We start from the raw sequence: 55,389 nt of genomic DNA on the forward strand, positions 1-55,389 counted from the left end.
GGACCTTCTCGGACCAATCGGCCGCGGCCTCACCCAGGCCTTCGCCGACCTCGACACCTACAACAGCGCCCTCACCTCCGGCACCTTCACCGTCACCAAAGACAACGTCCTCGCCGCCGCCAAGATCATCAAGACCCAGGCGGACGCGCTCGACACCAGGTTGCGGGACTCGGTACGGGAGCTACGGGTTTCCCCGCCCGGCGACGACGATGTGAGCACCCGGGTGGCGCCCGCCTGGAATGACCTTCTCGTGGATAATCCCGACTCCTACGCCCAGCGGATCGCGCAGTACATCCAGGCCCTGCACACGCTGGCGGAGCAGTGTGCCGACAGCGCCCGCGCGTACGGCCATACCGAGCAGGACATCGCGGCCGTGTTCGGGGCGCAAAGTGCGTGATCGCCGGCTGAGGCTGGTACTGACCGGGTTGCTCACCGCGGCCGCGGTCGCGGGCTGCACCACCGGTGAAATCGGACAGGCGGTACCAACTCCATCCAGCACTCCCCAGACCAGTGGCGGAACCAGCTCGCCAGCACCGAGCGCGCGGGTTTCGGTCCCGCCACGGCCGGCGGAGCTGAACCTGGCCGGCGTCGATCCGTGCGCTCTGATCACCGACCCGACACTGGCCGCGCTTAAGCTCAACCGTAAGCGTGTGCAACAGGCGGGTGACTCGCAGTACCGGGGAATGGCGCAGTGCACAATCGACTCCACCAGGTCGCCCTTCGACAGCTATGCGTTGATCGCGGTGACCAACGAAGGCGTCGAGGCCTGGCTGACCGGCAAGCGCAATGTGCAGGCGCAGCTCAGCTCGGTGGCCGGCTTCCCGGCGGTCACGTACTGGTTGTCCGGAGCGAACGGCCGCAACGCCGCCGATTGCAGCACGTCGGTGGATGTCGCCGGAGGTCAGCAGCTGATGGTCGAGTCCTATAACACCGGGGACCGGATTTACACCCTCGAGCAGCTCTGCCAGCGGGCGGAGCGGGCGGCGGGGATGGCTGTCGAGACGTTGAAGACGTTGAGGTGAGGGCGTGATGGACGGCGACTACGGGCTGGCTGACTTGCGGTTCGAGGGGTACGACAATCATGCGCTTGCCGAGCAGGTGGATGGGTTGCGTGGGGGGCAGGGGTCGGAGAGTTTTCAGGGGGCGGCGCGGGCGTTGATCTCGTTGGCGGGGGGGTTGGCGGAGACGGATCGGGTGTTGCGGCAGCAGCTTGCGGAGCTGGGGGTTTCGTGGCAGGGGAAGGCTTCTGAGGGCGGGACGCAGGCTACGCAGACCGCCGCCGTGTATGCCGAGGAGGCGGCGGAGCCGGTGGGGGAGTCGGCGACCCGGGTGGCCAGTCAGAGTGTGTCGTTCGGGCATGCGCGCAACAGTGCGCCGGATGCGGGGACGCTGCGCGGGCCGACGCAGCTGACCGGGATGGATCAGTTCGCGGGAATGCTGGGGCATACGACCGACCATGCCAAGCAGGTGCAGGCGACCGGCGCGGCTCGGGAGCAGGCGGTGGCCGGGCTGAACGGGTACCAGCAGGGCAGCTCGGACGCGCTGGGCCGGGTGAAGACGCTGCCGGTGCCGCCGGGGATGGGCTTGTCCACCGCGCCGTCCGGGAACACCGGGCCGGGTGGCGGGCCGATTCCGGGGTTCAACCCGGGTGGCGGCGGGTTCCCGCCGGGCACCGGGCCGATTCCCGGACCGGGCACGGGTCCGCTGCCGCCGCCCGGCACGCAGCCGCCTCCGCCGCCGGGCGGCGGAGAGCCCGGGCCGCCCGGGCAGGGGCCAGGACAGGGGCCGGGACAACAACCCGGACAGCCGGGCCAGCCCGGCAACCGGTCCGGCATCGGGCCGGTGGTGCCGCTCGGCGGCGGTCTGCCGCCCACCGGCAACCCGCCGGCCGGGCCGCGGGTGCTGCCGTCGCTGCTGGCCGCCAACACGGCCGCGCTGGCCGGCGCCGGGGCGCAGGGCGCGGCGCTCGGGGCCGGCGCGGAGAAGGACCGCGTGGTCCGAAGGCCCGGCGCGCCGGGAACCCCGGAGAGCACCCGGGCCGCGCCCAAGTCTCCGGCCGCCGGGGTGCCGGACGAGGAGTCCAGGCCGGTGCGCAACGCCGAGAAGTACAGCGCGAAGCCGGGCAAGCCGGTCAGCAACTCGATCCTCCAGCCGGCGACCACGGGTTCCGCCCGCGGTGACGAGGACTCCGAGCACGTTCGCAAGTACGGCATCGACTCCGGGGACCTGTTCGAGGATGACCGGATGACCGCCCCGGCGCTCATCGGGGACGAGGACGAGCGGGCGGACTGACGGGTGCCGGAAAGCGGCAGCGTGGTGTTGTCCACGCTGGAGTTCGATGTGCTGTGGGAGCGGGAACGGCTACCCGCGCGGCATGTGGCGTTGGACGTGCTCAGTCCCGGCAAGACGCACAGCGAGCGGGCCCGGCTGGTCCGCGAGGCCCTCGACGAGCTCGGCCGGCGCGGTCTGGCCGAGGGTGGCCGAGCCACGCCGGAGCTGGCCGACTGGCTCAACCTGCTGGCCTTCCCGCAGTTGTCCATCGACAGCTGGGTGTGGACCGACCACGAGATCAAGTCGCTCGCCGTGTCGGCCGGCGGGGTGGGCCTGCTCGCCGTGGTCGAGCCGGCGGAGGTGTGGCTGATCCCGGCCAGGGACACCGCGGTCGCCGAGGCGGCGGTGTCGGTGGCCGGGGTGATGCCGGCCGGGCGGGGCTACTCGGTCAGCGTGGACACCGATCTGCTGCTCGCCGCGGACGGCAAGGCGCGGGGCCGGCCCCAGGAACTGGCGGTCATCCTGCGCGAGCACGGAGTGTCCACAATGGACGCCAAGGCGCTGGCCGCGATGCTGTCCGGAATGGGCGTGCGCGGCCAGTTCTGCGTCGAGCGCCGGCAGCGGGACCAGCACATGCGCCGGGCCGACCGGGTGGTCGCCTTCCACGACAACCCTGACGGCCGCTACGCCTACCTGACCAGGCCGAACAACGCCGGAAAGACCTGGAGCACGATCACTCCGGCGGACAACGCGATGCTCGTCGGGTTCGTCCGGGAGCTGTGCGAGGAGGTCTGACGGCGGAACCGCTCCACCCGCGGCCGCGTCAGGGTAGACGTGCCCAGCTACAACGTTGACGCGATCAATGAGTGCATGCGCACGGTCCAGGAGCACAAGCCGAAGTTCGGCGAGATCTCCGACTCCTTCCCCGAGATCTGCACGGCGCCCACGGTCTACGGCACGCTGCCAAGCTCGGCCGCGCTCGCCCAGGCGGTGGATGCGCTGAACTCCGCGCTGCACGCCGAGTTCGAGGCCGCCGAGACCCGGCTGGACCAGGTGGCCAGGGCCCTGGACGCGGTGGTGGCCAGCATCGACAACACCGAGCGGAGCAACGTCGAGGCGTTGAGCGTGCGATGACCGCGGCGAGTGAGCTGGCCGGGTACGCCGGCGGTGATCAGGTTGCCGCCGAGGCGAAGAAGGTGGCGAACGCCGACCCGGGCCTGATCGGCGAGGCGGCCACCCGGTTGTCCACCGCCGCGACGAACGCCGGCACCAGCGGCACCGCGGTGGCCGGCGCGGTGCGCGGGCTGGACGCCGCCTGGGAGGGCGGCTCCGCCGACGCGTTCGTCGCCTACATGGATCGGTTCGCCAAGGCCGGCACCGACGTCGGCACCGCGATGAGCCAGGCCGCCGAGGCACTGACCGGGGTTGCCGAGGCGATCGAGGCGGCCCGGTCGTACGTGTCCGGCCGGTGCGAGCAGGCGCTCGGCGAGATCCGCGCGTGGATCCGCCGCAACAACCAGGCCGACCGGGCCCAGCTGGACGCCTTCACCACCGAGCTGTGTGCCGGGGTGGCCGGCGACATCCGCACCCACCTGACCGGCACCGAGTCGACCCTGGCCGCCGCGGCCGGGGTGATCACCGGCTCCCAGACCCCGGCCAGCACGTTCTCCGCCATCCCGGATCCGGGCACCCAGCCGTTCACCCCCGAACCCGGCCGCCCGATCGAGTGGACCCCGACCCCGCCGCCGCAGACCGCGCCCGCCGGGACCGACGGCCAGCCGGCCCAGGGCGGCGGCGGTGCCGGCGGCACCGCGGCCGGCAGTGGCGGCGGTGGCGGCGGTGGCCTCGGCTCCAGCGGCGGCCCGCCGGCCGGCGGCCCCCCGCCCGGCAACGTCCAAGAATGGATCCGCCAGGCCATCGAAGTGCTGCGGGCCAACGGGATCAACGTCAGCGAGGCCGACGCCCAGCGCATCTGGCAGATCATCCAGCACGAGTCCGGCGGCAACCCGCACGCGATCAACAACTGGGACTCCAACGCCGCCAAGGGCACCCCGTCCAAGGGCCTGATGCAGTGCATCGACCCGACCTTCAACTCCTACAAGCTGCCCGGCCACGGCGACATCTGGAATCCGGTGGACAACATCTGCGCCGGGGTGAACTACGCGATCTCCCGGTACGGCTCGCTGGCCAACGTGCCGGGCATCCGGGCCATGGCCGGCGGCGGGGCCTACCGCGGCTACTAACGTGGGCTCATGCTGGAGTACGCCCACCTGCTGAAGGTGGCCGAGCGGGCCGCGGTCCCGCCGTTCCACGTGATGGATGTGCTGTCCGCGGCCAACGCCCGGCAACGCGCGCACGGCGACCTGGTTTCCCTTGCCGCCGGCCAGCCCTCGACCGGCGCGCCGGCTCCGGTGCGCGAGCGGGCCGCCGCGGCGCTGGCCGGCGACGCGCTCGGCTACACCGAGGGGCTGGGCATCCCGGAGCTGCGCGCCGCACTCGCCGCGCACTACGAGCGCACCTACGCGCTCGAGGTCGACCCGCACGACGTGGTGCTCACCACCGGCTCGTCCGGCGGCTTCCTGCTCGCCTTCCTGGCCGCGTTCGACGTGGGTGACCGGGTGGCGCTGGCCCGACCCGGCTACCCGGCCTACCGCAACATCCTCAGCGCGCTCGGCGTCGAGGTGGTCGAGCTGCCCTGCGACGCGAGCGCCCGGTTCCAGCCGACGGTGGCGATGCTGGACGAGCTGCCGGCGCCGATCGACGGCCTGATCGTGGCCAGCCCGGCCAACCCGACCGGCACCGTGCTCGAGTCCGGCGAGCTGGCCGCGATCGCCGGCTGGTGCGCCGAACGCGGCGTGCAGCTGATCAGCGACGAGATCTACCACGGGATCTCCTACGGCACGGCGACCAGCTCGGCCTGGCAGTTCTCCCGTGAGGCCGTGGTGGTGAACTCGTTCTCCAAGTACTTCGCGATGACCGGCTGGCGGTTGGGCTGGCTGCTGGTGCCGCAGCGGCTGCACCGCGCGGTGGACTGCCTGACCGGCAACTTCACCATCTGCCCGCCGGCCCTTGCCCAGCACGCCGCGCTGGCCGCGTTCGAGCCGGAGTCCTACCGCGAGCTGGACGACAACGTGCGGCGCTACCGGGAAAACCGCGACCGGCTGCTCTCCGGCCTCGTCGACCTGGGCATCGACCGGCTGGCCCCGGCCGACGGCGCGTTCTACGCCTACGCCGACGTCTCGCACCTCACGCACGACTCGATGAGCTTCTGCCAGCGGCTGCTGGCCGACACCGGACTGGCGATCGTGCCCGGAATCGACTTCGATCCGGTACATGGCAACCGGTTTCTCAGATTCTCGTTCGCCGGCTCGACCGGCGACGTGACCGAGGCACTGCGCCGGCTCGGCGGCTGGCTGCCCGGGAACCGGTGATCGACCGGGGGCGTTGTCCGATGCAGGACCGAGTGGGAGGCGTTCGACATGCTCATCAAGATCATCGGCGCGATCATCCTCATCTGGCTGGCCTTCTTGCTGTTCGGCTGGGTGTTCAAGGCGCTCGGCACCCTGATCGTGATCGCCCTGATCGTCACGGCGGGCGTCGCCGTCTTCGGCGCGATCAAGGGCAAGTCGGGCCAGCGGCACATCAAGCCCTGACTATCCGATCGACTTGATCCGGCGCAGCGCCTCGGTGATGTCCGTGGGGTGCAGGTCACGGTGGGTGATGAACCGGATCTTGCCCGACATCGGGACGGCCAGGACTCCGGCGTGGGCCAGGGCTTCCAGCATCCGTGCGACGTCGGGGACCTCGGCCAGCACGATGTTGGTCTCCGGCGCCTCGGCCGGCCAGCCCAGCTCGTTCAGCCCGTCGGCCAGGGTGGCGGCGTTGGCGTGATCGGTGGCCAGGTCGTTGATCCGGTCCAGGGCGACCAGACCGGCGGCGGCCAGCACGCCGCCCTGCCGCACGCCGCCGCCGAGCATCTTGCGCACCCGGCGCGCCTCGGCGACGAACGCGGCGCTGCCGGCCACCAGCGAGCCGACCGGCGCGCCAAGTCCCTTGCTCAGGCACACCTGCACGGTGTCCACGCCGACGGTCAGCGCCGCCGGGGGCAGGCCGAGCGCGACCGCGGCGTGCCACAGCCGGGCGCCGTCCAGGTGCACCCGCAGCCCGGTGTCCCGCGCGGTGGCGACCAGCAGCGCGTGCGCGTCCGGCGGGGTGATCGTTCCGCCGGCCGCGTTGTGCGTGTTCTCCAGGCAGAGCAGCGCGGTGCGCAGCGCGTGGTACGGCGTGGTCCCGCCGGCCCGGGCCCGGACCGCGTCCGGCGAGATCCGGCCGGGGCCAAGCTCCCAGTCCAGCGCCTCGGGCATGCCGCCGGCCAGCCACGCCCCGGTGCCCAGTTCGCTGTCCAGCACGTGTGCGCCGCGGGCGGCCAGATACCGGTCGCCCGGCCGTAAGTGCACGACGAGCGCGATCAGGTTGCCCATCGATCCGCTCGGCGTCCACAGCGCCGCCTCGACGCCGAGCAGTTCGGCCACCCGCTCCTCGAGCCGGCGCATGGTCGGATCGTGGCCGAGCACGTCGTCGTCCACCTCGGCGGCGGCCATCGCCTCCCGCATTCGGGTGTCCGGTTTGGTGACGGTGTCGGAACGCAGGTCGATGGGCGCAGGCGTGGTCACAATCCGATCACACCACATGCGTCCCCGGCGCCGCCGCATCAGGGGTGGCGTACATCTCACCAACGGGACCGTGCAACCGTGGGCCGTACCCGGTCCGTCCCCGGTGTGCAGAACAGACGAGCGGAGAGCGTCCGCGTGGATCAGCGCGAGGAGCAGGAGTTCGCGGAGTACTTCGCTGCACGGCGGGATGCCGTGCGGCGGACCGCGTTCATGCTCTGCGGCGACTGGCACCGGGCGGACGATCTGGCGCAGACCGCGTTCGTCGCGCTGCACCGGCGGTGGCGCAAGATCCGGGACCGCGGGGCCCTGGACGCCTATGTCCGCAGGACGCTGGTGCGCGCGATGATCGACGAGACCCGGCGTCCGTGGCGGCGGGAGCGGTCGGTGGACGAGCTGCCCGAGACGGTCCAGCCGGACGGTGAGGTCGGCGAGACGGTGGCGAACCGGTCGGCGTTGCTCGACGGTCTGCGCGGGGTGCCGCCCCGGCAACGGGCGGTGCTCGTGCTGCGGTTCCTCGAGGGACTCGACGTCGCGGCCACGGCCGAGGTGTTGAAGTGCTCCGAGGGGACGGTGAAGAGCCAGACGGCCCGCGGCCTGACGGCGCTGCGGGAAGTGTTGGGTGACGCGCTGGACGACCTGCGATCGGCGTCGTGACAGGACTTGTGACGGGACTTGTGACGGAGGAGGTGCACCGATGGACGAGCGCAAGCTGAGCGAGCTGTTCAATGCCGCCGTGCCGGACGCGCCGCCGCCGTCGTTCGACGATCGGGACATCGCCGCGGCGTCGAACCGGCAGCGGGCCCGGCAGCGTGCACTTCTGGGTGGTTCCGCGCTCGGTGTGGCGATCCTTGCGGGCGTCTCGGCGCTCGCCATGGCATTGTGGACGACAGCAGGTACCGAATCGGGTACAGCGGCCAACGCGGGCGCGCCGGCACCGGCGGTTGCCGGGCCGACCGGTAACGCGGGGGCTGCTCCGAACGAGGTACCTCAAGAGGACGCCAGCCATCAGTCGGCGTCCGACAAGAGCTTCCCGGTCGAAACGTCTAAGCAGGGAGATGAATCGGCCGGGAATGCCGGTCCTTCGGGGCCGTGCGAAAAGGCGGACCCGGAGCTCGCTGCTGCCCTCGCGGGCGAGCTCCGGGCCGCTGACTCTTTCCTCACCGCCACCGAACTTCCCGCCACCGTGCTCTGCCCGGCCGGCGGGCGGGCCGCGGCAGCGCGGGTGTCCGGCGGAGTCGTCTCGGTCGTGGTGTGGCCAAGGGATTCCAGGCTGTCGACCCCGTTGTCCAGGAGTGCCGCGGGCGCACGGGAGGGGATGGCTCCGACGGCGTCGGGCGGGACCGTGTTGATGGTCAGCGAGCCCGATCCGGGTTCGAGTGGCGCACCGCTGGCGGACCGGCTGGATGCGATCGCTCGCCGGCTGGCGACCAAGTACTGACGGCGCGGACCTGGCACGATCACTTCGGTCATGACGAGCGGAAGCACCCCGAAGGGGGAACGGCGCCGGCAGGCCCTGGTGGCGGCTGCCGCCGCGTTGCTCGTCGAGGGCGGTTTCGACGCGGTCCGGCACCGGGCGGTGGCCGAGCGGGCCGGGTTGCCGCTGGCCTCGACCACCTACTACTTCGGCTCGCTGGACGAGCTGGTCACCGCCGCGGTGGAGCATCACGGCCGGGCCGAGCTGACCAGAGGCCGGCAGCGGCTGGACGAGCTGGTCACCCAGCCGCGTGGTCCGGAGACGCTGGTCGAGCTGGTGCTGGAGATGCTGCTGGGGCCGGAGTCCGAGCGGGACGCGGAGTCGGTGCTGGTGCGCTACGAGCGGCTGGTGGCCACCGGGCGCCGGCCGTACCTGCGCCCGATCACCCGGGCGCTCGGCGCCGAGCTGCGCGGCCTGCTCACCGAGATCTTCGTGCGGTCCGGCGCCAACGTGGCCGACAACCGGGTCGAGCAGCTGATCTCGCTGGTGGACGGCGCCGTGGTGAACGCCCTGATCGAGATCGACCCGGACCCGCGCGGCGCGGCCCGGCAGATGCTGCGCGCGGCCCTCGCGCCCTGACGTGCAACCTCCGCCCGCCGGCGGTCGTGAGCTAAGGGCGGAAGGGAGCCTCATGCGCACAGCCGACGAAGACAGCTTCCGGGCCTTCGCCACCGGGCAGGCCCCGACGCTGCGGCGCACCGCGTTCCTGTTCTGCGGCGACTGGCACCTGGCGGAGGACCTCATGCAGGCCGCCCTGGTGAAGATCTACCGGTCCTGGTCGCGGGTGCAGAAGCGGGAGAGCCTGACCAACTACGCCCGCACGGTGCTGTTGCGGACCTGGCTGGACGAGCGGCGCCGGCCGTTTCGGCGCTCGGAGCTGTCCGGGGCGGAGCTGCCCGACGTGCCGGAGCCGGCCGGCGATCCGGCCGTCCGGGTGTGGGCGAAGGAGCTGGTGCACCGGGCGCTGCTCGAGCTGCCGCCGGGGCAGCGGGCGGTGCTGGTGCTGCGCTACTTCGACGACCTGTCGGTGGCGGAGACGGCCAGGGTCATGCGGTGCGCGGAGGGCACGGTCAAGAGTCAGTCGGCACGGGGGCTGGACGCGCTGCGGGCGGTGGTCGCCCGGTTGGCGCCGGCGAGCGGAGGGTTGCATCGTGAGTGAGCAGGATGTCCGGGACGGCCTGCGGGCGGCGGTCCTGACCGAACCGGTGCTGTCGTTCGATCCGGAGGCGCTGATCCTGCGGGCCCGGCAGCAGGTCCGGCGGCGCCGGGCGCTGGCCGGGGCCGGCGCGGCGACCATCGCGGTGGCCGTTGCGGCGGTCGCGGTGCCGACCGTGCTCGGCACGCCGCGCGGCTCCGACGGGGGTGCGGTGGGCGCCGCCCCACCGCCGAGCCAGACGAGCCCGCCCCACCCGACGCCGGCGATCACCACGTTGCCCTGGCCGCCGGCCGGGGTCACGCCGGTCAGCTACACCGCGGATCAGCTCAAGGTCCGCGGCGCCGAGATGCGGGACCACCTGCGCGCCGCGTTCCCGGCGGCGGTGCCGGGGGTGGCGCAGGTGGCGGTGCAGGAGTTCGGCGGCGAGGCCAGTGGCGCGGTCGAGGACGGCCAGGGCTACCTCAACTCGTTCGTGGCGTTCTCCTTGGACGGCTCCCGGTCCGCGGTCTACGTGGCGACCTTCGCGCCGGGTGCCGGACCCGAACCGTTCAGCGAGTGCGGGGACGGGTGCAAGGTGGCGACGATGCCGGACGGCAGCCACGTCCTGACCGGCAAGCTCTTTGCCGGCGAGGGGCAGTGGCTGCTGAACGTGTGGCATTTCCGGGCGAACGGCGCGGTCGTGCAGGCGACCGGCTACAACTACGACCCGACCGGTGCGGGGCCGACGCTGCCCGTGGTTCCGGTGACCCCGGAGCAGCTGGCCGCACTCGCCACCGATCCGAAACTCGGCATCTAACATCGGCAACCCCCGCCGCGGCGTGCGCGTAAGTAGCTGCGGTGCGAAGGGAGTTGTCGATGCGCAAGGCCGACGAGACCCGATTCCGGGAGTTCGCCCGCGAGACGGCGCAGCAGTTGCGTCGCAGCGCGTACCTGCTCTGCGGCGACTGGCATCTGGCCGACGACCTCACCCAGGCCGCGCTGATCAAGATGTACCGGGCCTGGCCGCGGATCACCCGGACCGAGCGGCCGGTCAGCTACGCCCGCAGGACCCTGGTGCGCTGCTGGCTGGACGAGCGGCGCCGGCCGTGGCGGCGGGCCGAGCGGCGCGACGGGCAGTTGCCCGAGGAGGTGCCCGGCGGCCCGGACCCGGCCACCGCCGCGCAGCACGGCGACCTGCGGGCGGAGCTGTTCGACGCGCTGTCCCGGATCGCACCGCGCCAGCGGGCGGTGCTGGTGCTGCGTTTCTTCGAGTCCCTTTCCGTTGCCGAGGCGGCCGAGGCCCTCGGCTGCTCGGAAGGCACCGTCAAGAGCCAGACCGCGCGTGGTCTGGCGGCCCTGAAAGTCGTCCTGGGCCCGGAGGCGGCCCCAGCTGCGTTGCGGAGGAATGGGGAATGATCGAGGAGCGGATCGTGGACCGGTTTCGCACGGCGGTGGCCGATGAGCCGCCGTTGGGGTTCGACCCGGACGACGTGGTGAGCGAGGCGGCCCGCCGGTACGGGCGGCGCCGGGCGGTGGCCGGCAGTGCCATGGCCACCGGGGGCGTCGCGGTGGCGGTGACCGCGGTACTGGCGACCGGCGGCACCGGCCAGGGGGGCTACGTCGGGCCGGCGCAGCCGCCGAACGGGTCGTGCACCCCGAGCCCGGCGCCGGCGACGGATACGACCGGCGGGACCGTCTGCGGTGGCGGCGGCCTGGCGCCGGCGAGCGGGCTGACCGTCAGGACGAGGCGGCCGACCGTCCCCACCACGACGGTGGTCCCGCCGGGTTCGGAGAAGCCGTCCGTGCCGCAGCCGCCGACGCAGGGGAGCTTCCCGGGCTCGGATGCCGCGCTGGCGCACCTGCGGCAGATGATCCCGCAGGTGCTCGCCGAGCGGGTGCCCGGCCTGACCTTCACCGTCCCGGACGGCGGGGACCTGATGGTGCACCCGACCGGCCGGCTGATCGGCGGCGCCTACCGGGCCTCCGGCACCCGGCACCGGTACGTCCAGGTTTCGGTGTCGCACGACGGGAACGCGCTCGACCCGGGCGCCGACCCGGCCAGCACCGGGGGCTGGGGATCGCCGCAGGGCGAGAGCACCCGGCCGGACGGCTCGCTGCTGCGCGTCTACGCCCACACCGAGGGCGAGGCGCAGAACCTGTCGGTGCTGCACCTGCGGACCGACGGGGTGATCGTGCACGTGGACACCACGGCGAAACCGGAGCCGGGACGCACCGGGTTGGCGGTCTCCCAGGAGGTGCTGACCGCGATCGCCACCGATCCGCGGCTGACCTTCTGACCGCATAGGCTCGACGGGTGCAGCCTCGCATCGACAACGTGCTCGCCGCCCGGTACGCGTCGGAAGAGTTGACCGGTATCTGGGCACCCGAGTCGAAGGTGGTCGCGGAGCGGCGGCTGTGGCTCGCCGTGCTGAAGGCGCAGGCCGAGTCGGGAATGGACGTTCCCGACTCGGTCATCGCCGACTACGAGCGGGTGGTCGAGCGGGTCGACCTGGCCTCGATCGCCGAGCGGGAGCGGGTCACCCTGCACGACGTGAAGGCGCGGATCGAGGAGTTCAACGCGCTGGCCGGGCACGAGGACGTCCACAAGGGGATGACCTCGCGCGACCTGACCGAGAACGTGGAGCAGCTGCAGATCCGCCGCTCGCTCGAGCTGATCCGGTTCCGCGCCGCGGCGACGCTGGCCCGGCTGGCCCGGCTGGCCACCGAGCACGCCGAGGCGGCCATCGCCGGCCGGTCGCACAACGTGCCGGCGCAGGTCACCACGCTGGGCAAGCGGTTCGCCTCCGCCGCCGAGGAGATGCTGATCGCGTTCGAGCGGCTGGACAACCTGATCGACCGGTACCCGCTGCGCGGGATCAAGGGTCCGGTCGGCACCGGGGCGGACATGCTCGACCTGCTCGGCGATCCGTCCACTGTGGCCGAGCTGGAGCGGAAGGTGGCCGAGCACCTGGGTTTCCAGCGGGTGCTCACCAGCGTGGGTCAGGTCTACCCGCGCTCGCTGGATTTCGACGTGCTGTCCACCCTGGTCCAGCTGGCCGCCGCACCGTCCAGTGTGGCCACCACGATCCGGTTGATGGCCGGGCACGAGTTGGCCACCGAGGGGTTCCGGCCGGGTCAGGTCGGCTCGTCCGCCATGCCGCACAAGATGAACAGCCGGTCCTGCGAGCGGGTCAACGGTCTTGCCGTCGTGCTGCGCGGGTACGCGTCGATGATCGGCGAGCTGACCGGGGACCAGTGGAACGAGGGCGATGTGTCCTGCTCGGTGGTCCGCCGGGTGGCGCTGCCGGACGCGTTCTTCGCGCTGGACGGCCTGTTCCAGACGTTCCTGACCGTACTCGACTCGTTCGGCGCCTACCCCGCGGTGATCGGCCGGGAGTTGGACCGGTACCTGCCGTTCCTGGCCAGCACGGCGGTGCTGATGGCGGCGGTGCGGGCCGGCGTCGGCCGGGAGACCGCGCACGCGGCCATCAAGGAGCATGCCGTCGACGTGGCGCTGGCCATGCGCGAGGCGGGCGCCGGCCGCAACGATCTGTTGGACCGGCTGGCCGCCGACCCCCGGCTTCCGCTGGACCGGGAGCAGTTGGACGGTCTGGTCGCCGACCCGCTGCGGTTCACCGGGGTGGCCGGTGACCAGGTCACCGCCGTGGTGAAGCGGGTCTCCGAGGTCATCACCCGGTTCACCGACGCCGCCGGCTACACCCCGGCCGCGATCCTCTGAATCGGTCCGCCGAAAACGCCGGACCGTGAATGCCCGGTTTCGTCCGGTTAATAAGCCCCGTCGAAAATGCGAACCGGGGTAGCTTTGTTCGCATGGCAAGCGTTTCCGCGCTGACCTACTACCCGATCAAGGGGTGCGCCGGGGTTACGGTCGACCGGGCGGATGTCGGGTGGACGGGCCTGGTCCACGACCGCAGCTTCGTCGTCACCAAACCCGATGGCCGGTTCCTCAGCCAGCGCACCGTTTCCCGGCTGGCGGTGGTGCGCGCGCAGGTGCTGCACGCCGGGACCAAGCTGGCGCTGACCGCGCCGGAGGCCGGGGATGTCGTGCTGGACGTGACGGCCGACGGACCGATGCGGCCGGTGCGGGTGCACCACTGGGACGGCACCGGGATCGACCAGGGTGACGAGGCGGCGGCCTGGTTCTCCGACGTGCTCGACATGCCGGTGCGGCTGATGCGGGCGCCGGACGGGCTGACCAGGGAGGGCTCCGGCGACGAGCCGGGGCGGATCAGATACGCCGACTCGACCGCGCTGCTGGTCACGTCGTTGTCGGCGCTGGACGGGTTGAACGCCCGGATCCTTGAGCGCGGCGCCGATCCGGTGCCGATGAACCGGTTCCGGCCGAACATCGTGGTGACCGGGTGGCCCGAGCCGCACACCGAGGACCGGGTGCGCCGGATGACCGCCGGCCCGGTGGAGATCGGCTACGGCAAGAAGGACATCCGCTGCGTGGTCACCACGGTGGACCAGCTGATCGGGGAGCGGGCCGGGCCGGAGCCGCTGCGCACCCTGGCCGACTACCGGCGCGAGCCGGACGGCGGGGTCAGCTTCGGGATGAAGGCGGCGGTGCTGCGGCCCGGGGAGATCTTCGTCGGCGACGAGGTGGTGGTCACCGAATGGCAGTGAGGGTCAGCTTGTCGCCGGGCGCCGCGCCGAGCCGGTCGGCCGCCGAGCCGCCGTTGACCGCGACCGCCGCCTGACCGGACGAGTCGACGTACACCACCAGGTCGCCGGCCGGGGCATCGCCGAACGTGCGGCCGACGACGGCCTCGTGCGCGCCCAGCCGGACCCGGCCGGGCAGGGCGTCCAGGTGGCTGCCGGTGGCGGCCAGTTGCAGGTTGCCGAACCGGTCCACGGACAACACCTCGGTGCTGAGCTCGTCCGGTGTGCCGGTGGTTTCCGGGTCGGGCAGCCGGACCAGCGTGTGCGGGTCGACGGCCGGCCCGAACTGGTCGGGGCGGGTGCCGGCGGCCAGGTGCGCGGCGGCCGGGGCGAACAGGTCGCGGCCGTGGAAGGTGGCGGAGACGGTGGGCAGCCGGTAGCGCGGGTCGGTGAGCCGGTGCGCGGCGCGGACCCCGCCGAGCGCCTCGGCGGCCGGGACGAGCAGGCCGTTGTCCGGCCCGACCAGCGGCCCGCCCGGGGTGTCCAGCACGACGGCGCGCCGGGCCGTCCCGACGCCGGGATCGACCACGGCCAGGTGCACCGCCGCCGGCAGGAACGGGACGGTCTGGGCCAGCACCGTGGCGCCGCGCCGGATGTCCTGCGGCGGCACCAGATGCGTCACGTCGATCACCCGGGCGTGCGGGGCGATCCGCGCGATTACCCCGGTACAGGCCGCCACGAACCCGTCGGCCAGGCCATAGTCGGTGGTGAACGAGATCCAGTCGGCCATCGGACCTCCATCCGGGTGAACCTGTACCCGGCAATTGTTGCCACCCCATGCCGGTCCGGCTGGACGACGGGCCCCCTGCCCTGGCCGGGTTGTTGCCGAGTTGGCACGGCCTCCCCGATCGGCCGATGGCGGGGTTCGTTCGGCTCGGCCAGGGTGCACTCCGTGAACACCACCATGGGCGTGCGGACGCGGCGGTTGTGCATGGTGCTGCGCCGCCTGCGCGAGGAATCCGGCCTGACCACGATCGAGGTCGCCAACAGAATGGGCGTGAACGCGAGCACGGTTTCCCGCGCGGAGACGGGAAAGCGCCGCCTGACCTCCGAGGACCTCGCCTCGATGCTGGCCATCTACGGGACCTCCCGCCCACTGCGCAACGCGTTGCTCAGATTCCATGCCGACGCCGACAAACCGAGCCTCATCGACCGCGGCGAACTGCACCTGCACGCGGACCTGGAGAAGTGGATCGGCTTCGAGCAGGACGCGACACACATCTACAACTACGAACCCTTGCTGATTCCCGGCCTGCTGCAAACCTTCCCCTACGCCCGAGCGGTCATCGCCAGCGGCGTGCGCCCGAGGACCGACGAGGAGATTGATGATCGTGTCGCGGCCCGGATCGCCCGGCAGGCGATGCTGCGCCAGCCGAACCGACCCGAACTGGAAGTGCTGTTGCATGAGGCCGCCCTCCGTCATCCGGTGGGCGGCGCAGCGATCATGCGCGACCAGCTTGGCTGTCTGGTCGAATCGGCCTGCCGGCGCGGCATCACCATCCGGATCATTCCGAACAAGATTGATGCACATACCGGCATGGATGGTCCCTTCGTGGTGATGGACTATCGCGGGCTGCCCAGCCTTGTGCTCCTGGAGAACAAGGTGGCCAGCCTCTATCTCGACGAACCGGGCGACGTCGAGACCTATAAGCTGGCCTTCGGCAGCCTGCTGGCGGTGGCACTGTCGACCGACCGATCGATCGAGATGATGCGCAAGATCGCCATGGGCATGGTGTGACCCGGGAAGGACAGGGCCATGACCGGATGGCGCAAGAGCAGCTTCAGCGGTAGTAACACCAACTGCGTCGAGGTCGCGTGGCGCAAGAGCAGCTTCAGTGGTGAGAACACCAACTGCGTGGAGATCGGCTGGCGGAAGAGCAGCTTCAGTGGTGTCAACACCAACTGTGTTGAGGTGGGGGGCGGCGTGGAGAAGGTGGGCGTGCGGGATTCGAAGAACCCCGCGCCGGCCCTCGCGTTCCCCGGCGGTGGGTGGCGGTCGTTCGTGAATTCGCTCCGGTGATCCTCGGACGTCATCTGTCTTTGAGCGTTCGTTTATGCCGGCCTGGCGTAATGGAGGCATGACCGCACGGCTGCTGGTGTCCCTGTCCGGGATCAGCGCGCGGACGCTCGACCGGTGCGCCGAGCTCAGCGCCGAACTGGCGCACCGCCGGGTTCCGCTCTCCCTGCTGTTCGCCCCGCGGCTGGCCGGCGCGCCCGCCGCCGTCGACTGGGTCCGCGACCGCCAGCGCGCAGGCGACGCCCTGCTGCTGCACGGCTTCGACCACGTCACCGTGCCGCTCGCCCGCCGCCTGGTCCGCCGCGCCGAGTTCGCCGCCCTCCCCTCGCACGAGGCCGGCCTGCGGCTGTCCGCCGCCGTCCTCGCACTCGGCCGCGTCGGCCTGGCCACGGACAGCTTCGCCCCGCCCCGCTGGCTCGTCTCGCACGGCACCCTCGCCGCCCTGCGCCGGATGGGCTTCGGCCTGTGCGCCGACCTCACCACCGTCCGCGACCTGCGGACCGACGAGGTGCACCGGGCCCGCATCCTCACCCTCGGCCACGGCGAACGAACCGAACCCTGGTGGTGCTACGCCCTTGTCCTCGGCGCCGCCCGCCAGGCCCGCCGCGGCGCCCTGGTCCGGCTCGCCGCCGACGCCACCGACCTCACCCGTCCCGGGCCCCGCCGGGCCTTCCTGGACGCCGTCGACATCGCCCTGCACATCGGCGCCATCCCCGCCACCTACCCCGGCCTGCGGCACACCCCCCTCGCCGACGCCGCCTGATCACCGTTGCGCGAGTTGCCGGCTCCGGGCGGCGGGTAGGTAGAGCGGCGCGGCGAGGGCGAGCACGATCGCGCCGGTGGTGATGGCGGTGGTGACCGAGGTCGCGGTGGCCAGTGCGGTCAGGGTGATCAGGCCGACCGCGCCGGCCGCCTGGGAGATCATCGAGTTCATCGACAGCACGGTGGATCGGTGCGAACCGGAGATCTCCCGGTGCAGCAGCGTCTCGTGCACCGGGTTGCTGGCGCCGTGGACGACGTAGCAGGCTAGGTAGCCGGCCAGAACGCCGGCCGGTCCGGCGAGCAGGCCCATGGCGGCCACGGTGAGGCCGTGCGCGACCCGCAGGATCGCGGCGGTGGGGGCCACGCCGATCCGGGCGCTGAGCAGTGGCGCCAGGGCGGCGCCCGCGGCGGAGCCGAACCAGGCCGCCGCTCCGGCCGGTCCGGTGAGCGCCGCGGCGGTCTGCGTCCCGCCGACCTCCTCGGCCAGTTTGACCGGCATCAGCATCTCGAAGGTGACCATGCTGAAGCCCCAGCACAGCTCCACCGCGAGCAGCGCGAGCAGGATCCGGGAGCGGCGGACCAGGCGGCAGCTCTCGGTGATCACGGCGGGCACCCCGCGCAGCGACGGCAGAAAGGCGCGACCGTGCGCTCGCGCGGGCTCGCGGACCAGCACCAGAATCGCGACCAGGTTGGCGAGTTGCACGGCAAGGCCCAGCCAGATCGGCAGGGTCAGCGTCGGGATGCCGGGGATCTCGACCCAGGCGATGACGGCGCCGGAGGCCAGCGCCGCGAGGCCGATCGCCACCCCGAGCACGGTGCCGCCGGCGCTGAGTCCCTTCTCCAGGCGGGCGTTCGGGTCGGCGGCCAGCGCCGCGTCCACGTACCAGGCCTGCAGCGGGCCGCTGTCCAGCGCGCGGTAGACGCCCTGCAGCAGGTAGACGACCGCGAACTCGGCGAACGAGTCGGCGGTCGCCAGCAGCAGCAGGGCCAGCGTCGCGATGGCGGCGGCGAGGAGCAGTACCGGCCGGCGGCCCCACGAGTCGGCCAGCCCGCCGGTCGGCAGTTCGAGGGCGAGCACCACGAAGCCCTGCATCGACACGGCAAGGCCGACCTCGGCCAGGGTCAGCCCGCGACTGAGCCCAAGCAGCACCAGGACCGGGATGGCCAGCCCGACCGGAAACCACCGCAGCGCGAGCAGGAGCAGGTAGCGGCGCAGCGGGTCTGGTCCGGTCATGACGGTGGCCAGGTGCCCGGTTCGGTCGGCAGCGCGTGCCAGAACAGCGAGATCCGCTGCCGGTTGCCGGCCGGCTCGGCTTCGGCGCGGGCCGCGTGCCGGTTGATCACCGCCTCGATCTCGGCCATCAGCTCGGTCAGCTGGCCGGCGCTCATCCTGGCGTTGCTGTCCGACATGGTGAGGGCGTCGCGCCACTCCAGCGGCCAGTCGGCGCGCACCTCCTCCCAGCGCCCCACCTTGTCCAGGTAGTGCCGCCAGTAGTGCTGGCGCAGCCAGGTCGAGGCCGCCAGACCGTCCGGGTCGCCTTCGACGTCGGCGTCGCGCCACTCGTGCGAGCGCTGCGCGGCGACCCAGAAACGCTGCTTGCCGTGACCCTCGCCGGTCTCCTCGACCAGGCCGACCGCGGCCAGCTTGCGCAGGTGGTAGCTGGTCGCGCCGGTGTTGGTGGACAGCCGGACGGCCAGCGTGGTCGCGGTGGCCGCCCCGTGCAGCCGCAGCTCGCTGAGCAGCCGGGCGCGCAGCGGGTGAGCGAGGATCCGCAGGGCGCGGCCGTCCAACCGGATGTGGTCCATGGATGCACAATAGTTGTGCACAAGTTCTGTGCACAACTATTGTGCAACTAGAGCTCGGCGGGCGCGCCGTGGTTGAGCACCCGGAACTCGGTGCCCTCGGGGGCCATCCGGGTGTACATGCCCCAGGTCAACTGCTGACCGACCTCGGACAGCGTCTTCTCGTGGATCGGCACCGACACCCGGGGCACGACGGCGCGCTGGAAGTCGACGCCCTCGGCGGTCTTCAGCCAGGGCGCGCCCGCGGGCAGGCCGAGTACGTCGATCTTCTCCTCGGGGACGAACAGCGAGTCGCCGGGGTGGTAGAACCGCCCGCCGTCGATGACGTAGCCCATGTTCGGCGGCGGCTGGTGGTCCGGGTGGATGACCGCGTGCTCGCCGCCGACCACGTGCACCGACGCCCCGCCGAGCGTGTGGCTCTCCCCGGTCCGCGCCACGTTCACCTCGAGGTTCAGCGCGGCGATCTGCTCGGCCGCCGTGGCCGGGTCGGCGACCAGCGTGGCCCCCGGGTTCGCCGCCACCAGCGCCGGCAGCCGCTCCACGTCGATGTGGTCGGCGTGCTGGTGGGTGATGAGGATCGCGTCCAGGTCGCGTAACTCCTCGAAGCCGGTGGAGAACACCCCGGGGTCGAACAGCAGCCGCGCCGACCCGGTCTCGACCAGCACGCAGGCGTGTCCATAGTGGACGATCCGTAATGGGTTGGTCACGACGCCAGGCTATCGCGCAAGTTGCCTACTCAGGGGTAACGTGGCCCGCATGACCAGCGTGCAGACCAAGCCGGCGGGCGCCGAACCGGACGCCAGGAGCACGTTCGACTCCCTCGACCCGGCCACCGACGAGGTCGTCGGCAGCTACCCGATCCACACCGAGCAGGACGTCGCCGAGGCGGTGGCGCGGGCCCGGGAGGCCGCCGCCTGGTGGGCCGGCCTCGGCTTCGCCGGCCGCGCCGAACGGCTGCGCCGGTGGAAGGGCATGATCACCCGCCGGATCGCCCAACTCGCCGAGGTGGTGCACGCCGAGACCGGCAAGCCGCACAGCGACGCCATGATCGAGATCGTCCCGGCGATCGACCACATGGAGTGGGCGGCCAAGCACGCCGGCAAGCTGCTCGGGCCGAAGAAGCGGTCCGCCGGGCTGCTGATGGCCAACCAGTCGGCCACCGTCGAGTACCAGCCGCTCGGCGTGATCGGCGTGATCGGCCCGTGGAACTACCCGGTGTTCACCCCGCTCGGCTCGATCATCTACGCGCTGGCCGCCGGCAACGCCGTGGTGTTCAAGCCGAGCGAGTACACCCCGGGCGTGGGCAAGTGGCTGGTCGACACGTTCGGCGACATCGTGCCCGAGCACCCGGTGCTCCAACTGATCACCGGATTCGGCGAGACCGGCGCCGCGCTGTGCCGCTCCGGCGTCGACAAGATCGCCTTCACCGGGTCGCCGGGCACCGGGCGCAAGATCATGGCGGCCTGCGCCGAGACGCTCACCCCGGTGCTGATCGAGGCCGGCGGCAAGGACGCGCTCCTGGTCGACGAGGACGCGGACGTGGCGGCGGCCGCGGACGCCGCGGTCTGGGGCGGCATGTCCAACGCCGGGCAGACCTGCGTCGGCGTCGAGCGGGTGTACGTGCACGAGAAGGTCTACGACGAGTTCGTGGCCAAGGTGGTGGAGATCGCCGGGTCGGTCCGGTCCGGCTCCGATCCGGAGGCCAAGATCGGCCCGATCACCATGCCGGGCCAGTTGGGGATCATCCGCCGGCACATCGCCGACGCCCTGGCCCGCGGCGGCCGGGCCCTGGTCGGCGGCGCCGACGCGGTCGGCGACCGGTACGTGCAGCCCACCGTGCTGGTGGACGTGCCGGAGGACTCCGAGGCGGTGCGCGAGGAGACGTTCGGCCCGACCCTGACCATCGCCAAGGTGCGCGACATGGACGAGGCGGTTGCCAAGGCCAACGACACCAAGTACGGCCTCGGCGCCACCGTGTTCGCCAAGCGGCGCGGCATGGAGCTGGCCAGGCGACTGCGCTCCGGCATGACCGCGGTGAACGCAGTGATCAGCTTCGCGGCCATTCCGAGCCTGCCGTTCGGCGGCATCGGCGAGTCCGGCTTCGGCCGGATCCACGGCCCCGAGGGGCTCAAGGAGTTCGCCCGGCCGAAGGCGATCGCCCGGCAGAAGTTCCGCCCGCCGATGGTGCTCACCTCGTTCAGCCGCACCGCCAAGACCGACGCCAAGGTGGCCAAGCTGATCACCATGCTGCACGGCAAAAGGAAGTAGTCGAGCATGAGTGTCGGCCCCCGGCCTTCGCCGGGGGCCGACGCTCGTTCACCGGGTCAGATCTCCTGCCGGCGGGCGGCATCCAGGAACACGTGGCTGTCCTCGGGCAGCAGGAACCGCAGCGTCTCCAGCCTGCGCACCACGTCGCGCACCTGGTCGCGGTAGTCCTCGGCGCCGTAGTACAACGCGCGCAACTGCTCGGCGGTGAAGTCGCGATGGGTGCCGTACAGCACGCAGAACCCGTTCAGCGGGTTCGCCAGGTTCGCCGGCGCGTTGATGCCGTCGTTCCGGGCCACCGGAACCTCGACGTCGGGCAGCCGGATGCCGCCCTCGGCCAGTCCATTGCCGTCCCGCAGCAGGTTCGCCGGCGGGGTCGGGTCGACGATGGCCAGCGGCTTGGCCATCCGCGGCGGAACACCGTGGCGCACCCAGTCGTCCAGCGCCTCGTACGCGGCGTGGAACACCGGCCAGGACGTGACCTCGCTCGGCCCCGGGTTGACGCACTCGCGCGGTGCCTGCGGGCCGAACTCGCGCACCCGGATCCCGCCGAGCGTGGCCCGGAAGTCGTTCGGGTCCGCGCCGGTGGCGTAGGCCGGCACGTGCGAGGCGCCGGCGATGTGCCAGGTGCGCAGCGTCGGACCGTCCGGCGCCACCCGGCTCGGCACGGCGGCGCCCCGGTACACGTCGTTCTCGGTGAACACCCGGAACGCCTTGGTGCCGACCTCCGGCCGCGGCGGCAGCGCCGAGTCGCCGATGGCCAGCAGGAACCCGTCGTAGACGTGCCGGATCGGCTGGACGGTGTTGTAGTACACGCCGAGGAACCGGGCCGACTGGGACGCCCCGCCCGCGTACACCGTGCCGATTCGCAGGTCCGCCAGCGGGTTGCGGCGGTCCCGGCCCTTCAGCAGGTCGGCGATCTGGGTGTAGACGTCGAACGACTGGGTGTCGTCCAGCAGCGTGCCGCCGGCCGTCAGGTCCAGCGCGCCGTACCGGGCCGGGCTCCACTGCCGCAGACCGAGCCCGGCGGTGGCGCCGGTGGTCGCGCCGTTCACGCCGACCCGCTGCACCGACGCGCCGACGTAGGTCCAGCCGTGCCGGATGTAGTAGTCGCCGCTGGTGCCCCACTCGGTGTCGATGTCGTGCCCGGCGGTGACGTTCTGCCAGTCCACCACGGCGATTCCGGCCGAGCGCCCGGGATGCGCCGGGCGGCGGACCACGATCCGGGTGGTGTACGGCGTCGTGCCGATCGGCGTGGCGGTCTGCCGCTGCTCGTCGGCGGTCGGGTTGGCCGGGTAGCGGGTGGCGGTGCCGGAGATGAAGAACTCCTGCTCCAGGTAACCGAACCGGCGCAGGTCCAGCGGGGTGCGGTAGAAGGTGTAGTCGTGCGAGGGGTCGCCGGGCCGGGCGCGCTGCGGGATCGGGCCGGTGATCCGCTCCGGTCCCGCGCCCGGTGCCACGCTGACCTCGGGTTGGGCGCCGGCCTCCGGTTCGGCCGGCGCCGCCCCGGGCAGCGCGACGAACAGCGCCGCCCCGGTGGCCAACGTGACGAGCAGGGCAGGCAAACGACGTGGTCTGGTCATGGCACCGTGCCTAGCCCGCCGGCCCACCGCGCCGCATCAGTCGAATCGCTGGTTCTGTTCGTCCCCGCGTCGCACACCCGTCACCGGGCGTTCGCGAAGCGCGAGCATGTTGTGCGGGGCGCTCACTCATGCGGATCGGAGAACGCGATGTGCCAGGACCACCCGCACGATCATCCCGCGACCGGCGACCTGCCGCCGGCCATCGATCTGTCCATTCCGGACTCCGAGCTGAGCCCGGAGCAGCTCAACCGGCGCAGCCTGCTGCGTGGCGTCGGGATGCTGGGCGCCGGGGTCACCGCCGGCGGGGTGCTGTCCGTGGCCGGCCCGGCCGCGGCACGCGCGGACGACGACCGCGGCGGCTACCAGGGCGGGCTGCACTGGCTGGCCGGCGACCACCACATCCACACCCAGTACAGCGCCGACGCCCTGTACCGGGTGATCGACCAGGCACGGCACGCCCGGGCCTACGGGCTGGACTGGATGGTGATCACCGACCACGGCGGCGCGACGCATGCCCGGATCGGCGTCGAGCTGGTCAACCCGGACATCGTGGCGGCCCGGGCGCAACTGCGGGATCTGCTGGTGTTCCAGGGATTGGAGTGGAACATCCCGGCCGCCGAGCACGGCACGGTGTTCGTGCACCCGGGCCGCAACGAGGTGGCCGTGCTCAAGGAGTTCGAGAACGGCTTCGACGGCTCGGTCACCGGGTCCGGCTCGTCCAGCCCGGCGAACGAGGCGCGGGCGGTGGCCGGCATCCAGTTCCTCGGCTCGGCGGTGCGCGACCGGCGGGTGGACGGCGCGCTGTTCCTGGCCAACCACCCGGCCCGGCGGGGCATCGACTCGCCGCACGAGCTGCGTGCCTGGCGCGACGCCGACCCGAGCGTGGCGATCGGCATGGAGGGCGCGCCCGGGCACCAGGCGGCCGGGATCGCGGCGCCGGGCGGGCCGGGCAGCGGGCGCGGCTTCTACACCGGCGGGCCGGGGCCGGAGTCGTTTCCCGGCTACCCGGCGGAGAGCTACCGCACCTGGGGCGGGTTCGACTGGTTCACCGCGACGGTCGGCGGGCTGTGGGACAGCCTGCTCGCCGAGGGCAAGCCGTGGTGGATCAGCGCCAACTCCGACTCGCACGTGAACTACCTCGACGTGGCCACCCGCGGCCCGAACAGCGACTTCGACGCCAACGGGCGGTACAACGACCCGGTCTACGGCGGCGTGGCGCTGGCCCAGGCCGGCGACTTCTGGCCGGGCTTCTACAGCCGCACGCACGTCGGCACCGGCGGCCGGTCCTACCGCGCGGTCATGGACGGCCTGCGCGCCGGCCGGGTCTGGGTCGACCACGGCGCCCTGATCGCCGGGCTGGACGTGCGGGTCCGGGTGCGCGGCGACCGGCGCGGCGGCGTTCCGCTCGGCGGCACCCTGCGAGTGCGCCGCGGCACCCCGGTTGAGCTGGCCATCGACGTCGACCTGGCGGTGCTGCCCAACTGGGCCCAGTTCGTGCCCCGGCTGGCCCGGGTGGACGTGATCACCGGAACGGTCACCGGCCCGGCCGCCGACCGGGACACCCTGTTCGCCCCGGACACCCGGGTGGCCCGCTCGTTCGAGGTGCCGCCCGGCGCCCGGCACGCCACCTTCACCCACCCGCTCGGCCCGGTGGACCGCCCGGGCTACGTCCGCGTCCGCGGCACCGACGGCAACCGCACCGCCCCCGGGTTCCGCGGCGCCGACGTGGACCCGGCCGGCCCAGCCATGGACACCCTCGGCAACGCCGACCCGTGGACCGACCTTTGGCTTTACACCAACCCGATCTTCATCGAGCCGGTCAGCCGGTCCTGATCAGGTCGGCCGCCTTCTCGCCGATCATGATCGTCGGAGCGTTGGTGTTGCCGCGCGGGACCGTGGGCATGATCGAGGCGTCCACGACCCGGAGCGCCTCGACGCCGTGCACGCGCAGGGACGGGTCGACCACGGCGTTCTCCGAGGTGCCCATCATGCAGGTGCCGACCGGGTGATAGAGGGTCTGGGTGACCTCGCGGATGTGCTCGCGCAGCTCCTCGTCGGTCAACCCGTCGACCTTCTCCGGCTTGAACGGGCGGTCCAGGAACCGCTTGATCGGGTGCTCCCGGCCGATCTCGATCAGGGCGCGCAGGCCGGCCACCATGGCGTCGAGGTCGCGCGGGTCGTCGTAGTAGGCCGGGTCGATCTCCGGGCGCCAGCGCGGGTCCGCCGAGCGCAGCCGCAGCCGGCCGCGGGAGAACACGTTGACCACGGTGGCGCCCGCGGTGAAGCCGGGCTCGGTGAAGTCGTGCATCCCGTTGTCGTAGAACAGCGACGGCGCCACGTGGATCTGCATGTCCGGCGCGGGCAGGTCGTCCCGAGTCTTGAAGAACGCGCCGGCCTCGCCGATGTTGGAGGCCAGCGGACCCTTGCCGGTGAACTGCCAGCGCAGCAGGTTGCGCAGGCCGGCCAGCTCGGCCAGGTCGCTGGTGCCGTGCGTGGTCCACAGGGCGCCGGCCACCGGGTGGTCGTGCAGGTTCTCCCCGACGCCGGGCAGGTTCGCGGCCACCTCGATGTCCAGCTCGCGCAGGTGCTCGGCCGGGCCGATGCCGGAGAGCAGCAGCAGTTGCGGGGAGTTGACCGCGCCGCCGGACAGGATCACCTCGGCCTCGGCGTGCGCGGTGTGCTCGGCGCCGTGCCGCAGGTAGGACACGCCGACGGCGCGGGTGCCGGCGAGCACCACCCGGGTGGCCAGGGCGTGCGTGACCACGGTCAGGTTCGGCCGGTCCAGGGCCGGGCGCAGGTAGGCGTCCGCGGTGGACCAGCGGTGCCCCTTGTGACAGGTCACCTGGTACTGCCCGGCGCCCTCCTGCTCGGCGCCGTTGAAGTCGTCGGTCGCCTTGAGCCCCCAGGCCACCGCCGCGTCCACCCAGGACTGCGACAGCGGGTGGGTGTACCGGCGGTCCTCCACGTGCAGCGGGCCGTCGGTGCCGTGCAGCGGCCCGGTCAGCCGATGGTTGCGCTCGGCCTTGACGAAGTACGGCAGCACGTCGTCGTAGCCCCACCCGGTGGCGCCCAGGTCCCGCCAGGTGTCGTAGTCGGCCCGGTTGCCCCGGATGTAGATCATCGCGTTCATCGACGAGCACCCGCCGAGCGCCTTCATCCGCGGCCAGTAGGCCGGCCGGCCGCCGAGGTGCTTCTGCTCGACGGTCTCGTAGTTCCAGTCCCACCGGGTCTTGAACAGCGACGGGAACGCCGCCGGGATGTGGATCTCGTCCGCATCGTCCTCGCCGCCGGCCTCGAGCAGCAGCACGGACACGCCGGGGTTCTCGGTCAACCGGTTGGCCAGCACGCATCCCGCGCTGCCGGCGCCAACCACGACGTAGTCGTACGTGTCCGCCATCGATGGCCTCCTCGCCGATGAGTGAAAGCGTCCTCATCGCATCACAGGCCAGCGAGAATGTCAGCCTCCTCTTCCCGGGTCAGCCCGGCGTTGCGCTCCCGGTCCAAGCCCAGCGCACGTTCGTGCTCCAGCGCGCCGGAAACCGCGTCGGCCAGTGCCAGGACCGGCATCCCGGCGGCCAGTGACGGCCCGGCGTCCCGTGCGGCCAGCGCGGCGTGCGACGGCGGCAGCCAGAACGGCAACGAGCGCGGCCCGGCCCACGGGTTGACCTTGGCGGCGACCAGCTGCTCGGGCGTGGCCGGGACGAACTCGACGTCCACCCCGACCACCTCCGCGATCCCCCGGAGCAGCTCCGGCAGCGGCCCGGCCGGCCCGATCGCGTCGAAGTCGCCGGAAAGGTCCCGCTCGGCGGCGTCCAGGATCCACCCGGCCAGGTCGCGCACGTCGATGTACTGCATCGGCTGCTCGGGCACGTCCGGCACCAGCACCCGGCCGCCCCGGGAGAACCGGGCCGGCCAGTAGCCGAACCGGTCATGGGTGTCGCCCGGGCCGGTGATCAACCCGGGCCGCACCACGAACGCGTGGTCGCCCATGGCCGCGCGCACCGCGTTCTCCGACGCCACCTTGATCCCGCCGTACAGCCCGACACCCGCCTCGGTCTGCGTCTCCTCCCGGGTGGCGTGCCGCTGGACCGGCTCGACCAGCGCGGCGTCGGCCCGCTGGCCCGGGGTCACCGAGTCGGCGTACACGTTGATGGTGGAGACGAACGTCCAGTGCCCGACCCGGTCGGCAAGGGCGCGCAGCGCCCGGTCCACCCACGGGTAGGACACCGTGGCCACGTCCACCACCGCGTCGAAGCTCTCCCCGGCCAGCGGAGCAAGGCCGTCCTCGGCGTCCCGGTCCACCCGGACCAGCGTGGCGCCGTCCGGCACCGGCCCGGACTCGCCGCGCGCCGCGCACACCACCTCATGCCCGCGCCGCAGCGCCTCGGTGGCCACCGCGTGGCCGACGAACACCGTTCCACCCAGCACAAGTACTCGCATTCCTCCACCCTGGACCCGGACACGCCGGCTCCGCCAGACGATCTGCGGAGGGCGAACATCCTGCTCAGGTAGGCTCCGACCGTGGCCCGAGTCTTCGTCGATGTCATGCCCAAGCCCGAGATCCTGGACCCGCAGGGGCAGGCCGTGGCCCGTGCGCTGCCCCGGTTGGGCTTCGAGGGCGTTTCCGCCGTCCGCCAAGGCAAACACTTCGTGCTCGAGGTCGACGACTCGGTCGACGACGACACGCTCACCAAGATCGCCGAGGGCTTCCTGGCCAACCCGGTGATCGAGGACTTCGTGGTGCGCAGGGCGGAGTCGTGACCAGGATCGGAGTGATCACTTTCCCGGGCAGCCTTGACGACCAGGACGCCGCCCGGGCGGTGCGCTACGCCGGTGCCGAACCGGTGGCGCTCTGGCACGACGACGCCGACCTGCACGGCGTCGCCGCGGTGAGCGTGCCCGGCGGGTTCTCCTACGGCGACTACCTGCGGGCCGGCGCGATCGCCCGGTTCGCGCCGGTGATGGGCCTTGTGGTGGCCGCGGCCGAGCGCGGCCTGCCGGTGCTGGGGATCTGCAACGGTTTCCAGATCCTGTGCGAGGCCGGCCTGCTGCCCGGTGCCCTGCTGCGCAACGCCGGCCGGCACTTCGTCTGCCGGGACCAGCGGTTGCGGGTGGAGAACAACGGCACCGCGTGGACGAACCAGTACTGGGCCGGCGCGGAGTTCGTGGTGCCGGTGAAGAGCATGGACGGCCGCTACGTCGCCGATCGGTCCACTGTGGACGAGCTGGAGCAGCAGGGTCGGGTGGTGTTCCGCTACGCCGGGGGCAACCCGAACGGCTCGAAGAACGACATCGCCGGGATCTGCTCGCCGAACGGCCGGGTGGTCGGCCTGATGCCGCACCCGGAGCACGCGATCGACGAGCTGACCGGCCCGTCGGCCGACGGCATCGGCATGTTCGGCTCGGTGCTGGACGCCCTGGCACCGGCCGCCGGATAGGCTCGGCCCGTGCCCGTGACCGCCGTTTCCGTCGACACCGTCGAACACGCGCTGTCCACCCCGGACATCGCTCAACCGCACCGTGAGCTGGGGCTGGCCGACGACGAGTACGCCCGCATCCGGGAGATCCTCGGCCGCCGCCCGACCGAGGCCGAGCTGGCCATGTACTCGGTGATGTGGAGCGAGCACTGCTCCTACAAGTCCTCCAAGGTGCACCTGCGCTACTTCGGCGAGACCACCACCGACGAGATGCGCGCGGCGATGCTGGCCGGCATCGGCGAGAACGCCGGGGTGGTGGACATCGGCGACGGCTGGGCGGTCACCTTCAAGGTGGAGTCGCACAACCATCCGTCCTATGTGGAGCCTTACCAGGGCGCGGCCACCGGGATCGGCGGCATCGTGCGGGACATCCTGGCGATGGGCGCCCGGCCGTTGGCCGTGATGGATCCGCTGCGGTTCGGGGCGGCCGAGGCGGCCGACACCCGGCGGGTGTTGCCCGGGGTGGTCGCCGGGATCGCCGGCTACGGCAACTGCCTCGGCCTGCCCAACATCGGCGGCGAGGTGGTGTTCGACCAGAGCTACCAGGGCAACCCGCTGGTCAACGCGCTGTGCGTAGGCGCGATGCGGGTGGACGACCTGCACCTGGCGCACGCCTCCGGCACCGGTAACAAGGTGATCCTGTTCGGCGCCCGCACCGGGCTGGACGGCATCGGCGGGGTGTCGGTGCTGGCCTCGGACACCTTCACCGGGGAAGAGGGCGGTACCGGGCGCAAGAAGCTGCCCAGCGTGCAGGTGGGCGACCCGTTCACCGAGAAGGTGCTGATCGAGTGCTGCCTTGAGCTGTTCGCGCAGGGGCTGGTGGTCGGCATCCAGGACCTCGGCGGTGCCGGGCTGTCCTGCGCGACCAGCGAACTGGCCAGCGCGGGCGACGGGGGAATGCGCATCGAGCTGGACCGGGTGCCGTTGCGCGCGGCCGGCATGACCCCGGCGGAGATCCTGTCCAGCGAGTCGCAGGAACGGATGTGCGCCATCGTCGAACCGTCCGATGTGGACGCGTTCATGGCGGTGTGTGCCAAGTGGGACGTGACCGCCACCGAGATCGGCGAGGTCACCGAGGGCGACCGGCTGGTGGTCACCTGGCACGGCGAGACCGTCGTGGACGTTCCGCCGCGCACGGTGGCGCACGAGGGTCCGGTGTACGAGCGGCCGGTCGAGCGGCCGGCCGACCAGGATGACGTGCAGGGTGACGTCGCGGAGCTGGCCCGACCGTCCACATCGGACGAGCTGCGGTTCACCGTGCTGCGCATGGCCGCCTCGCCCAACCTGTGCTCCCGGCGCTGGGTCACCGAGCAGTACGACCGGTACGTGCGCGGCGGGACGGTGCTGGCCCAGCCGTCCGACGCCGGGATGATCCGGGTGGACGAGCAGACCGGCCGCGGCGTGGCGCTGTCCTGCGACGGCAACGGCCGGTACGTGCGGCTGGATCCCTACGCCGGTGCGCAGCTCGCGCTTGCCGAGGCGTACCGGAACGTGGCGGTCAGCGGGGCGCGCCCGGTGGCGGTGACCAACTGCCTCAACTTCGGTTCGCCCGAGGACCCCGGCGTGATGTGGCAGTTCCAGCAGGCGGTGCGCGGGCTCGCGGACGGCTGCGCGGCGCTCGGCATCCCGGTGACCGGCGGCAACGTGAGCTTCTACAACCAGACCGGCACGACCGCGATCCTGCCCACCCCGGTGGTCGGCGTGCTCGGCGTGATCGAGGACGTGGCCCGGCGGATCCCGACCGGGTTCGACATGACCGCGAACGGGCACGTGCTGCTGCTGCTCGGCGAGACGCACGAGGAGTTCGGCGGCTCGGAGTGGGCGCACGTGGTGCACGGCCACCTCGGCGGGCTGCCGCCCAAGGTGGACCTGGCCCGGGAGCAGGCGCTCGGCACCGTGCTGGTGGCCGCCGCCGCGGACGGTCTGGTCTCGGCCGCGCACGACCTGTCCGACGGCGGCCTGGCTCAGGCCCTGGTCGAGGCCTGCCTGATCGGCGACACCGGCTGCCGGGTCACCCTCGACCCGGACGCCGACCGGTTCGTCCAGCTGTTCAGCGAGTCCGCCGGTCGCGCCGTGGTCGCCGTGCCGCGCGCGTCGGTGCCGGCGTTCACCGAGCTGTGCGCCACCCACGAGGTCCCGGTCCGCGAGCTGGGCGTCGTCGAAGCCACCTGGGGCACGCTCGAGATCGAGGGCGTGGCCACCTTCCCCCTCGACGAGCTGCGCGCCGCCTGGGAGTCCACCCTCCCGGCCCTGTTCGGCGGCTGACCAAGACAAAGATGCCGCACCGGCCCGAAAGCCGGTGCGGCATCTCCTTACTACTTCGCTACGCGGCCGACCGCCGCCGCCGCACGATCATCAGGGCAGCCGCCCCGCCGATCAGCGCGACCAGACCGAACGCACCCAGCCCGAGCACGCTCGCACCGGTGTAGGCCAGCTCGTCGTCGGCCGCCTTCCCCTGCGGGGCCGGCGTGTCCGGGCACCCGGGCGCCAGCGCCGGCGGCTCCGGCTCGTCGGCCGTGCCCTCCAGCAACTGGATGCCCCAGTGGCTCTGCCCGTCGTCGCCGGCGCGGACCAGCACCCGGGTCGGGTTCTCCCAGGAGACCATCAGGCCCGCCGGCGGCACGACGTAGACCAGATAGTTCGGCCACGCCGGAACGTTGGTGAACACGAAGTTCCCGTCCGCGTCGGTGAACGTCTCGACCGCCATCGGGCACGGCGAGTCCGGGTTGGTCAGCACCAGCCGGACCCCGGCCACGCCGGTGCGCTCCTTGCCGGTCGTCACGTCGCCGCGCAGGGCGCCGAACCCACCGGGCACCAGCGCCTCGTCACCGGCGGACGCGTGATCCTCGTAGTCCCCCTCGGCCAGGCCGAAGTCGCAGCCAACCCCGACGTACCCGACGTTGAAGGCCTCCTGGGGAACGGTGTCGGTCACGTCGAGCACCTTGGTCTCACCCGGCGCGAGGTTGACGCCGGTCCGCAGGTCGCCCCAGCCGGGGGCGGTGCCGTACAGCGACTGGTCGAAACCGCCACGGTTGCAGAAGGCCTTCAGCCCGGTGAACGGGGTCGAGCCGTGGTTGGTCAGGGTCACCGTGATGTGCAGGGTCTCGCCGACCTGGTAGGTGTCCTTGGTGAACTCCATCGCCGCGGACAGCCGGCCGTTGTACGGCAGCGAGCCCCGGAACAGCAGGTCCGCGGCGCTGCCGGACTCGTCGACGGTGACGCTGTAGTACCGGAAGTTGAACCCACTGCGGTACGACTGGACCGACACGCTGTAGGTCCCGGTCGGGATGGCGCCGAAGTCGACCCGGCCGTGCGCGTCGGAGGTGGCGGAGAAATGGCTCTGCCAGTCGTAGTACAGCTCGACCGTCGTGCCGGCCAGGGCCTCGCCCGGGTCGGGCACGCCGTTGCCGTTCTTGTCGCCGAACACCACACCCGCGGCCGGCCCGGTGCGCGGCTCGACCGGCGCGGACGCGGACGCCGTCATGCTGCCGTAGGTGTGCATGTCGGTGATCATCAGCTCGACCCGGACGACCGTGGCGCTGAGCGAGCCCTGCCGGCCGGTCAGCTCCACCGAGCGGGTCTCGCCCGGCGCCAGCGTGACGCCCGCACCCTGGAACTCGCCCCACTGGAGGGGATCGTCCAAGGTGAACAGCTCCGCCGAGCCGCTGTAGTTGTAGACGTGGATCGGACCGGCCGGGATCGGGCTGGTGTTGCGGACCGAGACGGTGACGCCGATCGGGTCACCGGACCGGTACGACGGCTGGTCGAACCGGATCTTCGTCTCGAGCAGTACCGAGTGAGACCCGCCCGGCCCGGGGTTGGTGCTCGTCGGCGTGGTCCCGGTCGGCTCGGTGGTTGAGGTCCCGGTGGGGTCCGAGGTCTCGGTCGGGTCCGAGGTCTCCGTGGGGTCCGTGGTCTCGGGCGGAGTGGTTTCGGTGGTGGTCTCGACCGTGGTCGTGGTCGTGGTCTCGTCCGGGTCGGCGAGGGCCGCCCCGACGGCCACGGTGCCGGTGAGTGTGAGCGTCGCGGTGATGACCGCGAAGGCGGTCAGTATGCGCGTGCGGAGACGCGCGCCGGTTGGTCCGGTCACGAAAAGGATCACCCCTCGGTTGTGCGTGTCGACTGCCTGCCCCGCGCACCCCGAGCGCGATAAGACGCGCAAACGTAGCAGAGGCTTCACCCGAATGGGGGGCACAGTCCGGTTACGGCTCCTGGGGCGAGCTCGGGCCGCGGATGATCACGCCGTTGTCCTCGGTGATCTGGGCGAAGAGGCCGAAGAAGCCGGCCCGGCTGGTGCGCTGCTCGACCGCGCCGCCGTTGTTGCCGACCCGGCGGGCGAGCAGGCTGAGATCGTCGGCGGAGAGGTGGTAGCCCTTCAGCGCGGTCGCCGGATCGGTCGCAAGGGCGGCCCGGAACGACGGATCGGTGTTCAACCGTTCCAGTGCGTCGTCGATATCCGGCATGGCCCCCGTCCGATCCTCGCAGTGCGCCACCACTATCAGAGCACGACAACCTCGGCGGCGTCTTCAGCACGAACTACGTAGGTTTCCGCGGCCGGCTACGTAGCACCGCGGCCAGGTCGGTGCGGCTGGTGAGGCCGAGCTTGGTGTAGGCGCGCTGCAGGTGCGTCTCCACGGTGCGCACCGACACGGTCAGCGCGTCGGCGATCTCCCGGTTCGAGCTGCCGCCCGCGGCCAGCAGGGCGATCTCCCGCTCCCGGCTGGTCAGCTCGGCCACCGGGCCGGCCAGCTCCAGACCCGGGGTCCGGGCCCCCTCGCACCGCTCCACCAGCGCGTGCGCCCGCTCGGCCATCCGCTCGGCGGACCGGGCGTCCTGCCGCCTGCGGTACTCGGCGGCGGCCGCCGCGGCCGACTCCGCGGCCAGCAGCAGCGCGCCGCGCTGCGCGAACCGCTCGCCGGCGGCGGCCAGGTCGTCCGGGTCCCGCCGGGCCAGCGCGCCGACCAGCGCCGCCCGGTCGGCGATCAGCGGGTTGTCCGATCCGGCGGCCAGCTCGGCCAGTGGCCGGGCGGCGTCCGAGCCGCCCAGCCGGGCCAGGTCGTGCCAGGCCGCCGCGGCCAGCGCCGCCCCGGCCGCCCCGTGCGCCGCCTCGCGCAGCAGGACCGCGGCCCGCACCGGGTCGCCGGCCAGCCGCGCGGCCCAGGCCCGGGCCCGCAGTTCCTCGCAGCGCAGCAGGTTCAGGTCGGTCTCCGGCATCCCGTCCAGGTCCTCGATCGCGGCCCGCACCCGGGCGGTGTCCTCCTGCTGGGCCGCGGCAAGGGCGATCCCCGCGCAGCACCACCGGCGCAGCACGAGCTGACCGGTCTCGGCCGCGATCGCCATGCCCTCGGCGAACGAGTTCCCGGCCCGGCCAAGCCGGCCGGTCAGCGACTCGACCCGCCCGCACAGCAGGGCCGACCAGGCCTGCCCGGTCCGGCTGTGCAGCCGCAGTGACCGGTCGTAGAGCCGGCGCGCCGCGCTTTCCGCCTCGGCCAGCTTTCCCGTCTCGCACAGTGCGACGACCGCGGCGAGCCGGGCCCGGCCCGGCTCCGGGCCGCGGGCGGCCCGGTCCACGTAGGCCATCGCCCGGCCGGCCTGCCCGGCCATGGCCGCCGCGACCGCCGCGGCGGCCGCCGTGGTGGCCAGGCCGTGTCCCGGCGTCGCGGTGGACAGTGCGTCGGCGCCGGCCAGCGCGTCCGAGAGCCGGCCGCAGAGCAGCGCGATCAGCGCCCGGTGCGCCAGCACCTGGTCCATCAGCTTGCCGGTGAGCTGCTCCGACGCGGTGTCCAGCATCGCCGCGGCGTCCTCGCCTCGGCCGTGCCAGTACAGCAGCGCGCGGGCCCGCTCGATCGCCACCGAGGCGCGCTCCTCCTCGGTGCCGGCCCGCTCGGCCAGCCCGGCCAGCAGCTCCTCGGCCCGCTCGGGTGAGCCGCGCTCGCCGAGCACCCGGGCATGCAGCAGCGTGGCCGCGGCACCGGCGCCGGCATCGGCCGCGCCCACCGTGAGCCGTTCGGCCAACGGCAGGTTGCCGGCCCGCCGGGCTCCGCGCGCCGCGTCCAGCATGATCTTCGGGTCGACCGTGCCGCCACCGTCCATCTGCCAGACCGCGAGCGGCAGCGCACCGACCCGCTCCACCCCGACGCCGGTGGCCGCCTCGGCCAGCCGCCGGCTGGCCGCCATCCGGCCGAGCGCGGTGAGCTGGCCGCGCAGCACCTCCCCGTAGAGCGGGTGCGCCAGGCTGACCTGCAACCCGCTGCGCTGCCGCACGGTCTGCACCAGACCGTGCCGCTCCAACTTGTCGACAAGAGCGGGCTCGGCGAACTGCGCGACGATCTCCCACGGCAACGGCTCGCCGAGGGCGAGCAGTTCGAGCACCTCGCGCTCGGTCCGGTCCAGGTCCACCAGCCGGGCGCCGACCAGCTCGATCAGCCGCGGCGAGCTGGACAGCGTCCGGGCCAGCCGCCACACGCCCTGCTCCCGGCGCAGGATGTCGGTGTCAAGGCCGCCGAGCACCAGCTCGTGCAGGAACAGCGCGTTTCCTTGGCTGGCCTGGGAAAGCTCGTGCCGGGCGGCGCCGTCGATGGGCCCGCCGAGCACCTGGTCGAGGATCCGGTGGACGTCCTTCTCGGACAGCGGCGTCAGGTCCAGCCGCTCGACGATGTTGTCCTTCCACAGCGCCAGCAGCGGTTCCGGCGCCGGCAGCCCGGTTCTCGTGGTGAGCACGACGAACGCCCGGTCCGGCGCGGCCAGTTGCTGCACGACCGTGGCCGAGGCGGCGTCCAGCAGGTGCGCGTCGTCCACCACGAGCAGCAGCGGCCCGGGTCCGCTGGCGATCGCGTCCGCCGCCGCGCGCAGCCAGTTGGCCCGCGGGCCGGTGCGCCGCGAGTCGGCCGGCAGCAGCGGGGCCAGCGCGCCGAGCGGGACGCCGGCCGCCGCCCGGGTGGCCAGCACCCGCACGCACCGGAATCCCACCCGCTCGGCGATCGCGGCGCACTCGGTGGCCAGCCGGGTCTTGCCCACCCCGGCCGGCCCGGCGAACAGCAGCCCGGCCGCGTCCGGCCGGCCGAGCGCCGCCGCCACGCGGGCAAGCTCGCGCTCGCGGCCGACGAACGGCCACGGCCGATCCAGCACGGCGTGCCCGCCGCGCTCCGCTGTGCTCATCGGTAGCCCTCGCCCGGCCCGATTACCTGTCGTTATGTGATCGCCGCACAGGGCGGCCGTGCTACGGCGACACCTAGAGTGGAGATCATGATCACCTCCGGGTACGAGGACGTGGGGGCCGGGGACGCGGTGGTGCTGGTGCACGGGCACCCGTTCAACCGGTCGATGTGGCGGCCGCAGCTGGACCGGTTCGGCCGGGCCGGGTTCCGGGTGATCGCGCCGGACCTGCGCGGCTACGGCGAGGCCGCGGTGCTGCCGGGCAAGACCACGCTGGCCGAGTTCGCGGCCGACATCGCCGGCCTGCTCGACCGGCTCGGCGTCGACCGCGCCGTGCTCTGCGGCCTGTCCATGGGCGGCCAGATCGTCATGGACTTCTACCGGCAGTTCCCGTCCCGGGTCCGCGCCCTCGTCCTCGCCGACACCTTCGCCGGCCTGGACACCCCCGAGCGTCGCCAACTCCGCCTGGACACCGCCGACCGGCTGGAGCGCGACGGCATGGCCGAGTACGCCGCCGAGGAACTCCCCAAGATGGTGTCCCCGCTGACCATCGCCACGCGGCCCGCCGTCGCCGACCACGTCCTCGAGATGATGCGCGGCACCCCACCGGCCGGAGCCGCGGCGGCGCTACGCGGCCGGGCCGAGCGCCCCGACTACACCCCGGTGCTCGCCGCGGCGGACGTCCCCGCCCTGATCCTGGTCGGCCGGGACGACGGCTACACCCCCATCCCGGACGCCGAGGCGATGCACCGCCTGCTCACCGGCTCCACCCTCGTCGTCATCGACGACGCCGGCCACCTGCCCAACCTGGAACGCCCGGCCGCCTTCGACGCCGCACTGGACACCTTCCTGTCCTCGCTGTCGCCGTGACCCCGGCTCACCGGCGCTGGCGGCCGAAGAAGTCGGCCTCGATCCGGGCGGCGGTCTTGAGCAGTGGCGGGAGCAGGTCGCGGCGCATGACCTCAAGGGAGGTCCGGCTGGCGTGGGCGGAGATGTTCAAGGCGGCGATGACGCGGCCGGTGCGGTCGCGGATGGGGGCGGCGATGGCGCGCAGGCCGTCCTCGAGCTCCTGGTTCACCAGGGAGTAGCCCTGGGTGCGGACCTTGGCCAGCTCGGCGCGCAGGCCCTGGCCCGAGGAAACGGTGCGGGTGGTGAGCGGTTCGAGCCTGACCCGGGCGAGGTAGGCGTCCACCGCCTCGTCGGACAGGCCGGCGATCAGGACCCGGCCCATGGAGGTGGCGTAGGCCGGGAACCGGGTGCCGACGCTGATCACCACGGTCATGATCCGGCTGGTCGGGACGCGGGCGACGTAGACGACGTCGTCACCGTCGAGCACCGACACCGATGAGGACTCGTTGACCTCGGCGACCAGTGCCTCCAGGTGCGGCTCGGCGACCTCGGGCAGGGAGAGGCTGGACAGGTAGGCGAAGCCCAGTTCCAGGACCCGGGCGGTGAGCGAGAAGTAGCGGCCCTCGGCGCGGACGTAGCCCAGCTCGGCCAGGGTCAGCAGGAACCGGCGGGCGGCGGCCCTGGTCACGCCGGTGCTGGCGGCCACCTCGCTGAGGGTCAGCTCGGCGTGCTCGGCGTCGAACGCCCGGATCACCGCGAGCCCGCGCTCCAGCGACTGCACGAAGTCGGGTCCGCGGGTCATGTCTGCACCCCCAGCTCGTCGAGCACCTTGCCGGCCACGGCGAACGCGGTGTTGGCCGCGGGCACTCCGGCGTAGACCGCGGTGTGCAGCAGCGCCTCCCGGATCTCCACCGGGGTCACCCCGATCCGCACGGCGGCCCGCACGTGCATGGCCAGTTCCGCCTCGCAGCGCAACGCGGCCAGCAGCGCAAGGGTGAGCAGGCTGCGGGTGCGCCGGTCCAGCTCCGGCCGGGTCCACACCCCGCCCCAGGCCGCCCGGGTGATGTACTCCTGGAACGGCGCGGAGAACGGCGTGGTCCCGGCGATCGCCCGGTCCACGTGCTCGTCGCCGAGGACGGCCCGACGGACCTCCTCACCGGCCGGATCAAGCTCGCTCATCGTGCTGTCCCTTCCAGATGCTCGAGCAGCAGCCGGGTCACGGCCTCGGGTTGCTCGACGTTGGCCAGGTGGGCGGCGTCCGGGACGACGGCCAGCCGCGCGCCGGGGATGCCGGCGGCGATCACCTCGGCGTGCTCCGGCGGGGTGGCCGGGTCGTCGGCACCGGCGATCACCAGGGTGGGCGCGGTGATCGAGCCGAGCGACGGCACCAGGTCCATGGTCTCGATGGCCGCGCAACAGCCGGCGTAACCGGTCGCGGGCGTGCCGGCGACCAGCGCCCCGGCCCAGGTGGCCACGTCCGGGCGGGCGGCGGTGAACCCCGCGGTGAACCAGCGGCCGAGCAGCGTCTCGACCAGCGCCCCGGTCCCTTGCGCGGTAACGGTTTCCGCTCGCTCCCGCCACATCGATGCCGGGCCGAGCCGGGCCGAGGTGCACAGCAGCGCCAGCCGGTCCACCCGGTCCGGGGCGTTCGCCGCCACCCACATCGCCACCATGCCGCCCAGCGACAGCCCGCCGAGGTGCACCCGGTCCAGGCCGAGCGAGTCCAGCAGGGCCAGCACGTCGCCGCCCAGGTCGGTCAGCCGGTACCGGCCGGACGGCACCGGCGAGCCGCCGTGCCCGCGGTGGTCGTAGCGCACCACCCGGAACCGCTCGGTGAGCGCCGGAAGCTGCGGCTCCCACATGGCCACCGTGGTGCCCAGCGAGTTGCCCAGCACCAGCACCGGACCGTCGGACGGTCCGTCCACGGTGTACGAAAGCGCGACGTTCACCGGACCTCCAGCACCCGATCGACCAGCTCCCCGGAACATCCGGTATCCACATCGGACAGAAATTTCGACAGGTTCGCCGCCATGGCACCGGCATCGACGCGCAGCCCGGTCAGACAGGCCCGCAGCCAGGACATCGCCGAACCCGTCGCGACCAGCAGGTCGCGCAACGGCCGCCACTCGGCCTGCCAGGCGCCGGCCGCCCGCTCGTGCTCGCCGGCCATCGCGGCCAGCAGGGTGGCGACCAGCCCGGGCGCCTGGCTCGCCGACGCCAGGGTGGACACCGCGGCCACCGGGTTGCGCTTGTGCGGCATGGCCGACGAGCCCCCGGGCGCCCCCTCGGCGACCTCGCCCACCTCCGCCTGAGACAACAGCGTCACGTCCCGGGCGATCTTGCCGGCGGTGCCGGCCGCGGTGCCGAGAGCGCCGGCCAGGTCGGCGATCCGGGTCCGGTCGGTGTGCCATGGCAGCACCGGAACCGCAAGGCCCAGCTGCCCGGCGAACGCCTCGACCAGGTCGAACGCCCGCCCCTCGAAGCCGGCCAGGGTGCCGGCCGGGCCGCCGAGCTGCACGGCCAGCCGGCCGCGCACCGCCGTGAGCCGCTCGGCCGCCGCGTCCAGCGCGGACAGCCAGCGTGCCGCCTTGAGCCCGAAGGTGACCGGCGCGGCCGGTTGCAACAGGGTGCGCCCGGCCATCGGGACGTTGCGGTACGTCCGGGCCATTCGGGCCGCCGCGTCGCTCGCACCGGACAGGTCGGCGAGCAGCACGTCCAGCGCGGACCGGGACACCAACATGGCCGCGGTGTCCAGGATGTCCTGGCTGGTCGCTCCCTTGTGGACGGCCGGGCCGGCGACCTCGCGCAGCATGCGCACCAGCGGCACCACCGGGCTGGCATGGCGGCCGGCCCGCCTGGCCAGTTCGGCCAGGTCGAACCGGTCCACCCGGCAGGCATCGGCGACGGCGGCCGCCGCCTCCGGCTCGATGAGTCCGATCCGGGCCTGTGCCCGGGCCAGCGCCGTCTCGGCGGACAGCATCGCGGCCAGCCAGGCACGGTCGCCGACCGCCTCGCGCACCCCGCCGCGCGCGAGCACCTCGTCGAACAGACCCGGCTCAGACACTGAAGAAGACCGTCTCGCCATCGCCCCGCAGCCGCACGTCGAACCGGAAGCCGTCCGCGGTGGCCACGGCGATCAGCGTGCCGCGCCGGGCGGGGTCCACGCCGGCGAGCACCGGGTCCTCGGCATTGGCCGGCTCGTCGGGCAGGTAGACCCGGGTGACCAGCCGGTCGAGCAGCCCGCGGCCGAGGATGGACAGGTCGATGTGCGGCGCCTGCGGCCGGCCGGCCGCATCGGGCACCCGGCCGGGTCGCAGCGTGCGGATCGCCCAGTACCCGGCCGCGTCGGTCGGGCAGCGGCCGAACCCGCGGAACTCCACGCCGGCCCCGCGCGGGTCGTCCGGATGCGCGAACCGCCCGTCCGGGTCGGCCTGCCAGCTCTCCACCAGCCCGTCCGGCACCGGCTCACCGGCCCCGTCGGTGATCCGGCCACGCAGCCAGAACGCGCCCGGAGTGTGCTCGTCGACCACGTACGGCCCGTCCGGCCAGGGCAGGCAGTGCGCGAAGAACGGTCCGACGGTCTGCGACGGGGTCAATCCCAGCGTCATGATTTCTCCATCGGGGTGGCTTCCCGGCCGCGCAGCACGATGTCGAACCGGAACGCCAGCGCCCACTCCGGCACCGTCGCCGACAGGTCGAAGCTGGAGATCATCCGCGGCCGGGCCGCCTCGGGCACCGCGTTGTAGATCGGGTCCTGGAAGAACAGCGGATCGCCGGGGAAGTACATCTGGGTGACCAGCCGCTGGGTGAACGACCGGCCGAACAGCGAGAAGTGGATGTGCGCGGCGCGCCAGGCGTTGTCGTGGTTGCGCCACGGGTAGGCGCCGGGCTTGACCGTCACGATCCGGTAGCCGCCGTCGGCGTCGGTGAGGCACCGGCCGACCCCGGTGAAGTTCGGGTCCAGCGGAGCCGGATGCCGGTCGGCGGCGTGGAAGTAGCGGCCGGCCGCGTTGGCCTGCCAGACCTCGACCAGCGTGTGCGGCACCGGCCGGCCGTCCTCCTCGACCACCCGGCCGTGCACGATGATCCGCTCGCCGAGCGGCTCGCCGTCGTGCTGCTGGGTGAGGTCGGCGTCGTTGGGGTCCACCCGGCCCTCGCCGAGCAGCGGGCCGGTGATCTCGGTCAGCGAGTGCGTCAGCCGCACCGGGGACAGCGCAGGCGCGCGCAGGGTGGTCGAGACGTATCCCGGGCTGTACAGCGGCGGGTGCACGTCCTCGCCGGGCCGCCGGTAGCCGGGCAGCACCAGGTCGGTCATGGGGGTCACGGTCCTTTCACGAGGTCGCGCAGCACGGCCAGCTCCTCGCCGGTGGGCGGGTCGGTCTCGGCCAGGTCCGCGGCGACGGCGAGGGCCCATCCGGTGGCGGCGCGGGCCGCGGCCAACTCGGCGCCGGGGTGCAGGTGGGTCAGGGTCAGCTCGCAGGTGTTCGGATCCGGCTCGAGCACGCCGATGTCGGTCACCACCAGCACCGGACCGCGGCCGCGCAGACCGAGCCGGTCCCGGCAACCCGGCCCGTCGCCGAAGCCGACCGAGGTGACGAAGTCGACCTTCTCGACGAACGCCCGCCGGGTGTGCCGCAGCATCAGGAACACCTCGCGGCAGGACGCCGCGATCTCCGGCGCCCCGCCCGCGCCGGGCAGCCGCACGTCCGGGTCGCGGTAGTCGGCGCCGATGATCGTGGTGTTCAGGTTGGCGTACCGGTCGAGCTGGGCGGCGGACAGGAAGCCGACGCCGATCCGGCCGGGCTGCAGCCAGTAGTTGAACACCTCGGGCACGCTGATCACGGCGTCCGCGGTCTCGGCCAGCTCACCGTCCCCGATGGACAGTGGCAGCCGGGTGGGCTTGGCGCCGATCGCCCCGGACTCGTAGATCAGCACCAGGTCCGGGTTGTGCAGCCGGCGAGCCAGGTTGGCCGCGGTGCTCGGCAGCCCGATCCCGACGAAGCAGGAGGTGTGCCCGACCAGTGCCCGCGCGGCGGTGATCGTCATCATCTCCTCGGCGGTCCAGGTGCTCATGAGCCCACCGGATCCAGCACTTCGGTACGCAGCCAGGCGGTGAACGCGTCCCGGTCCCGGCTGATCGCGTCCCAGGCGCGGTAGGCGTCGTTGTCCCGGTCGTAGTAGTCCTGCGCGTAGGACGGGCGGGCGCCGCCGGGCACCACGGCCACCGCGGTCACCACCCAGCCGGGCAGCACCACCGCGTCCGGTCGCGGGTCCAGGGTGTCCACCACCTCTTCGACGGTGACCAGCGAGCGGTCGGCGGCCAGCACCGCTTCCTTCTGCACGCCGGTGAGTCCCCACATCTGCACGTTGCCCTTGCGGTCGGCGCGCTGGGCGTGGATCACGGTGACATCCGGCCGCAGCGCCGGCACCGCGGTGAGCACCTCGCCGGTGAACGGGCAGGTGACCGTGGCCAGGTTGGCGTTGTGCCGGAACAGGTCGGTGCCGGCGTAGCCGCGCATGACCGCGAACGGCAGCCCGGACGCGCCGGCCACGTACCGGTTGGCCATGCCGGCGTGGCTGTGCTCGTCCAGCTCGAGCGGGGCCGGCCAGCCGTTGTTGACCGCGTCCCGGAACCGGTGCAGCGAACCGACTCCCGGGTTGCCGCCCCAGGAGAACACCAGCCGGCTGGCGCATCCGGCGCCGATCAACTGGTCGTAGATGATGTCCGGGGTCATCCTGACCAGGGTGAGGTCGCGCCGGCCCTGGCGGATGATCTCCTGGCCGGCCCGGACCGGGATGAGGTGGGTGAACCCCTCAAGGGCCACCACGTCGCCGTCCCGGACCAGCGTCGCGATGCCCTCGGCCAGACCGACCAGTTCGGCCATTGGCCCCTCCGCGTGCGCTATGCGAACGAACGTTCTTTAAACGCACCATAGGGAGCCGAATCGTGACAAGTCAAGGTTGACGCTGGCGTGTCGGTGGTTCTACGTTCATCTACTGAACACGCGTTCGCTGTGCGAACACGCCCAATAACGGGTGGATGGAGTCCCGACGATGCGACGAAACCTCGCAGCAGTCCTGTTCACCGCGGCCGTGCTGGCCGCCTCCGCCTGCGGTGCCAACACCGGCGGCAGCACCGCCCCGCCGCAGACCGGAAGCGCGCCGGCCTCCACGCCGTCCGGCCCGCCGGACCAGGTCACCGTCGGGGTCATCCCGATCCTCGACGTGGCGCCGATCTACCTCGGCAAGGAGAAGGGCTTCTTCAGCAAGCGCAACATCGAGCTGAAGCTCGAGTTAGCCCAGGGCGGCGCGGCGATCGTGCCGGCCGTGATCAGCGGGCAGTACCAGTTCGGCTTCAGCAACATGGTCTCGCTGCTGCTGGCCCAGTCCCGCAGCGTGCCGATCAAGGTGGTGTCCAACGGAAACAACTCCACCGGGCAGGACGGCAACGACTTCGCCGCGCTGATGGTCAAGGGCGACAGTCCGATCAGGACGGCCGCGGATCTGGCCGGCAAGAAGGTCGCGGCCAACACGCTGAAGAACATCGTGGACACCTCGGTGCGCCAGTCGGTCCGCAAGGCCGGCGGTGACCCGGCATCGGTCCAGTTCGTCGAGATGGGCTTCCCGCAGCAGCCGGCCGCATTGCAGTCCGGTCAGGTCGACGCGGTGTTCGTGGTGGAGCCGTTCCAGCAGGCCGTGCTCGCCCAGGGCGGCCGCAAGATCGCGTCCAGCTACGTGGACGTGGCGCCCCAGCTGACCATCGCCAGCTACTTCGCTTCCAACCAGCTGATCGGTCAGAACCCCGACCTGGTCAAGCGGTTCACCGAGGCGATGCAGGAGTCACTGGCCTACGCCGACGCCCACCCCGACGAGGCCCGGCAGATCATCGGCACGTACACCCAGATCGCGCCGGACGTGATCGCCAAGATGACGCTGCCGAAGTGGCCGGCCGACGTGAACCGGGACTCCGTGCAGAAGCTGGCCGACCTGGCCCTCGAGGACAAGCTGCTGGAGAAGCCGGCAGACGTCGACGCCCTGTTCCTGTGAGAGTTCTGCTCGGCCTCGCGGGCCTGATCGGCTTCGGCGCGCTGCTCGAGCTGGTGCCGCGGATCGGGCTGGTCTCCGACCAGTACGCCCCGCCCACCAGCCGGATCGCGGTCGCGCTCGCCGATCAGGTCCGCGAGGAGCGGTTCTGGACCGCGCTTGCGGACACGCTGCGCACCTGGGGCCTCGGGCTGGCCATCGCGGTGCTGGCCGGGGTGGTCATCGGCGTGGTGATCGGCTCGATCCCGGTGCTGCGCGTGGCCACCGCGTCCACCGTCGAGTTCCTCCGGCCGATCCCGTCGGTCGCGCTGATCCCGCTGGCCGTGCTGCTCTACGGCTCCACCGTCACCTCGACGCTGATCCTGGTGGTGTACGCGTCGTTCTGGCAGGTGCTGGTGCAGGTGCTGCACGGGGTGGCCGACGTCGACCCGGTGGCCAGGGACACCGCTCGGTCCTACCGGCTCGGCCGGGTGGGCACCGTGCGGTACCTGATCTGGCCGACCACGCTGCCCTACGCCGTGACCGGCGTGCGGCTGGCCGCCTCGGTCGCGCTGATCCTGGCCATCACCGGTGAGCTGATCATCGGCTCGCCCGGGCTGGGCAAGGAGATCGCGATCGCCCAGGCCAGCGACGCGGTGCCACAGATGTACGCGCTGGTCGTGGTGACCGGGCTGATCGGCGTGGTGGCCAACCTGATCACCCGCACGGCCGAGCGGCAGGTGCTGGCCTGGCATCCGTCCGTGCGGCAGGAGATCCCGTCATGATCGTGCGGATCGCCTATCGGACCACGATGATCCTCGCGTTGCCGGCGTTGCTGTTCGCCACGTGGTGGATCGCCAGCGACGGATCGACCGCGTTCTACATCCCGCCGCTGCGGGTCATCCTGGAGGCGTTCGGCGACACCTGGTTCGGCCCGCGGCTGGTCGACGACGTGTTGCCCAGCCTGGCCCGGCTCGGCTTCGGCTACCTGATCGCCCTGCTGATCGGGGTTGCGCTCGGCGTGGCGATCGGGCTGCGCCAGTCACTGCGCGCGCTGCTCGAGCCGACGCTTGAGTTCCTCCGGGCGATCCCGCCGCCGGTGCTGGTGCCGATCCTGATGCTGTTCGCCGGCATCGGCGACGAGATGAAGATCCTGGTGATCGTGTCCGGCTGCGTGTGGCCGGTACTGCTGAACACGGTCGAGGGCGTGCGGGCGATCGACGGGGTGCTGCTCGACACCTGCCGCAGCTACCGGATCGGCGGGTGGCTGCGGATGTGGCACCTGGTGCTGCGCTCGGCCAGCCCGCAGATCGTCACCGGCGCCCGGCAGGCGCTGTCGGTCGGGATCATCCTGATGGTGATCAGCGAGATGTTCGCGGCCAGCAGCGGGCTGGGCTTCACGATCGTCCAGTTCCAGCGCGGCTTCCAGATTCCCGAGATGTGGAGCGGGGTACTGCTGCTCGGCCTGCTCGGCGTGCTCCTGTCGTTGATCTTCAGATTGGTGGAGCATCAGGTTCTTGCCTGGTATCACGGATTACGCGCGGTGGAGAAGGAACGCTGAAACGATGCTGACCGTCACGGAGTTGAACAAGGTCTACGACGGCCATGGCCGCCGGGTGGAGGCGGTCGGCGAGCTCACCTTCACCGTCGAGCCCGGCCAGTTCGTCTGCATCGTCGGGCCGTCCGGCTGCGGCAAGACCACGCTGCTGCGCTGCATCGCCGGGCTGTTACCGCCCACCGCCGGTGAGGTGTGGCTGGCCGGGCAGCGGGTGTCCGGCCCGCCCAAGGGCCTTGCCGTGGTGTTCCAGGAGTACGGCCGCAGCCTGTTCCCCTGGCTGCGGGTGGCCGCCAACGTCGAACTGCCGCTGCGCGCGGCCGGGCTGTCCCGCGCGGCCCGGCGCCGGCAGGTGGCCGAGGCGCTGGACGCGGTCGGGCTGGCCGACGCGCACGGGGCCTACCCGTGGCAGCTCTCCGGCGGGATGCAGCAGCGGGTGGCGATCGCCAGGGCCATCGCCTACCAGCCGCAGGTGCTGCTGATGGACGAGCCGTTCGCCGCGGTGGACGCGCAGACCCGGGCCGACCTCGAGGACCTGATCCGCTCGGTGTGGCAACGGTTCGAGATGACCATGCTGTTCGTCACGCACGACATCGACGAGGCGGTCTACCTGGGCCAGCGGGTGATCACGCTGTCCGCCGCGCCCACCCACATCGCCGACGACATCGAGATCGACCTGCCGGCCGAGCGCGACCAGCTGACCACCCGCGGGGCTCCGCGGTTCACCGAGCTGCGCGGTCAGGTTTACGCCCAGATCCAGAAAGCAAAACTGGAGAGACAATGACAGCGACGCTGAACCTGTTGGACGCCAAGGAGTTCGAGGGCCAGGTCTACAGTGGAGGATGGATCTCCTCGCGCGGCGGCGACCTGCCGATCACCGAGCCGGCCACCGGCGCCGAGCTCGGTCGCACCGGGGTGGCCGACGCCGAGGACGTGGCCGCGGCGGCGCGGGCCGCGGCCGCCGCCCAGCGGGACTGGGCGGCCACCAACTTCGAGGAGCGGGCCGGGGTGCTGCGCCGGGCCGGCGCGCTGGTCGAGCAGCACGCCGACGAACTGCGGGACTGGGTGATCCGGGAGACCGGCGCGGTGCCCGGCCTGGCCGGCTTCGCGGTCGGCGTGGCCGCGCAGGAGTGCTACGAGGCCGCCGCCCTCGCCTCCCGGCCGCTCGGCGAGATCCTGCCGACCAACCAGCCGCGGCTGTCGCTGCTGCGCCGGGTCCCGGTCGGCGTGGTCGGCGTGATCTCCCCGTTCAACGTGCCGCTGATCCTGTCCATCCGGTCGGTCGCACCGGCCCTCGCGCTCGGCAACGCCGTGGTGCTCAAGCCGGACCTGCGCACCCCGGTTTCCGGCGGGTTCGCCATCGCCCGCGTGCTGGCCGAGGCCGGGCTGCCGGACGGGCTGCTGCACGTGCTGCCCGGCGGCGCGGAGGCCGGCACCGCGCTGGTCACCGACCGCAACGTGCGGGTGGTCTCGTTCACCGGCTCCAGCGCCACCGGCCGCGCCGTCGCCGAGTTGGCCGGCCGGAACCTCAAGCGGGTGCACCTGGAACTGGGCGGCAACAGCGCGATCGTGGTGCTGGACGACGCCGACATCGAGGCCGCCGTGTCGGCCGGCGCCTGGGGCTCGTTCCTGCACCAGGGCCAGATCTGCATGACCGCCGGCCGGCACCTGGTGCACGAGAAGATCGCCGCCGCCTACACCGAGGCGCTCGCCGCGCACGCCGACGCGCTGCCGGTCGGCAACCCGGCAACGGATCCGGTCGCGCTCGGGCCGCTGATCGACGAGGGCCAGCGGGACAAGGTGCACGGCCTGGTGACGTCCACCGTGGACGCCGGGGCCCGGCTCGCGGCCGGCGGCACGTACGAGGGCCTGTGCTACCGGCCGACCGTGCTCGCCGAGGTCACCCCGGACATGCCCGCCTACGCGCACGAGGTGTTCGGGCCGGTGGCGCCGGTCCTGCCGTTCGCCACCGAGGACGACGCGGTCGCCATGGCCGCCGCCACCGAGTACGGCCTGTCCCTGTCGATCATGACCGGGGACGCCATGCGCGGCCTGGCGCTGGCCGAGCGGATCCCGACCGGGATCGTGCACATCAACGACCAGACGGTCAACGACGAGGCGGTGGCGCCGTTCGGCGGCGTGCTCGACTCCGGCACCGGCGCCCGGTTCGGCGGCACGGCCAACCTGGACGCGTTCACCGAGCAACGCTGGATCACGATGCGCGGCGACATCCCGGCCTATCCGTTCTAATGGGCACGATGCGCACGCAGGTGGGGATCATCGGCGCCGGCCCGGCCGGACTGATGCTCGCCCACCTGCTGCACCGGCTCGGCATCGACTCGGTCGTGCTGGAGCGGGCCACCCGCGAGCACATCGAGCACCGGATCCGGGCCGGCGTGCTCGAGCAGGGCACCGTCGACCTGCTCGACGAGATCGGCCTGTCCGCCCGGCTGCACCGGGAATGCCTGGTGCACAGCGGGTTGGAGGTGCTCTTCGACGGCGTCGGGCACCGGATCCCGTTGACCGAGCTGACCGGGCGCGGGGTGACCATCTACGCCCAGCACGAGCTGGTGAAGGACCTGGTCGCGGCCCGGCTGGACACCGGCCGGCCGTTGGTGTTCGAGGCGCCGGCCACCGGCATCGACGACCTGACCGGGCCCCGGCCGGTGATCCGCGGCACGCACCAGGGCCGCGAGGTGGAGCTGCACTGTGACTTCGTGGCCGGCTGCGACGGCTTCCACGGGGTGAGCCGGCCCGCCGTTCCGGCCGGGGCGATCACCGCCTACGACCATCAGTACCCGTACTCCTGGCTGGGGGTGCTGGCCCAGGCGCCGCCGTCGTCCGAGGAGCTGATCTACGCGCACACCGGCGACGGGTTCGCGCTGCACAGCATGCGCACCCCGGAGATCACCCGGCTCTACCTCCAGGTCGCGCCGGACGAACGGCTGGCGGAATGGCCGGACGAGCGGATCTGGGCGGAGCTGGCCAACCGGCTGCACCGCCGGGACGGCTTCCAGCTCAACACCGGGCCGTTGCTGGACAAGGGCATCACCGCGCTGCGCAGCTACGTGACCGAGCCGATGCGGCATGGCCGGCTGTTCCTGGCCGGCGACTCGGCGCACATCGTGCCGGCCACCGGGGCGAAGGGCCTCAACCTGGCGGTGGCCGACGTGTACGTGCTGGCCGCGGCGCTCGACGAGTGGTACACGTCGGGCAGCGGCGCCGGGCTGGACGCCTACTCGGACAACTGCCTGCGGCGGGTCTGGCGGGTGCAGCACTTCTCCTGGTGGATGACCTCGATGCTGCACCGGCCGCCGCACGCCGATCCGTTCGGCGAGCGGCTGCAACTGTCCCAGCTGCGCTACCTCACCTCGTCCACCGCGGCGGCCACGTCGTTCGCGGAGAACTACGTCGGACTGCCCCTGCCCAAAGGAGGTTGACCCCTTGCGAGTTTTCCCACCGTTCCGCGCCGACCACGTCGGCAGCCTGCTGCGCCCGGCGGCGCTGCTGGCCGCCCGGGAGGACCGGGCGGCCGGCCGGATCTCCGCCGAGGACCTGCGCAAGGTGGAGGACGAGGCGATCGCCGACGTGGTCGCGATGCAGCGCGAGGTCGGGCTGCAGTCGGCCACCGACGGCGAGTTCCGCCGAACCACCTGGCACATGGACTTCATCTACCAGCTCGGCGGCATCGGCCAGTCCGACGAGAAGCTCAAGGTGCACTTCCGCAACGCCGCCGGGGACCTGGATTTCACCAGCGCCGCGCTGCGGGTGCACGACAAGATCACGTTGCCGCAGCCGATCTTCGCCGAGCACTTCCGGTACCTGATGTCGGTGGCCCCGGACGACGTGGTGCCGAAGCTGACCATCCCGTCGCCGAGCATGGTGCACTACCGCGGCGGCCGGGCGTTCATCGATCCGGCGGTCTACCCGGACGTCGAGGAGTTCTGGTCCGACCTGTCCGCGGCCTACGCCGCCCAGATCACCGCCGTCGGCGAGTTGGGCTGCAAGTACCTGCAGCTCGACGACACCAGCCTGGCCTACCTGAACGACCCCGAGCAGCGCGCCGAGCTGGCCGCCCGCGGTGACGACGCCGAGCATCAGCACCTGCGCTACATCAAGCAGATCAACGCCGCACTGACCGGCCGGCCGCCGGGGATGACGGTCACCACGCACATGTGCCGGGGCAACTTCCGGTCGTCCTGGGTGGCCGAGGGCGGCTACGACTTCGTGGCCGAGGCGCTGTTCACCGAGCTGGACGTGGACGGCTTCTTCCTGGAGTACGACGACGCCCGCTCCGGCGGGTTCGCCCCGCTGCGGTTCGTCCCGCCCGGGAAGATGGTGGTGCTCGGCCTGGTCACCACCAAGCGCGGCGAGCTGGAGAGCAAGGACACGCTCAAGCGCCGGATCGACGAGGCGGCCAAGCACGTGCCGTACGACCAGATCTGCCTGTCCCCGCAGTGCGGGTTCTCCTCGACCGTCGAGGGCAACGCGCTGACCTACGACGACGAGGTGGCCAAGCTCCGCCTGATCGTCGAGACCGCCAGGGAGATCTGGGGATAGCTCCCGCGGCCCTGCCGACCACAGGGCCACGGGACACCCATCCGGCCCGGGACGCCGGTGGCTCAGGGCCGCGCTCGACGCACGGCGGCATTTCGGTCGCTCACGGTGCCCATGGTTCGCTTCCGGTCGGCCGCTGCTGGTGTCGGCTTCCTTCGTGCGCTGCTCGCCGCTCGTTCCTCGCGGCTGCGCTGCTCCTCAGTCCAGCCGACACCGCGGCCTCCCGTCCGCTCACGCCGAGCTTGGCGACCAGGGTGGAGATCAGGTTGCTGACCGTCTTCGGGGCGAGTTGCAGCCGGGCGGCGATGGCGGCGTTGCCGTAGCCCTCGGCGAGCAGGTCCAGCAGTGCGGCCTCGCGGTCGGTCAGGTCCGGCAGCGGCGCCGTGGGTTCCGGGTTGGCCAGCAGCTGCAGTACCCGGGCGGCGATGCTCTGGCCGAAGATCGCCTCGCCGGCGGCAACCCCGCGGACCGCCCGCACCATGTGCTCCCCGGCCGGGTCGTCGGCGTCCTTGAGCAGGTAGCCGCGGGCGCCTGCGCGCATCGCGGTCAGCACCGAGTCGTCGTCCGCCCGGGCGGTATAGACCAGCACCGCGGTCTCGGTCAGCTCGCGGATCACCGCGATGCCGCCGTCGGGCAGCTCGAGGTCGAGCACCAGCACGTCCGGCCGGTGCCGCCGGGCCAGCTCGATCGCCTCCGGACCGGTCGACGCCTGGGCCACCACGGTGATTCCGGGTGCGGCGGTGAGCAGGCCGCGAAGGTGGCCGACGACCCCGGGGTGGTCGTCGGCCACCAGCACGGTCAGCTCGGTCGCACCGGGCCGGGGAGCCGGCGGCCGGACGCTGCGACTGACCTTCACTCGGTGATCGAGCACGACGAAATCTTGCGTCCGGGCCCGGTCGGCTCACATCCGTGCCCGCTACGTAAGTCCCACTGAGGTGGCTACGTAGCCGTAGCTTCAGGCCCGTACGAGCCCGAACGGCGTGCCGCGTGTTGTGTCCACACTCCAACCGTCCGGCAGGTTCGTCTCGTGCTCGAGGGAGACCCGCATGGCCCGGGTGTTCGCGGTCGCGCCGCCGGCCACCCGCAGGTCCAGTTGGGCCTCGAAGCGCGCGTTGCCGAAGTCGACCGCCCGGTCGAACTCCACGTCCGCAAAGGACACCTCGTCGCGGAACACCGTGTTGGCGAAGTTCGTCTCGCCCAGGAACCGGCTTCCGGTGAACTCGACCCGTTCGGCGGCCTCGAACTTGCTGAACCAGGCGAGGTCGTGGAACACGGTGCCGCGGGCGAAGAACCGGCCCCAGCTGTGCGTGCCGGTCAGCCACGCGCCGCCGTGCACCACGGCGCCGCGCAGCATGGTGGACATGTAGAGGTTCATCTCCCGGGCGCGCAGCTGGCCGACTTTCCGGTCGCGCAGATCGAAGTACTCCAGCGTGGCGCCGTGCAGGTCGAGGTCGTAGACCGGCGCGTCCGGTTCGGACACCGGCGAGAGCAGGTCGTAGATCAGCCGCTGGGCGGTCAGCCGCACCTGCAGCCAGCGGTCCGCCTCCGCCCGCTCGTCGTCGGTCCACTCCTTGCCGGTCCGCGACTCGTCCGTCGGCGTCTTCTCGCTCCGGATCGCCGCGAACCGGTAGTGGTCGAACGGCCGGCGCAGGTACGAGCACAGCACGTCCAGCACGGTCTGCGTATAGGCCGGCCGGCTGCGGGCCAGCCCGGCCAGCGCGTGCAGCGCGCCCACCCGCACCTGGTCGGTGTCGTGCCCGAGCAGCTCGACCGCGCGCGCGAACCGCTCGTCGGCCACCCGGGCCCGGTCGTGCTCGGCCCGCTGGTGCTCCAGCGCCTGCCGGGACTGCTCGAGCGCGTACCTGGCCGTCTCCAGCTCCTGCCGCCCGCGCTCGATCTCCTGCCGCTGCTCCTCGACCCGCCGGCGCCGGTCGTTGAGCCACAACGCGTACAGCGCGATCACCGACCCGGCCGCGAGCCCGCCGGTCTTGAGCGCCTCACCCCGGTCGATCCCGTCGGAGCGCACCCAGGCGGTCACCGTCGCCAGCACGGCGACGGCGAGCAGCACGGTGACCAGCCACGGCAACCCGTCCCGGAAGCGCACGATCGACATCGTGCCACTCCCGGGACGGGCCCTTACCCTGCCGGCCTCAGTCCGGAGTGCGGGCCAGGGCCTGCAACCGGTCGATGGCGCCGTTGAAGGTGTTCTGGTCGATCGGCGACGAGCTGTACTGCCACACCGTGTAGAAGCCCCAGCAGCACGGCAGCGTGCCGACGGCCGAGGAGTACCTGGCCACCCACAGCGGGTTGGTGCTGCTGAAGTCACCGCTGACGCACTGGCTCCACCAACTGGTCGAGGTGTAGATCGCCGGGTACTTTCCCCAGCGCGCCTTGTAGCGGTTGCTGAAGTCGAGGATCCACTGGGTCATCGACGCCTTGGTCTTGCCGTAGCAGGTGGCGCCGTACGGGTTGTACTCCATGTCCAGCGCCCCCGGCAGGGTCCGGCCGTCGCCCGACCAGCCGCCGCCGTTGTTGCTGAAGAAGTCGGCCTGGGCCGCGCCGGTGGACCGGTCGGGGAGCGCGAAGTGGTAGGCGCCCCGGATGAATCCCTGGTTGTAGGAACCGTTGTACTGCTGGGCGAAGTACGGGTTGCGGTAGCCGGTGCCCTCGGTCGCCTTGGCCCAGACGAACCGTTTGCCGGCATTCCACTGGGCGGCCCAGTTCACGTTGCCCTGCCAGCCGCTGACGTCGATGCCGGGCACCGAGGCGTCGACCATGGGCGGCGGATCCTTGGGCATTTCCGCGGTGCCCTCGTGCAGGCGGATCTGCGAACCCATCGGATGGTCGTAGAGCCGGACCAACTCGTCCGGGTCGACGTTCGGGGAAACGTCCTCCACGGCCTGGACCGGGGCGACGGATGCGAAAAGCAGTGCGCTGGCAGCAATGGTGACGGCGACGATCGCGGGGTAGCGTCGCCTGAACCGCGTATTGGACCTCATGATCGGCCTTTCCGACTTGCCCTCCGGGACGACGATCGCTTGCAGGGATCGTCCAGAACGGCATTGTGGGGGTAATGAACCCACGTGTCACTCTTTTCCGTTAATTGATCACGGCAGTTCACTGAACCGGCCGAATGGTCTAGACCATAAGCGATCTCGGCTGACGCGCCGGAACTGAACGTGGACGGAGCGTGAGAGCGGTCGTATCCTGCGCTTACCCGCACGGGGGTGTCCTGGAGTGCCGGAGGGGTGAGACGGTGGCAAGCCCTACGTGGCGTTCGGTGAAGGTGATCGCCAGCCGTGACTCCTTCGCCTCCGCGTGGGCCGCCGCGCTTGCCGGAACGGGTTACGTGGCCATGGATCGGGCGCGGCTGGTCGGCGCCATCCACGAGCTGGCCGGCGTGCTGACCGCTTCGCTGCGCGCCGATTCGTTCCAGCCGGAGCCGGTCGAGCAGGTGGGTGCGGCGATTGTCGAGCTGCACCTGACCGCGCCCGACGCGCTCGGCTGCACGATCCGGCTGATCGGCGAGGAACTGCTGCGCTCCGCCAACGCCACCGCCGAGGCGCGCGCCCGGGAACGGATCCCGGCCATCCAGGCCGCCGTGGCCACCGGGTTCGCCAAGGCCGCCCGGGAATGGGTCTACCGGGAGCAGGAGGTGCTGCGCCGCGCCGCGCTGGACGCCCGGGACCGCGCCGAGGCGGCCGGCCGCGCCTCCGAGGCCCGGTTCCGCGCCATGTTCACCGAGGCCGCGGTGGGCATCGGCATCTCGGACACCAAGGGCGTGCTGCTCGAGGTGAACGCCCGGTTCGCCGCGATGCTCGGCTACAGCACCGAACAGCTGCGCGGCACCGAGATCAGCACGCTGTTCCACCCCGAGGACCGCTCCGAGATGCGGACCTACTTCGAGCAGACCGCGGCCGGGTTGCGCGACCACTACCGGATCGAGCGGCTGTTCCGCAAGCGCGACGGCAGTCCACTGTGGACGAACGTGACCGTGTCGCTGGTCCGCGACGACGACGGGGCGCCGAAGTACCTGGTCGGCATGGTCGAGGACATCACCGAGCGGCACCAGCTCCAGGAACAGCTGCGCTACCAGGCCAATCACGACCCGCTGACCGGGCTGGCCAACCGGGCGCTGTTCACCGAGCGGCTGCACGCCGCCTTCGGGTCCGGCGAGGGCCGGCTCGCCCTGTGCTACCTGGACCTGGACGGGTTCAAGGTGATCAACGACAGCCTCGGCCACGTGATCGGCGACCAGTTGCTGGTCGCGGTGGCCAGCCGGCTGGACGGCCTGGTCTCGGCGGACGGCCGGCTGGTGGCCCGGATGGGCGGCGACGAGTTCGTCGTGCTGGTGGTGAACAGCACCACCGTGGACGAGGTGGTGGCGCTCGCCGAGGAGATCCTTGGCTGCCTGGCCGAACCGGTCCGGATCGGCGGCCACCGGCTGTCCGTGTCGGCCAGCATCGGGATCGTCGAGCGGTCGGTGGCCGAGTCCACCCCCGCCGAGATCATGCGCGACGCCGACATCACGCTGCACTGGGCCAAATCCGATGGCAAGAGCCGGTGGGCCTGCTACGACAAGGAGCGCAACGCCAGGGAGATCGCCCGGTTCACGCTGTCCGCGACCATGCCGGCGGCGCTGTCCCGGGGCGAGTTCTACGTCGACTACCAGCCGTTGCTGCGGCTGTCCGACGGAAAGCTGTACGGGGTCGAGGCCCTGGTCCGGTGGGCGCACCCGGAGTTCGGCCGGCTGGCCCCGGACCGGTTCATCGGCCTGGCCGAGGAGACCGGGCTGATCGTCTCGCTCGGCCGGTGGGTGCTCACCGAGGCGTGCGACCAGGCCCGCGAGTGGCTGGACACGTTCGGCCCGGATGCCCCGCTGGTCAGCGTGAACCTGGCCGCGCGCCAGGTGGCCGAGTCGAACCTGGTCGCCGACGTGCGGTCCATCCTGGACGGCGCCGGGGTGCCGCCGGCGAACCTGCAGCTCGAGCTGACCGAGAGCGCGATCATGGGCACCACCGGCAAGCCGCTCGAGGTGCTGCACAGCCTGTCCGACCTCGGCATCCGGATCGCCATCGACGACTTCGGCACCGGCTACTCGAACCTGGCCTACCTGCGGCATCTGCCGGTGCACGCGCTCAAGATCGCCGGCTCGTTCGTCGAGGGGCTGCGCGACGGGGCCGCCGCGTCGGTGGACACCCGGATCGTGACCGCCCTCGTCCGGCTGGCGCACACCCTGGAGCTCGAGGTGATCGCCGAGGGTGTGGAGACCCAGGCGCAGGTCGACCTGTTGCGCCAGATCGGTTGCGACTCCGCGCAGGGCTGGCTGTTCGCCAAGCCCGGGCCGCCCGAGGAGATTGAGCGCTGGCTCGTCTGATCTTGGCGACTGTCTCTTGACGTGAGTAGCTGTCAGCGAGTAGTTCCTGTGTGTAATTTTCTCCCTGCTACGGAGGCGCACATGCGACTACCGACCCGACTCACCCGCGCGCTGGTGCGGCTGCTGCTGGCGTTCAGCCTTGCGGCCGGCGTCATGCTCGTGTCCTCGACGGTCAACCAGGCCGCCGCCGACGGCTGCTTCACCTGGAACCGCACGCTGAGCCAGGGGGCGTCCGGCGAGGACGTGCGGCAGCTGCAGATCCGCATCGCCGGCTACCCCGGCTCCGGCGGGCATCTGGCGATCGACGGCGCCTTCGGCCCGGCCACCCGGGCGGCGCTGGTGCGCTTCCAGCAGGCCTACGGCCTGTCCGCGGACGGCGTGGCCGGAGCCCAGACGTTCAACCAGTTCTACGCACTGCAGGACGACGACTGCACCCCGATCCACTTCGTCTACGCGGAGCTGGACGACGGCTGCGGCGGCAGCGGCTTCGACGGCGGCCCGCTGTCCGAGTCGGCGACCCGGTTCAACGCGCTGAAGACCATGTGGCAGTTGGAGGCCCTGCGGCACGCGTTCGGTGACCGGCCGCTGATCGTCAACAGCGGGTTCCGCAGCATCGCGTGCAACCGGGCGGTCGGCGGAGCGAGCAACAGCCAGCACCTGTACGGCAACGCGGCCGACCTGGCCGCCGGCTCGCAGGGCTTCTGCCGGTTGGCCCAGCAGGCCCGCAACC

General features: G+C 72.2%; 57 protein-coding genes (1 of these 57 only partly in view). 35 read left to right on the forward strand and 22 right to left on the reverse strand.

The features are described 5' to 3' along the window. The 8 genes from VFV67_RS25640 to VFV67_RS25675 all read left to right on the forward strand — a co-directional run. On the forward strand, window positions 1-397 hold a 397-nt coding region (locus VFV67_RS25640; RefSeq protein WP_326473199.1), incomplete at its 5' end, for a PE domain-containing protein. Continuing rightward, window positions 390-1,022, forward strand: coding sequence for a DUF3558 domain-containing protein (locus VFV67_RS25645; RefSeq protein WP_326473200.1), 633 nt, complete (start codon window positions 390-392; stop codon window positions 1,020-1,022). The genes VFV67_RS25640 and VFV67_RS25645, both read left to right, overlap by 8 nt. Window positions 1,023-1,029: 7 nt before the next feature. Next, window positions 1,030-2,292 carry a PPE domain-containing protein gene (locus VFV67_RS25650; protein WP_326473201.1) on the forward strand — a complete coding sequence of 421 codons (1,263 nt, stop codon included), beginning with the start codon at window positions 1,030-1,032 and terminating at the stop codon, window positions 2,290-2,292. A 3-nt stretch (window positions 2,293-2,295) separates the two neighbouring features. Then, window positions 2,296-3,066, forward strand: a complete 771-nt coding sequence (locus VFV67_RS25655; protein ID WP_326473202.1) for an ESX secretion-associated protein EspG — start codon at window positions 2,296-2,298, stop codon at window positions 3,064-3,066. A 75-nt stretch (window positions 3,067-3,141) separates the two neighbouring features. Next, window positions 3,142-3,405, forward strand: coding sequence for a hypothetical protein (locus VFV67_RS25660; RefSeq protein ID WP_326473203.1), 264 nt, complete (start codon window positions 3,142-3,144; stop codon window positions 3,403-3,405). Further along, entirely contained in the window at window positions 3,402-4,514 is a 1,113-nt protein-coding gene (locus VFV67_RS25665; RefSeq protein WP_326473204.1) for a transglycosylase SLT domain-containing protein, read from the forward strand. The genes VFV67_RS25660 and VFV67_RS25665 overlap by 4 nt, the downstream gene beginning before the upstream one ends. 9 nt (window positions 4,515-4,523) lie before the next feature. Beyond that, window positions 4,524-5,702, forward strand: coding sequence for an aminotransferase class I/II-fold pyridoxal phosphate-dependent enzyme (locus tag VFV67_RS25670; protein WP_326473205.1), 1,179 nt, complete (start codon window positions 4,524-4,526; stop codon window positions 5,700-5,702). A gap of 48 nt (window positions 5,703-5,750) precedes the next feature. Beyond that, window positions 5,751-5,924 (forward strand): hypothetical protein, encoded by a 174-nt coding sequence (locus VFV67_RS25675; protein WP_326473206.1) that lies wholly within the window; start codon window positions 5,751-5,753, stop codon window positions 5,922-5,924. Here VFV67_RS25675 and VFV67_RS25680 read toward each other — a convergent pair whose 3' ends face one another. Next, window positions 5,925-6,962 (reverse strand): GntG family PLP-dependent aldolase, encoded by a 1,038-nt coding sequence (locus tag VFV67_RS25680; RefSeq protein WP_326473207.1) that lies wholly within the window; start codon window positions 6,960-6,962, stop codon window positions 5,925-5,927. Between the two features lie 117 nt (window positions 6,963-7,079). On the opposite strand from VFV67_RS25680, the gene VFV67_RS25685 reads away from it, so the two are divergent. The 9 genes from VFV67_RS25685 to VFV67_RS25725 all read left to right on the forward strand — a co-directional run bounded on the left by VFV67_RS25685 (window position 7,080) and on the right by VFV67_RS25725 (window position 14,200). Continuing rightward, window positions 7,080-7,598, forward strand: coding sequence for a SigE family RNA polymerase sigma factor (locus tag VFV67_RS25685; RefSeq protein WP_326473208.1), 519 nt, complete (start codon window positions 7,080-7,082; stop codon window positions 7,596-7,598). 40 nt (window positions 7,599-7,638) lie between these two features. After that, window positions 7,639-8,382, forward strand: a complete 744-nt coding sequence (locus VFV67_RS25690; protein ID WP_326473209.1) for a hypothetical protein — start codon at window positions 7,639-7,641, stop codon at window positions 8,380-8,382. Window positions 8,383-8,412: 30 nt separating this feature from the next. After that, window positions 8,413-8,997, forward strand: coding sequence for a TetR/AcrR family transcriptional regulator (locus tag VFV67_RS25695; protein ID WP_326473210.1), 585 nt, complete (start codon window positions 8,413-8,415; stop codon window positions 8,995-8,997). A 52-nt stretch (window positions 8,998-9,049) separates the two neighbouring features. Further along, window positions 9,050-9,577: a SigE family RNA polymerase sigma factor gene (locus VFV67_RS25700; RefSeq protein WP_326473211.1), complete on the forward strand. Its 528-nt coding sequence runs from the start codon at window positions 9,050-9,052 to the stop codon at window positions 9,575-9,577. Then, on the forward strand, window positions 9,570-10,370 hold the full coding sequence (locus VFV67_RS25705; protein ID WP_326473212.1) for a hypothetical protein: 801 nt from the start codon (window positions 9,570-9,572) through the stop codon (window positions 10,368-10,370). Before VFV67_RS25700 ends, VFV67_RS25705 begins: the two co-directional genes overlap by 8 nt. A gap of 59 nt (window positions 10,371-10,429) precedes the next feature. Continuing rightward, window positions 10,430-10,969 carry a SigE family RNA polymerase sigma factor gene (locus VFV67_RS25710; RefSeq protein WP_326473213.1) on the forward strand — a complete coding sequence of 180 codons (540 nt, stop codon included), beginning with the start codon at window positions 10,430-10,432 and terminating at the stop codon, window positions 10,967-10,969. Continuing rightward, window positions 10,966-11,850 (forward strand): hypothetical protein, encoded by an 885-nt coding sequence (locus VFV67_RS25715; RefSeq protein ID WP_326473214.1) that lies wholly within the window; start codon window positions 10,966-10,968, stop codon window positions 11,848-11,850. Before VFV67_RS25710 ends, VFV67_RS25715 begins: the two co-directional genes overlap by 4 nt. 17 nt (window positions 11,851-11,867) lie before the next feature. After that, entirely contained in the window at window positions 11,868-13,292 is a 1,425-nt protein-coding gene (gene purB / locus VFV67_RS25720) for an adenylosuccinate lyase (protein ID WP_326473215.1), read from the forward strand. Between the two features lie 92 nt (window positions 13,293-13,384). After that, window positions 13,385-14,200, forward strand: a complete 816-nt coding sequence (locus VFV67_RS25725; protein WP_326473216.1) for an MOSC domain-containing protein — start codon at window positions 13,385-13,387, stop codon at window positions 14,198-14,200. On the opposite strand, the gene VFV67_RS25730 is transcribed toward VFV67_RS25725, so the two are convergent. Beyond that, entirely contained in the window at window positions 14,184-14,966 is a 783-nt protein-coding gene (locus VFV67_RS25730; RefSeq protein ID WP_326473217.1) for an SAM-dependent chlorinase/fluorinase, read from the reverse strand. The genes VFV67_RS25725 and VFV67_RS25730 overlap by 17 nt on opposite strands. A 162-nt stretch (window positions 14,967-15,128) precedes the next feature. Here VFV67_RS25730 and VFV67_RS25735 point away from each other — a divergent pair, with 162 nt between their 5' ends. Genes VFV67_RS25735 through VFV67_RS25745 form a run of 3 tightly spaced genes read left to right on the forward strand, consistent with a single transcriptional unit; the run spans window position 15,129 to window position 17,016 of the window. After that, window positions 15,129-15,974, forward strand: a complete 846-nt coding sequence (locus VFV67_RS25735; protein ID WP_326473218.1) for a helix-turn-helix transcriptional regulator — start codon at window positions 15,129-15,131, stop codon at window positions 15,972-15,974. An 18-nt stretch (window positions 15,975-15,992) separates the two neighbouring features. Further along, window positions 15,993-16,256 (forward strand): DUF397 domain-containing protein, encoded by a 264-nt coding sequence (locus VFV67_RS25740; protein ID WP_326473219.1) that lies wholly within the window; start codon window positions 15,993-15,995, stop codon window positions 16,254-16,256. Window positions 16,257-16,314: 58 nt separating this feature from the next. Continuing rightward, window positions 16,315-17,016, forward strand: a complete 702-nt coding sequence (locus VFV67_RS25745; protein WP_326473220.1) for a DUF2334 domain-containing protein — start codon at window positions 16,315-16,317, stop codon at window positions 17,014-17,016. On the opposite strand, the gene VFV67_RS25750 is transcribed toward VFV67_RS25745, so the two are convergent. Genes VFV67_RS25750 through VFV67_RS25760 form a run of 3 tightly spaced genes read right to left on the reverse strand, consistent with a single transcriptional unit; the run spans window position 17,017 to window position 19,525 of the window. Next, entirely contained in the window at window positions 17,017-18,249 is a 1,233-nt protein-coding gene (locus VFV67_RS25750; RefSeq protein WP_326473221.1) for an MFS transporter, read from the reverse strand. Then, window positions 18,246-18,821: a helix-turn-helix domain-containing protein gene (locus VFV67_RS25755; protein WP_326473222.1), complete on the reverse strand. Its 576-nt coding sequence runs from the start codon at window positions 18,819-18,821 to the stop codon at window positions 18,246-18,248. Before VFV67_RS25755 ends, VFV67_RS25750 begins: the two co-directional genes overlap by 4 nt. 47 nt (window positions 18,822-18,868) lie before the next feature. Continuing rightward, window positions 18,869-19,525 (reverse strand): MBL fold metallo-hydrolase, encoded by a 657-nt coding sequence (locus VFV67_RS25760; RefSeq protein ID WP_326473223.1) that lies wholly within the window; start codon window positions 19,523-19,525, stop codon window positions 18,869-18,871. A gap of 49 nt (window positions 19,526-19,574) precedes the next feature. On the opposite strand from VFV67_RS25760, the gene VFV67_RS25765 reads away from it, so the two are divergent. Next, complete coding sequence (locus VFV67_RS25765; RefSeq protein ID WP_326473224.1) at window positions 19,575-21,086, forward strand: aldehyde dehydrogenase family protein; 1,512 nt, start codon at window positions 19,575-19,577, stop codon at window positions 21,084-21,086. Between the two features lie 56 nt (window positions 21,087-21,142). On the opposite strand, the gene VFV67_RS25770 is transcribed toward VFV67_RS25765, so the two are convergent. Beyond that, window positions 21,143-22,666, reverse strand: coding sequence for an alpha/beta hydrolase domain-containing protein (locus tag VFV67_RS25770; RefSeq protein ID WP_326473225.1), 1,524 nt, complete (start codon window positions 22,664-22,666; stop codon window positions 21,143-21,145). Between the two features lie 147 nt (window positions 22,667-22,813). On the opposite strand from VFV67_RS25770, the gene VFV67_RS25775 reads away from it, so the two are divergent. Then, window positions 22,814-24,499 carry a PHP domain-containing protein gene (locus VFV67_RS25775; RefSeq protein WP_326473226.1) on the forward strand — a complete coding sequence of 562 codons (1,686 nt, stop codon included), beginning with the start codon at window positions 22,814-22,816 and terminating at the stop codon, window positions 24,497-24,499. On the opposite strand, the gene VFV67_RS25780 is transcribed toward VFV67_RS25775, so the two are convergent. Both VFV67_RS25780 and VFV67_RS25785 read right to left on the reverse strand, forming a co-directional pair. Continuing rightward, window positions 24,486-26,063, reverse strand: a complete 1,578-nt coding sequence (locus VFV67_RS25780; RefSeq protein ID WP_326473227.1) for a GMC family oxidoreductase — start codon at window positions 26,061-26,063, stop codon at window positions 24,486-24,488. The two genes, VFV67_RS25775 and VFV67_RS25780, sit on opposite strands and share 14 nt — an antisense overlap. 41 nt (window positions 26,064-26,104) lie before the next feature. Further along, the gene (locus VFV67_RS25785) at window positions 26,105-27,106 is read right to left on the reverse strand and encodes an NAD-dependent epimerase/dehydratase family protein (RefSeq protein ID WP_326473228.1); all 1,002 of its coding nucleotides are present in this window, start codon (window positions 27,104-27,106) and stop codon (window positions 26,105-26,107) included. Between the two features lie 81 nt (window positions 27,107-27,187). Here VFV67_RS25785 and purS point away from each other — a divergent pair, with 81 nt between their 5' ends. The 3 genes from purS to purL are packed head-to-tail and all read left to right on the forward strand — an operon-like array spanning window position 27,188 to window position 30,408. Continuing rightward, window positions 27,188-27,427, forward strand: a complete 240-nt coding sequence (purS, locus tag VFV67_RS25790; protein ID WP_326473229.1) for a phosphoribosylformylglycinamidine synthase subunit PurS — start codon at window positions 27,188-27,190, stop codon at window positions 27,425-27,427. Next, window positions 27,424-28,104 carry a phosphoribosylformylglycinamidine synthase subunit PurQ gene (purQ, locus tag VFV67_RS25795; RefSeq protein WP_326473230.1) on the forward strand — a complete coding sequence of 227 codons (681 nt, stop codon included), beginning with the start codon at window positions 27,424-27,426 and terminating at the stop codon, window positions 28,102-28,104. The genes purS and purQ overlap by 4 nt, the downstream gene beginning before the upstream one ends. Before the next feature lie 9 nt (window positions 28,105-28,113). Beyond that, window positions 28,114-30,408 (forward strand): phosphoribosylformylglycinamidine synthase subunit PurL, encoded by a 2,295-nt coding sequence (gene purL / locus VFV67_RS25800; RefSeq protein WP_414636350.1) that lies wholly within the window; start codon window positions 28,114-28,116, stop codon window positions 30,406-30,408. Window positions 30,409-30,466: 58 nt separating this feature from the next. Here purL and VFV67_RS25805 read toward each other — a convergent pair whose 3' ends face one another. From VFV67_RS25805 to VFV67_RS25815, 3 genes are all read right to left on the reverse strand, one after another. Next, entirely contained in the window at window positions 30,467-32,233 is a 1,767-nt protein-coding gene (locus VFV67_RS25805) for an SdrD B-like domain-containing protein (protein ID WP_326473231.1), read from the reverse strand. A gap of 112 nt (window positions 32,234-32,345) precedes the next feature. After that, a complete protein-coding gene (locus VFV67_RS25810; RefSeq protein ID WP_326473232.1) occupies window positions 32,346-32,606 on the reverse strand; it encodes a hypothetical protein in 261 nt (86 codons plus the stop codon). Between the two features lie 73 nt (window positions 32,607-32,679). Continuing rightward, window positions 32,680-35,301: a LuxR C-terminal-related transcriptional regulator gene (locus VFV67_RS25815; RefSeq protein ID WP_326473233.1), complete on the reverse strand. Its 2,622-nt coding sequence runs from the start codon at window positions 35,299-35,301 to the stop codon at window positions 32,680-32,682. 87 nt (window positions 35,302-35,388) lie between these two features. Here VFV67_RS25815 and VFV67_RS25820 point away from each other — a divergent pair, with 87 nt between their 5' ends. Then, on the forward strand, window positions 35,389-36,168 hold the full coding sequence (locus VFV67_RS25820) for an alpha/beta fold hydrolase (protein ID WP_326473234.1): 780 nt from the start codon (window positions 35,389-35,391) through the stop codon (window positions 36,166-36,168). A 7-nt stretch (window positions 36,169-36,175) separates the two neighbouring features. On the opposite strand, the gene VFV67_RS25825 is transcribed toward VFV67_RS25820, so the two are convergent. From VFV67_RS25825 to VFV67_RS25860, 8 genes are read right to left on the reverse strand one after another with little or no spacing between them, the layout of a single operon-like run. Then, window positions 36,176-36,949: an IclR family transcriptional regulator domain-containing protein gene (locus tag VFV67_RS25825; RefSeq protein WP_326473235.1), complete on the reverse strand. Its 774-nt coding sequence runs from the start codon at window positions 36,947-36,949 to the stop codon at window positions 36,176-36,178. Next, window positions 36,946-37,326, reverse strand: a complete 381-nt coding sequence (gene pcaC / locus VFV67_RS25830) for a 4-carboxymuconolactone decarboxylase (RefSeq protein WP_326473236.1) — start codon at window positions 37,324-37,326, stop codon at window positions 36,946-36,948. Before pcaC ends, VFV67_RS25825 begins: the two co-directional genes overlap by 4 nt. Continuing rightward, the gene (gene pcaD / locus VFV67_RS25835) at window positions 37,323-38,135 is read right to left on the reverse strand and encodes a 3-oxoadipate enol-lactonase (RefSeq protein ID WP_326473237.1); all 813 of its coding nucleotides are present in this window, start codon (window positions 38,133-38,135) and stop codon (window positions 37,323-37,325) included. The genes pcaC and pcaD overlap by 4 nt, the downstream gene beginning before the upstream one ends. Further along, a complete protein-coding gene (gene pcaB, locus VFV67_RS25840) occupies window positions 38,093-39,211 on the reverse strand; it encodes a 3-carboxy-cis,cis-muconate cycloisomerase (protein WP_326473238.1) in 1,119 nt (372 codons plus the stop codon). The genes pcaD and pcaB overlap by 43 nt, the downstream gene beginning before the upstream one ends. Further along, complete coding sequence (pcaG, locus tag VFV67_RS25845) at window positions 39,204-39,755, reverse strand: protocatechuate 3,4-dioxygenase subunit alpha (RefSeq protein ID WP_326473239.1); 552 nt, start codon at window positions 39,753-39,755, stop codon at window positions 39,204-39,206. Before pcaG ends, pcaB begins: the two co-directional genes overlap by 8 nt. Beyond that, window positions 39,752-40,462: a protocatechuate 3,4-dioxygenase subunit beta gene (gene pcaH / locus VFV67_RS25850; protein WP_326473240.1), complete on the reverse strand. Its 711-nt coding sequence runs from the start codon at window positions 40,460-40,462 to the stop codon at window positions 39,752-39,754. The genes pcaG and pcaH overlap by 4 nt, the downstream gene beginning before the upstream one ends. 5 nt (window positions 40,463-40,467) lie before the next feature. Next, window positions 40,468-41,220 carry a CoA-transferase subunit beta gene (locus tag VFV67_RS25855; RefSeq protein WP_326473241.1) on the reverse strand — a complete coding sequence of 251 codons (753 nt, stop codon included), beginning with the start codon at window positions 41,218-41,220 and terminating at the stop codon, window positions 40,468-40,470. Next, window positions 41,217-42,032, reverse strand: coding sequence for a CoA transferase subunit A (locus VFV67_RS25860; protein ID WP_326473242.1), 816 nt, complete (start codon window positions 42,030-42,032; stop codon window positions 41,217-41,219). The genes VFV67_RS25855 and VFV67_RS25860 overlap by 4 nt, the downstream gene beginning before the upstream one ends. Window positions 42,033-42,201: 169 nt before the next feature. On the opposite strand from VFV67_RS25860, the gene VFV67_RS25865 reads away from it, so the two are divergent. Genes VFV67_RS25865 through VFV67_RS25895 form a run of 7 tightly spaced genes read left to right on the forward strand, consistent with a single transcriptional unit; the run spans window position 42,202 to window position 49,285 of the window. Beyond that, a complete protein-coding gene (locus tag VFV67_RS25865) occupies window positions 42,202-43,194 on the forward strand; it encodes an ABC transporter substrate-binding protein (RefSeq protein ID WP_326473243.1) in 993 nt (330 codons plus the stop codon). Beyond that, the gene (locus tag VFV67_RS25870) at window positions 43,191-43,955 is read left to right on the forward strand and encodes an ABC transporter permease (protein ID WP_326473244.1); all 765 of its coding nucleotides are present in this window, start codon (window positions 43,191-43,193) and stop codon (window positions 43,953-43,955) included. Before VFV67_RS25865 ends, VFV67_RS25870 begins: the two co-directional genes overlap by 4 nt. Next, a complete protein-coding gene (locus tag VFV67_RS25875; RefSeq protein WP_326473245.1) occupies window positions 43,952-44,731 on the forward strand; it encodes an ABC transporter permease in 780 nt (259 codons plus the stop codon). Before VFV67_RS25870 ends, VFV67_RS25875 begins: the two co-directional genes overlap by 4 nt. A 4-nt stretch (window positions 44,732-44,735) precedes the next feature. After that, a complete protein-coding gene (locus VFV67_RS25880; RefSeq protein WP_326473246.1) occupies window positions 44,736-45,509 on the forward strand; it encodes an ABC transporter ATP-binding protein in 774 nt (257 codons plus the stop codon). 8 nt (window positions 45,510-45,517) lie between these two features. Beyond that, entirely contained in the window at window positions 45,518-46,975 is a 1,458-nt protein-coding gene (locus VFV67_RS25885; RefSeq protein ID WP_326473294.1) for an aldehyde dehydrogenase family protein, read from the forward strand. 8 nt (window positions 46,976-46,983) lie between these two features. Then, window positions 46,984-48,165: a 4-hydroxybenzoate 3-monooxygenase gene (locus VFV67_RS25890; RefSeq protein WP_326473247.1), complete on the forward strand. Its 1,182-nt coding sequence runs from the start codon at window positions 46,984-46,986 to the stop codon at window positions 48,163-48,165. Window positions 48,166-48,169: 4 nt separating this feature from the next. After that, the gene (locus VFV67_RS25895) at window positions 48,170-49,285 is read left to right on the forward strand and encodes a 5-methyltetrahydropteroyltriglutamate--homocysteine S-methyltransferase (RefSeq protein ID WP_326473248.1); all 1,116 of its coding nucleotides are present in this window, start codon (window positions 48,170-48,172) and stop codon (window positions 49,283-49,285) included. 100 nt (window positions 49,286-49,385) lie between these two features. On the opposite strand, the gene VFV67_RS25900 is transcribed toward VFV67_RS25895, so the two are convergent. The 3 genes from VFV67_RS25900 to VFV67_RS25910 all read right to left on the reverse strand — a co-directional run bounded on the left by VFV67_RS25900 (window position 49,386) and on the right by VFV67_RS25910 (window position 52,281). Continuing rightward, the gene (locus tag VFV67_RS25900) at window positions 49,386-50,153 is read right to left on the reverse strand and encodes a response regulator transcription factor (RefSeq protein ID WP_326473249.1); all 768 of its coding nucleotides are present in this window, start codon (window positions 50,151-50,153) and stop codon (window positions 49,386-49,388) included. 84 nt (window positions 50,154-50,237) lie between these two features. Continuing rightward, window positions 50,238-51,395 carry a pentapeptide repeat-containing protein gene (locus VFV67_RS25905; RefSeq protein WP_326473250.1) on the reverse strand — a complete coding sequence of 386 codons (1,158 nt, stop codon included), beginning with the start codon at window positions 51,393-51,395 and terminating at the stop codon, window positions 50,238-50,240. 37 nt (window positions 51,396-51,432) lie between these two features. Then, on the reverse strand, window positions 51,433-52,281 hold the full coding sequence (locus VFV67_RS25910) for a lysozyme (protein ID WP_326473251.1): 849 nt from the start codon (window positions 52,279-52,281) through the stop codon (window positions 51,433-51,435). 257 nt (window positions 52,282-52,538) lie between these two features. Here VFV67_RS25910 and VFV67_RS25915 point away from each other — a divergent pair, with 257 nt between their 5' ends. Continuing rightward, a complete protein-coding gene (locus VFV67_RS25915; protein WP_326473252.1) occupies window positions 52,539-54,659 on the forward strand; it encodes a putative bifunctional diguanylate cyclase/phosphodiesterase in 2,121 nt (706 codons plus the stop codon). An 81-nt stretch (window positions 54,660-54,740) separates the two neighbouring features. Then, window positions 54,741-55,389: the 5' portion of a D-Ala-D-Ala carboxypeptidase family metallohydrolase gene (locus tag VFV67_RS25920; protein ID WP_414636351.1), read on the forward strand. Its footprint extends 146 nt past the window's final position; 649 of the gene's 795 nt are visible here — the first part of the coding sequence; its start codon is at window positions 54,741-54,743; its stop codon lies off the right edge, out of view.

This window comes from Actinophytocola sp., assembly GCF_035762905.1.
Classification (GTDB): Bacteria; Actinomycetota; Actinomycetes; order Mycobacteriales; family Pseudonocardiaceae; genus DASYTH01.

Bases quoted from the DNA above. Each gene is read 5' to 3' on its own strand.
- VFV67_RS25780 (WP_326473227.1), bottom strand. From the start codon at position 26,063: ATGGCGGACACGTACGACTACGTCGTGGTTGGCGCCGGCAGCGCGGGA.
- VFV67_RS25810 (WP_326473232.1), bottom strand. From the start codon at position 32,606: ATGCCGGATATCGACGACGCACTGGAACGGTTGAACACCGATCCGTCG.
- VFV67_RS25755 (WP_326473222.1), bottom strand. From the start codon at position 18,821: ATGGACCACATCCGGTTGGACGGCCGCGCCCTGCGGATCCTCGCTCAC.
- pcaD (WP_326473237.1), bottom strand. From the start codon at position 38,135: ATGTTCCGGGGAGCTGGTCGATCGGGTGCTGGAGGTCCGGTGAACGTC.
- VFV67_RS25750 (WP_326473221.1), bottom strand. From the start codon at position 18,249: ATGACCGGACCAGACCCGCTGCGCCGCTACCTGCTCCTGCTCGCGCTG.
- VFV67_RS25820 (WP_326473234.1), top strand. From the start codon at position 35,389: ATGATCACCTCCGGGTACGAGGACGTGGGGGCCGGGGACGCGGTGGTG.
- VFV67_RS25725 (WP_326473216.1), top strand. From the start codon at position 13,385: ATGGCAAGCGTTTCCGCGCTGACCTACTACCCGATCAAGGGGTGCGCC.
- VFV67_RS25775 (WP_326473226.1), top strand. From the start codon at position 22,814: ATGTGCCAGGACCACCCGCACGATCATCCCGCGACCGGCGACCTGCCG.
- VFV67_RS25865 (WP_326473243.1), top strand. From the start codon at position 42,202: ATGCGACGAAACCTCGCAGCAGTCCTGTTCACCGCGGCCGTGCTGGCC.
- VFV67_RS25875 (WP_326473245.1), top strand. From the start codon at position 43,952: ATGATCGTGCGGATCGCCTATCGGACCACGATGATCCTCGCGTTGCCG.
- VFV67_RS25890 (WP_326473247.1), top strand. From the start codon at position 46,984: ATGCGCACGCAGGTGGGGATCATCGGCGCCGGCCCGGCCGGACTGATG.
- VFV67_RS25650 (WP_326473201.1), top strand. From the start codon at position 1,030: ATGGACGGCGACTACGGGCTGGCTGACTTGCGGTTCGAGGGGTACGAC.
- VFV67_RS25715 (WP_326473214.1), top strand. From the start codon at position 10,966: ATGATCGAGGAGCGGATCGTGGACCGGTTTCGCACGGCGGTGGCCGAT.
- VFV67_RS25690 (WP_326473209.1), top strand. From the start codon at position 7,639: ATGGACGAGCGCAAGCTGAGCGAGCTGTTCAATGCCGCCGTGCCGGAC.
- VFV67_RS25660 (WP_326473203.1), top strand. From the start codon at position 3,142: ATGCGCACGGTCCAGGAGCACAAGCCGAAGTTCGGCGAGATCTCCGAC.
- VFV67_RS25855 (WP_326473241.1), bottom strand. From the start codon at position 41,220: ATGAGCACCTGGACCGCCGAGGAGATGATGACGATCACCGCCGCGCGG.
- VFV67_RS25665 (WP_326473204.1), top strand. From the start codon at position 3,402: ATGACCGCGGCGAGTGAGCTGGCCGGGTACGCCGGCGGTGATCAGGTT.
- VFV67_RS25730 (WP_326473217.1), bottom strand. From the start codon at position 14,966: ATGGCCGACTGGATCTCGTTCACCACCGACTATGGCCTGGCCGACGGG.
- VFV67_RS25770 (WP_326473225.1), bottom strand. From the start codon at position 22,666: ATGACCAGACCACGTCGTTTGCCTGCCCTGCTCGTCACGTTGGCCACC.
- pcaG (WP_326473239.1), bottom strand. From the start codon at position 39,755: ATGACGCTGGGATTGACCCCGTCGCAGACCGTCGGACCGTTCTTCGCG.
- VFV67_RS25745 (WP_326473220.1), top strand. From the start codon at position 16,315: ATGACCGCACGGCTGCTGGTGTCCCTGTCCGGGATCAGCGCGCGGACG.
- VFV67_RS25910 (WP_326473251.1), bottom strand. From the start codon at position 52,281: ATGAGGTCCAATACGCGGTTCAGGCGACGCTACCCCGCGATCGTCGCC.
- VFV67_RS25710 (WP_326473213.1), top strand. From the start codon at position 10,430: ATGCGCAAGGCCGACGAGACCCGATTCCGGGAGTTCGCCCGCGAGACG.
- VFV67_RS25905 (WP_326473250.1), bottom strand. From the start codon at position 51,395: ATGTCGATCGTGCGCTTCCGGGACGGGTTGCCGTGGCTGGTCACCGTG.
- VFV67_RS25670 (WP_326473205.1), top strand. From the start codon at position 4,524: ATGCTGGAGTACGCCCACCTGCTGAAGGTGGCCGAGCGGGCCGCGGTC.
- VFV67_RS25815 (WP_326473233.1), bottom strand. From the start codon at position 35,301: ATGAGCACAGCGGAGCGCGGCGGGCACGCCGTGCTGGATCGGCCGTGG.
- VFV67_RS25825 (WP_326473235.1), bottom strand. From the start codon at position 36,949: ATGACCCGCGGACCCGACTTCGTGCAGTCGCTGGAGCGCGGGCTCGCG.
- VFV67_RS25740 (WP_326473219.1), top strand. From the start codon at position 15,993: ATGACCGGATGGCGCAAGAGCAGCTTCAGCGGTAGTAACACCAACTGC.
- VFV67_RS25860 (WP_326473242.1), bottom strand. From the start codon at position 42,032: ATGGCCGAACTGGTCGGTCTGGCCGAGGGCATCGCGACGCTGGTCCGG.
- VFV67_RS25700 (WP_326473211.1), top strand. From the start codon at position 9,050: ATGCGCACAGCCGACGAAGACAGCTTCCGGGCCTTCGCCACCGGGCAG.
- VFV67_RS25880 (WP_326473246.1), top strand. From the start codon at position 44,736: ATGCTGACCGTCACGGAGTTGAACAAGGTCTACGACGGCCATGGCCGC.
- VFV67_RS25695 (WP_326473210.1), top strand. From the start codon at position 8,413: ATGACGAGCGGAAGCACCCCGAAGGGGGAACGGCGCCGGCAGGCCCTG.
- pcaC (WP_326473236.1), bottom strand. From the start codon at position 37,326: ATGAGCGAGCTTGATCCGGCCGGTGAGGAGGTCCGTCGGGCCGTCCTC.
- VFV67_RS25675 (WP_326473206.1), top strand. From the start codon at position 5,751: ATGCTCATCAAGATCATCGGCGCGATCATCCTCATCTGGCTGGCCTTC.
- VFV67_RS25785 (WP_326473228.1), bottom strand. From the start codon at position 27,106: ATGCGAGTACTTGTGCTGGGTGGAACGGTGTTCGTCGGCCACGCGGTG.
- VFV67_RS25680 (WP_326473207.1), bottom strand. From the start codon at position 6,962: ATGTGGTGTGATCGGATTGTGACCACGCCTGCGCCCATCGACCTGCGT.
- pcaH (WP_326473240.1), bottom strand. From the start codon at position 40,462: ATGACCGACCTGGTGCTGCCCGGCTACCGGCGGCCCGGCGAGGACGTG.
- VFV67_RS25765 (WP_326473224.1), top strand. From the start codon at position 19,575: ATGACCAGCGTGCAGACCAAGCCGGCGGGCGCCGAACCGGACGCCAGG.